Source organism: Antarcticimicrobium sp. (assembly GCF_029212575.1).
In the GTDB taxonomy this organism is placed as follows: Bacteria; Pseudomonadota; Alphaproteobacteria; order Rhodobacterales; family Rhodobacteraceae; genus Antarcticimicrobium.
On sequence record NZ_JARGPK010000012.1, the window covers coordinates 1 to 47,437 of the forward strand.

General features: G+C 67.3%; 47 protein-coding genes. 17 read left to right on the forward strand and 30 right to left on the reverse strand.

Annotated features, from left to right (window positions below):
- Positions 1-486: helix-turn-helix domain-containing protein (locus tag P1U75_RS01920; protein ID WP_300239125.1), on the forward strand; the 486-nt coding region annotated here is incomplete at its 5' end.
- 57 nt (positions 487-543) lie between these two features.
- Here the strand turns inward: P1U75_RS01920 and P1U75_RS01925 are convergent.
- Positions 544-1,590: an aldo/keto reductase gene (locus P1U75_RS01925; protein WP_300239127.1), complete on the reverse strand. Its 1,047-nt coding sequence runs from the start codon at positions 1,588-1,590 to the stop codon at positions 544-546.
- Between the two features lie 209 nt (positions 1,591-1,799).
- Between P1U75_RS01925 and P1U75_RS01930 the strand changes: the two genes are divergently transcribed.
- The 3 genes from P1U75_RS01930 to metG all read left to right on the forward strand — a co-directional run bounded on the left by P1U75_RS01930 (position 1,800) and on the right by metG (position 5,516).
- Positions 1,800-2,417, forward strand: coding sequence for a hypothetical protein (locus P1U75_RS01930; protein ID WP_300239129.1), 618 nt, complete (start codon positions 1,800-1,802; stop codon positions 2,415-2,417).
- 77 nt (positions 2,418-2,494) lie between these two features.
- Complete coding sequence (locus P1U75_RS01935; RefSeq protein ID WP_300239131.1) at positions 2,495-3,748, forward strand: MFS transporter; 1,254 nt, start codon at positions 2,495-2,497, stop codon at positions 3,746-3,748.
- Between the two features lie 55 nt (positions 3,749-3,803).
- The gene (metG, locus tag P1U75_RS01940) at positions 3,804-5,516 is read left to right on the forward strand and encodes a methionine--tRNA ligase (protein WP_300239134.1); all 1,713 of its coding nucleotides are present in this window, start codon (positions 3,804-3,806) and stop codon (positions 5,514-5,516) included.
- Between the two features lie 81 nt (positions 5,517-5,597).
- Here the strand turns inward: metG and P1U75_RS01945 are convergent, their stop codons facing one another.
- The 20 genes from P1U75_RS01945 to atpD form a co-directional block, all read right to left on the reverse strand.
- Positions 5,598-5,816 (reverse strand): hypothetical protein, encoded by a 219-nt coding sequence (locus P1U75_RS01945; RefSeq protein WP_300239136.1) that lies wholly within the window; start codon positions 5,814-5,816, stop codon positions 5,598-5,600.
- 217 nt (positions 5,817-6,033) lie between these two features.
- A complete protein-coding gene (locus P1U75_RS01950; RefSeq protein WP_300239139.1) occupies positions 6,034-7,404 on the reverse strand; it encodes an aspartate aminotransferase family protein in 1,371 nt (456 codons plus the stop codon).
- A gap of 39 nt (positions 7,405-7,443) precedes the next feature.
- On the reverse strand, positions 7,444-8,919 hold the full coding sequence (locus P1U75_RS01955; protein WP_300239142.1) for an NAD-dependent succinate-semialdehyde dehydrogenase: 1,476 nt from the start codon (positions 8,917-8,919) through the stop codon (positions 7,444-7,446).
- A gap of 103 nt (positions 8,920-9,022) precedes the next feature.
- Positions 9,023-9,517: an Lrp/AsnC family transcriptional regulator gene (locus tag P1U75_RS01960; protein WP_300239144.1), complete on the reverse strand. Its 495-nt coding sequence runs from the start codon at positions 9,515-9,517 to the stop codon at positions 9,023-9,025.
- A gap of 100 nt (positions 9,518-9,617) precedes the next feature.
- The gene (locus tag P1U75_RS01965) at positions 9,618-10,604 is read right to left on the reverse strand and encodes a cyclodeaminase (protein WP_300239146.1); all 987 of its coding nucleotides are present in this window, start codon (positions 10,602-10,604) and stop codon (positions 9,618-9,620) included.
- Positions 10,594-11,601, reverse strand: coding sequence for a hydroxyectoine utilization dehydratase EutB (gene eutB / locus P1U75_RS01970; RefSeq protein ID WP_300239148.1), 1,008 nt, complete (start codon positions 11,599-11,601; stop codon positions 10,594-10,596). Before eutB ends, P1U75_RS01965 begins: the two co-directional genes overlap by 11 nt.
- A gap of 77 nt (positions 11,602-11,678) precedes the next feature.
- Positions 11,679-12,935 (reverse strand): FAD-dependent oxidoreductase, encoded by a 1,257-nt coding sequence (locus tag P1U75_RS01975; RefSeq protein WP_300239150.1) that lies wholly within the window; start codon positions 12,933-12,935, stop codon positions 11,679-11,681.
- A 2-nt stretch (positions 12,936-12,937) separates the two neighbouring features.
- Positions 12,938-13,771, reverse strand: a complete 834-nt coding sequence (locus P1U75_RS01980; RefSeq protein WP_300239152.1) for an ABC transporter permease — start codon at positions 13,769-13,771, stop codon at positions 12,938-12,940.
- Positions 13,764-14,531 carry an ABC transporter ATP-binding protein gene (locus tag P1U75_RS01985; RefSeq protein WP_300239155.1) on the reverse strand — a complete coding sequence of 256 codons (768 nt, stop codon included), beginning with the start codon at positions 14,529-14,531 and terminating at the stop codon, positions 13,764-13,766. Before P1U75_RS01985 ends, P1U75_RS01980 begins: the two co-directional genes overlap by 8 nt.
- A gap of 62 nt (positions 14,532-14,593) precedes the next feature.
- Positions 14,594-15,613: an ABC transporter substrate-binding protein gene (locus P1U75_RS01990; RefSeq protein WP_300239157.1), complete on the reverse strand. Its 1,020-nt coding sequence runs from the start codon at positions 15,611-15,613 to the stop codon at positions 14,594-14,596.
- A gap of 35 nt (positions 15,614-15,648) precedes the next feature.
- Positions 15,649-16,320 (reverse strand): GntR family transcriptional regulator, encoded by a 672-nt coding sequence (locus P1U75_RS01995; RefSeq protein WP_300239160.1) that lies wholly within the window; start codon positions 16,318-16,320, stop codon positions 15,649-15,651.
- Positions 16,321-16,415: 95 nt separating this feature from the next.
- A complete protein-coding gene (locus P1U75_RS02000; protein WP_300239162.1) occupies positions 16,416-17,333 on the reverse strand; it encodes a F0F1 ATP synthase subunit gamma in 918 nt (305 codons plus the stop codon).
- Entirely contained in the window at positions 17,320-18,834 is a 1,515-nt protein-coding gene (locus P1U75_RS02005; RefSeq protein ID WP_300239164.1) for a F0F1 ATP synthase subunit alpha, read from the reverse strand. Before P1U75_RS02005 ends, P1U75_RS02000 begins: the two co-directional genes overlap by 14 nt.
- Positions 18,831-19,604, reverse strand: coding sequence for a hypothetical protein (locus P1U75_RS02010; protein WP_300239165.1), 774 nt, complete (start codon positions 19,602-19,604; stop codon positions 18,831-18,833). Before P1U75_RS02010 ends, P1U75_RS02005 begins: the two co-directional genes overlap by 4 nt.
- 3 nt (positions 19,605-19,607) lie before the next feature.
- Positions 19,608-19,898, reverse strand: coding sequence for a F0F1 ATP synthase subunit C (locus P1U75_RS02015; RefSeq protein WP_300239167.1), 291 nt, complete (start codon positions 19,896-19,898; stop codon positions 19,608-19,610).
- A gap of 28 nt (positions 19,899-19,926) precedes the next feature.
- Positions 19,927-20,652 (reverse strand): F0F1 ATP synthase subunit A, encoded by a 726-nt coding sequence (locus tag P1U75_RS02020; protein WP_300239169.1) that lies wholly within the window; start codon positions 20,650-20,652, stop codon positions 19,927-19,929.
- A 4-nt stretch (positions 20,653-20,656) separates the two neighbouring features.
- Positions 20,657-20,941 carry an ATP synthase subunit I gene (locus tag P1U75_RS02025; RefSeq protein WP_300239171.1) on the reverse strand — a complete coding sequence of 95 codons (285 nt, stop codon included), beginning with the start codon at positions 20,939-20,941 and terminating at the stop codon, positions 20,657-20,659.
- Positions 20,938-21,270, reverse strand: coding sequence for an AtpZ/AtpI family protein (locus P1U75_RS02030; protein ID WP_300239173.1), 333 nt, complete (start codon positions 21,268-21,270; stop codon positions 20,938-20,940). Before P1U75_RS02030 ends, P1U75_RS02025 begins: the two co-directional genes overlap by 4 nt.
- A complete protein-coding gene (locus P1U75_RS02035; RefSeq protein ID WP_300239175.1) occupies positions 21,267-21,671 on the reverse strand; it encodes a hypothetical protein in 405 nt (134 codons plus the stop codon). The genes P1U75_RS02030 and P1U75_RS02035 overlap by 4 nt, the downstream gene beginning before the upstream one ends.
- Positions 21,668-23,101, reverse strand: coding sequence for a F0F1 ATP synthase subunit beta (atpD, locus tag P1U75_RS02040; RefSeq protein WP_300239177.1), 1,434 nt, complete (start codon positions 23,099-23,101; stop codon positions 21,668-21,670). The genes P1U75_RS02035 and atpD overlap by 4 nt, the downstream gene beginning before the upstream one ends.
- Before the next feature lie 229 nt (positions 23,102-23,330).
- Here atpD and P1U75_RS02045 point away from each other — a divergent pair, with 229 nt between their 5' ends.
- The 7 genes from P1U75_RS02045 to P1U75_RS02075 all read left to right on the forward strand — a co-directional run bounded on the left by P1U75_RS02045 (position 23,331) and on the right by P1U75_RS02075 (position 30,848).
- Positions 23,331-24,629 (forward strand): Glu/Leu/Phe/Val dehydrogenase, encoded by a 1,299-nt coding sequence (locus P1U75_RS02045; RefSeq protein ID WP_300239179.1) that lies wholly within the window; start codon positions 23,331-23,333, stop codon positions 24,627-24,629.
- A 106-nt stretch (positions 24,630-24,735) separates the two neighbouring features.
- Positions 24,736-25,509: a helix-turn-helix transcriptional regulator gene (locus tag P1U75_RS02050; protein WP_300239182.1), complete on the forward strand. Its 774-nt coding sequence runs from the start codon at positions 24,736-24,738 to the stop codon at positions 25,507-25,509.
- A gap of 129 nt (positions 25,510-25,638) precedes the next feature.
- Positions 25,639-26,700 (forward strand): ABC transporter ATP-binding protein, encoded by a 1,062-nt coding sequence (locus P1U75_RS02055; protein ID WP_300239185.1) that lies wholly within the window; start codon positions 25,639-25,641, stop codon positions 26,698-26,700.
- On the forward strand, positions 26,700-27,650 hold the full coding sequence (locus P1U75_RS02060) for an ABC transporter permease (RefSeq protein WP_366914934.1): 951 nt from the start codon (positions 26,700-26,702) through the stop codon (positions 27,648-27,650). Before P1U75_RS02055 ends, P1U75_RS02060 begins: the two co-directional genes overlap by 1 nt.
- A complete protein-coding gene (locus P1U75_RS02065) occupies positions 27,643-28,455 on the forward strand; it encodes an ABC transporter permease (protein WP_300239187.1) in 813 nt (270 codons plus the stop codon). The genes P1U75_RS02060 and P1U75_RS02065 overlap by 8 nt, the downstream gene beginning before the upstream one ends.
- A gap of 45 nt (positions 28,456-28,500) precedes the next feature.
- On the forward strand, positions 28,501-29,532 hold the full coding sequence (locus P1U75_RS02070; protein WP_300239189.1) for an extracellular solute-binding protein: 1,032 nt from the start codon (positions 28,501-28,503) through the stop codon (positions 29,530-29,532).
- Between the two features lie 98 nt (positions 29,533-29,630).
- Positions 29,631-30,848, forward strand: coding sequence for a serine hydrolase (locus tag P1U75_RS02075; RefSeq protein WP_300239192.1), 1,218 nt, complete (start codon positions 29,631-29,633; stop codon positions 30,846-30,848).
- 10 nt (positions 30,849-30,858) lie between these two features.
- On the opposite strand, the gene P1U75_RS02080 is transcribed toward P1U75_RS02075, so the two are convergent.
- Positions 30,859-31,809 carry a helix-turn-helix domain-containing protein gene (locus tag P1U75_RS02080; RefSeq protein ID WP_300239194.1) on the reverse strand — a complete coding sequence of 317 codons (951 nt, stop codon included), beginning with the start codon at positions 31,807-31,809 and terminating at the stop codon, positions 30,859-30,861.
- 80 nt (positions 31,810-31,889) lie between these two features.
- On the opposite strand from P1U75_RS02080, the gene P1U75_RS02085 reads away from it, so the two are divergent.
- The 4 genes from P1U75_RS02085 to prs all read left to right on the forward strand — a co-directional run bounded on the left by P1U75_RS02085 (position 31,890) and on the right by prs (position 36,958).
- Positions 31,890-33,050, forward strand: coding sequence for an acyl-CoA dehydrogenase family protein (locus P1U75_RS02085; RefSeq protein ID WP_300239196.1), 1,161 nt, complete (start codon positions 31,890-31,892; stop codon positions 33,048-33,050).
- Positions 33,050-35,086, forward strand: a complete 2,037-nt coding sequence (locus P1U75_RS02090; protein ID WP_300239197.1) for an acetate--CoA ligase family protein — start codon at positions 33,050-33,052, stop codon at positions 35,084-35,086. Before P1U75_RS02085 ends, P1U75_RS02090 begins: the two co-directional genes overlap by 1 nt.
- Complete coding sequence (locus tag P1U75_RS02095) at positions 35,079-35,864, forward strand: carnitinyl-CoA dehydratase (RefSeq protein ID WP_300239199.1); 786 nt, start codon at positions 35,079-35,081, stop codon at positions 35,862-35,864. Before P1U75_RS02090 ends, P1U75_RS02095 begins: the two co-directional genes overlap by 8 nt.
- A 113-nt stretch (positions 35,865-35,977) precedes the next feature.
- Positions 35,978-36,958 carry a ribose-phosphate diphosphokinase gene (prs, locus tag P1U75_RS02100; protein WP_300239201.1) on the forward strand — a complete coding sequence of 327 codons (981 nt, stop codon included), beginning with the start codon at positions 35,978-35,980 and terminating at the stop codon, positions 36,956-36,958.
- Here the strand turns inward: prs and P1U75_RS02105 are convergent.
- Positions 36,930-37,982 (reverse strand): hypothetical protein, encoded by a 1,053-nt coding sequence (locus tag P1U75_RS02105; RefSeq protein ID WP_300239203.1) that lies wholly within the window; start codon positions 37,980-37,982, stop codon positions 36,930-36,932. The two genes, prs and P1U75_RS02105, sit on opposite strands and share 29 nt — an antisense overlap.
- A gap of 219 nt (positions 37,983-38,201) precedes the next feature.
- On the opposite strand from P1U75_RS02105, the gene P1U75_RS02110 reads away from it, so the two are divergent.
- Together P1U75_RS02110 and P1U75_RS02115 are read left to right on the forward strand one after the other, a co-directional pair.
- Positions 38,202-38,705, forward strand: coding sequence for a DsrE/DsrF/DrsH-like family protein (locus P1U75_RS02110; RefSeq protein ID WP_300239205.1), 504 nt, complete (start codon positions 38,202-38,204; stop codon positions 38,703-38,705).
- 34 nt (positions 38,706-38,739) lie between these two features.
- A complete protein-coding gene (locus tag P1U75_RS02115) occupies positions 38,740-38,964 on the forward strand; it encodes a sulfurtransferase TusA family protein (RefSeq protein WP_300239207.1) in 225 nt (74 codons plus the stop codon).
- Positions 38,965-38,967: 3 nt separating this feature from the next.
- Here the strand turns inward: P1U75_RS02115 and P1U75_RS02120 are convergent, their stop codons facing one another.
- From P1U75_RS02120 to dsrK, 7 genes are read right to left on the reverse strand one after another with little or no spacing between them, the layout of a single operon-like run.
- Positions 38,968-40,377 carry a cobyrinate a,c-diamide synthase gene (locus P1U75_RS02120; RefSeq protein ID WP_300239209.1) on the reverse strand — a complete coding sequence of 470 codons (1,410 nt, stop codon included), beginning with the start codon at positions 40,375-40,377 and terminating at the stop codon, positions 38,968-38,970.
- Positions 40,374-41,390, reverse strand: coding sequence for a glycosyl transferase family protein (locus P1U75_RS02125; protein WP_300239211.1), 1,017 nt, complete (start codon positions 41,388-41,390; stop codon positions 40,374-40,376). The genes P1U75_RS02120 and P1U75_RS02125 overlap by 4 nt, the downstream gene beginning before the upstream one ends.
- A 6-nt stretch (positions 41,391-41,396) precedes the next feature.
- A complete protein-coding gene (gene nrfD / locus P1U75_RS02130) occupies positions 41,397-42,605 on the reverse strand; it encodes an NrfD/PsrC family molybdoenzyme membrane anchor subunit (protein WP_300239213.1) in 1,209 nt (402 codons plus the stop codon).
- Positions 42,606-42,608: 3 nt separating this feature from the next.
- A complete protein-coding gene (gene dsrO / locus P1U75_RS02135; RefSeq protein ID WP_300239216.1) occupies positions 42,609-43,358 on the reverse strand; it encodes a sulfate reduction electron transfer complex DsrMKJOP subunit DsrO in 750 nt (249 codons plus the stop codon).
- Entirely contained in the window at positions 43,355-43,837 is a 483-nt protein-coding gene (locus P1U75_RS02140; RefSeq protein ID WP_300239218.1) for a hypothetical protein, read from the reverse strand. The genes dsrO and P1U75_RS02140 overlap by 4 nt, the downstream gene beginning before the upstream one ends.
- Entirely contained in the window at positions 43,834-45,774 is a 1,941-nt protein-coding gene (locus P1U75_RS02145; RefSeq protein ID WP_300239220.1) for an NAD(P)-binding protein, read from the reverse strand. The genes P1U75_RS02140 and P1U75_RS02145 overlap by 4 nt, the downstream gene beginning before the upstream one ends.
- 26 nt (positions 45,775-45,800) lie before the next feature.
- The gene (dsrK, locus tag P1U75_RS02150) at positions 45,801-47,339 is read right to left on the reverse strand and encodes a sulfate reduction electron transfer complex DsrMKJOP subunit DsrK (protein WP_300239222.1); all 1,539 of its coding nucleotides are present in this window, start codon (positions 47,337-47,339) and stop codon (positions 45,801-45,803) included.
- Positions 47,340-47,437 lie beyond the last annotated feature (98 nt).

The following is a 47,437-nucleotide window of genomic DNA, read 5'->3' on the forward strand; positions in this document are numbered from 1 at the left end:
GGCGGCGCGCTGCCGGCGATCGACATGATGCTGCACCTGATCCGCGCCCGGTTCGGCGCCGCGCTCGCCGCCCGGGTCGCCGGGCTCTTCCTTCACGACAGCCCGGGCGACCCGGCCCGCGCCCAGCGGCGCGGCGGCGACCCGCGCCACGCGCCGCTGACCGCGCGGGCCGACGCGCTGATGGAACAGACGCTCGACGCGCCGCTGCCGATCGCCGCGATCGCCCGCCGCTGCGGCGTCAGCCCCCGCACGCTGGAGCTGCAGTTCCGCGTCCGGCTGGAAACCACGCCGCAGGCCCATTACCTGGACCTGCGCCTGGCCGAGGCACGGCGGCTGGCGCTGGAAACCGACCTGCCGCTGACCGAGGTGGCGCTGGCCACCGGCTTTGCCTCGCAATCCAGTTTCGCCCGCGCCTTCCGCGCCGCACACCACCAGTCGGCGCGGGCGTTGCGCAAGGCCAGATCCCGGACGAACAACGCGCCCTAACGCGTTGCCATTTCGACAATAAGCCCTTGCGCCGCAGGCAGGCCGCGCAAGCAGGTTTCAATAGGGCATCGGATGCGCCCGGTGCGCCGCGTCGATCTCGGCCAGGACCTCCTCGCTCAACACCACCTCGACCGATCCCAGCGCGCGTTCCAACTGATCCATATGGGTCGCGCCAAAGATCGCCGAGGCCATGAACGGGCGTGTCCGGCACCAGGCCAGCGCCATATGCACCGGGTCGAGCCCGTGGCGCGCGGCGATCTCAAGATAGGCCGCCACCGCCGCGAAGGCGCGCGGCCCCTTGCGCCCGCCCAGCTCCGACACCAGCGACATGCGCGCCCCCTCGGGCACCGCGCCCTGCTGGTACTTTCCGGTCAACAACCCGGCGGCCAGCGGCGAGAAGGCCAGCAACCCCACGTCCTCGTTGACGCCGAGTTCGGCCAGATCGGTATCGTAGAGCCGGCACATCAGCGAATATTCGTTCTGGATCGAGGCGACGCGCGGCCCGCCCCCCTGCTCGGCCAGCCGCAGCCATTGGGCGGTGCCCCAGGCGCTCTCGTTCGAGAGGCCAAAGTGACGGATATTTCCCTTGTCCAACTGCCGCTGCAGCGCGTCGAGGCACTCCGCCATGTTGGCCAGCGTCTCCTCCCGGTTCTGGCCCGAGGGGTCGAAGGTCCAGTTCTTGCGGAACATGTAGCTGCCGCGATTGGGCCAGTGGAACTGGTAGAGGTCGATATAATCCGTCTGCAACCGCCGCAGCGAGCCCTCGATGGCCTGCGGGATCGTCGCCGCGCTGATCGGGGCGCCGTCGCGGGCATGGGCCATCCCCTCGCCCGAATGCTTGGTGGCCAGGATGTAATCGCCCCGCCGCGCGGGGTTGGCGGCGTTCCACGTCCCGATGATCTCCTCGGTCCGCCCCAGGGTTTCCGGGCTCACCGGGTTCACCGGGTACATCTCGGCGGTATCGACGAAATTGATGCCGGCGGCCAGCGCCCGGTCGATCTGGGCGTGGCCTTCCGCCTCGGCGGTCTGGGTGCCGAAGGTCATCGTGCCCAGGCACAGTTCCGATACGGTCAGGCCGGTGCGGCCCAGCGGGTTCATCTTCATGGGGTGTCCTCGGGTTGGGTCGCGCGGACCCTAGCGGCTGGCACGGCAGGGGCAACCCGAAGCGACGGCTTTCGGAGATGCCGCTGACGCGGCAGGCCTCCGGCGGGAGTATTTCGGGCCAGAAAAAGGGTTTCCTCAAAAGGCTCGCGGCGGTCCGGTGGGACCTGTGGAGCATTGAGAACGTTACGGGAACATTCTATCCTGCCCCCATGCCGACTCACCTGCTCAGCCGCGCGCCGGAGCGCAAGCGCCCGCAGCTTGCGCTGCACCCCGGGATCACGCTCGCCCGCGCCCGGGCGCATGAGGTCTGCGGCCCGGCGCGCTGGACCTTTGCCCTGGCGCTGGCGGGCCGGAGCCGGGGGCCGGTGCTGTGGATCGCCCCGGGCTGGGAGCGCGCCGGGCTGAACCCCGACGGCATGGCGGAGTTTGCCGATCCCGGCCGCTTCCTCTTCGTGCATCCGCGCCGGGGCGAGGACCTGCTGTGGTGCGCCGAGGAGGCGCTGCGCGCCGGCGCGGTGGCGCTGGTGGTGACCGAACTGCCGGAGCCGCCGGCGCTGACCCCGGTGCGGCGGCTGCACCTTGCGGCCGAAACCGGGGCAGAGCGCGGTACGGCGCCGCTGGGGCTGCTGCTGACGCCGGGCGATGGCGGCGCGCAGGGCATCGAGAGCCGCTGGCACATGGCGCCGGCGCATGAGGGCGCCCAGGGCATCGAGAGCCGCTGGCACCTGGAGCGGCGCCGCGCCCGCAGCGCGCCGCCCAGGGCCTGGACCCTGGCCCGGGGTCGCCACGGGCTGGAGGTGGTCCGGCAAGAGGACGCCCCGCGCTGATCGCGCGGTCCATCCGCGACAGGAAAAGTCGAGAAATCGCTCGACACCGCAGGGCGGTCCGCCATTGTGGCCCTGTCATGCGCCTGATCATTTCCTTTTCCGCCCTCTTTCTCTCGGTCCTTCTGCTGCAACTCTCGTCCGGCGGCGTCAGCCCGCTCGACGCGCTCTCGGGGCTGGCGCTTGGGTTCTCCACCGCGCAGATCGGGATCCTGGGGTCCTCGCATTTCCTGGGCTTCTTCATCGGCTGCTGGTGGGCACCGCGGCTGATGGGCACGGTCGGCCATTCGCGCGCCTTTGCCGCCTTTACCGCCGCCGGCGCCATCGGCCTCCTGGCGCATATGCTGGTGATCAGCCCCGCCGCCTGGGCGATCATGCGGGTGGCGACGGGGCTGTGCATCGCCGGCTGCTATACCATCATCGAGGCCTGGCTCCAGGCCAAGGTCACCAACGAGAGCCGCGGCCGCGCCATGGCCACCTATCGTGTGGTCGACATGTCGGGCTCGCTGGTGGCGCAGCTGATGATCGGCGTGCTGGAGCCGGCCAGCTACGTGTCGTACAATTTCCTGGCCATCCTGTGCTGTGCCGCGCTGCTGCCCTTGACCCTGACCCGGGTGAAGCAGCCGGAAACCCCCGATGCGCCCCGGCTGCGCCCGATGCTGCCGATCCGACGCTCACCGCTGGCGGTGGCCGGGGTGCTGGTCGCGGCGCTGTCCTCGTCCAGTTTCCGCATGGTCGGGCCAGTCTATGGCCAGGAGGTGGGGTTGAGCGCGGATCAGATCGCCACCTTTCTCGCCGCCTTTGTCCTGGGCGGCGCGCTGGCGCAATACCCGGTGGGCTGGCTGGCGGACAAGTTCGACCGCCGCTGGGTGCTGATCTGGCTCTCGGCGGCCACCATCGGTGCCTCGGGCATCACCATCCTGGCCGAGAACAGCGGCACCTGGGGGGTGATGGGGGCGGCCTTCCTGTTCGGGTTGATGAGCTTTCCGATCTACTCGGTCTCGGCCGCCCATGCCCATGACTTCACCGAGGTCCATGAGCGGGTCGAGCTTTCGGCGGCACTGATGTTCTACTTTGCCCTCGGCGCCATCGCCGCGCCCTACGTCGCCTCGCTGCTGATCGACGCCTACGGGCCGCCGGCGATGTTCACGCTGATCTCCGTGGCGCATCTGGTGCTCGTCGGGTTCGGCCTGTGGCGGATGCGCGCGCGCCCCGGCGTGATACGGCGGACCCCCTATGTCTACAGCCCGCGCACCTCTTTCCTGATCGGACGGCTGACCGGACGGCAGCGCGATCACAGGGACGACGACAGCGCCGACGACGACAGGGGGTGACGCCCCCGCATGCCTGCGTTACACACGCCGCGCAGTCAGCAAGGCGACGGACGACATGGCACGCATTCTCATCACCTCGGCGATCCCCTACATCAACGGGATCAAGCATCTGGGCAACCTCGTGGGCTCGCAACTGCCCGCCGACCTCTTTGCCCGCTACCAGCGCGGCCGTGGAAACGAGGTGATGTACCTCTGCGCCACCGACGAACATGGCACGCCCGCCGAACTGGCCGCCGCCAAGGCCGGCAAGCCGGTGGCGGAGTATTGCGCCGAGATGCACGGGGTGCAGGCCGATATCGCAACCCGCTTCGGCCTCTCCTTCGATCACTTCGGCCGCTCCTCCAGCCCGCAGAACCACAAGCTGACCCAGCATCTCGCCGTGAAGCTTTTCGAGAACGGGCTGATCGAGGAACGCGCCGAGACCCAGATGTATTCGCCCACCGATGGCCGCTTCCTGCCCGACCGCTATATCGAGGGCACCTGCCCCAATTGCGGTTATGAGAGCGCGCGGGGCGATCAATGCGACAACTGCACCAAGCAGCTCGACCCTATCGACCTGATCAACCCGCGCTCCACCGTCTCGGGCGCGACCGACCTGGAGATGCGCGAGACCAAGCACCTCTACCTGCTGCAATCGAAGATGAAGGACCAGTTGGAGGAGTGGATCGACACCCGCGAGGGCTGGCCGCTGCTGACCACCTCGATCGCCAAGAAATGGCTGACCGACGGCGACGGGCTGCAGGACCGCGGCATCACCCGTGACCTGAACTGGGGCATTCCGGTGCAATTTGACGGCGCACCGTGGAGCGGCATGGACGGCAAGGTCTTCTACGTCTGGTTCGACGCGCCGATCGAGTACATCGCCTGCGCGCTGGAATGGGTCGAGGCCGGCAAGGGCACCGACTGGGAACGCTGGTGGTGCACCGACAAGGGCGCCTCGGACGTGACCTATGTGCAGTTCATGGGCAAGGACAACGTGCCGTTCCACACCCTCAGCTTTCCCGCCACGATCCTCGGCAGCGAGGAGCCGTGGAAGCTGGTCGATTTCATCAAGTCGTTCAACTATCTGAACTACGATGGAGGCCAGTTCAGCACCTCGCGCGGGCGCGGCGTGTTCATGGACCAGGCGCTGGAAATCCTGCCGGCGGATTACTGGCGCTGGTGGCTGCTGAGCCATGCGCCGGAAAGCTCGGATTCCGAGTTCACCTGGGACAATTTCCAGGCTTCGGTGAACAAGGATCTGGCCGACGTGCTGGGCAATTTCGTGTCCCGCGTCACCAAATTCTGCCGCTCCAAGTTCAGCGAGGCGGTGCCGCAGGGCGGCGCCTATGGCGCACAGGAACAGGCGGTGATCGACGAGCTTTCAACCCGCATCCGCGCCTACGAGGCGCACATGGAGGCGATGGAGGTGCGCAAAGCGGCGCAGGAGTTGCGGGCGATCTGGGTCGCAGGCAACGAATACCTGCAATCCGCCGCGCCCTGGGCCACCTTCAAGGAAGACCCCGTACAGGCCGCCGCGCAGGTGCGGCTGGGGCTGAACCTGATCCGGCTTTACGCGGTGCTTTCGGCGCCCTTCATCCCCTTTGCCTCGGCGCAGATGCTGACCGCGATGGGTGTGGAGGATGCGCAATGGCCCGGCGACGTCGCCGAGGCGCTCTCGGCGCTGCCCGCCAGTCATGCGTTCACCGTGCCGGACAACCTGTTTCGCAAGATCACCGACGACGAGCGCGAGGACTGGCAGGCGCGCTTCGCCGGGGTGCGAACCTAGGCGGTTTTCCGGTCAGACCAAGGAACCACAGGGCGCGCTGCGGCGCGCCCTTTTGCGTTCAACGGAAACCGGCCCCCTGTCTCAGTCGATGATCGGGGTGGACAGCGGCCCCTGAAATGGTGGCGCCTGCTCCAGCGTGGTGCCGCCCCGGGCCGCGCGGGCCTGATGGCCGATCTCGGAACAGGCGGTGAAATCGCCGTTCGTACATTGCGCCTTGCGCGCATACCATGCGTCGGCATAGCGATGGCCGCATCCCGCGACGGTGAGTGTCAAAACGATCAGAGCAATTCCCGTTCTCATGTCCCCGGACCCCTTGAAATACCTTTCGCCCAGTTTGCGGGATTTTGACCCAAACGGCAAAGGGTGATTTCACCCATGAGGCGAAACCGCACACAGTCCTGTGGCCAAATTTTAAACCCAAAAAATCCAATACCTTGCCGAAGGTTTATGATCAGATACCTGAAATCGGAATCGCGCAAGACAGGGCCGCGCCGCAATACGGCACGGCCCCTTTGGCCTAAAGCCCGGCGGCGGCGACCGCCTTGACCAGCTTGCCGGCGATCTCGTCGGCCTCGTCGCGGGTCAGGCAGAACGGCGGCGCAAAACCGATGATATCGCCCTGCGGCATGGCGCGGCCGATCACCCCCTGCTCCAGCAGCTTGGCGGCCACCGTCGGACCCACCTTGTCGCCGGCGTCAAAGAAGCTGCGGCTGTCGCGATCCTTGACGAACTCCACCGCGCAAAGCAGCCCCTCGCCGCGGATATCGCCCACATGGGCGTGATCGCCCAGCGCCTGCGTCAGCACCTGTTTGAGATAGGCGCCGGTCTCGCCCGCGTTGCGGATCAGGTCCAACTCGTCGATCAGCTTGAGGTTGGCTACCCCGGCCGCCGCCCCGATCGGATGCGCCGAATAGGTCCAGCCGTGGCCGATCGGGCCGTTCTCGTCGGTGCCCTGCTCCAGCACCGCCCAGACCTTGTCCGACACGATCGAACCCGACAGCGGCGCATAGGCGCTGGTCAGCCCCTTGGCGATGGTGATGATGTCGGGACGGATACCATAGTGCTCGGACCCGAACATGCTGCCCAGACGCCCGAATCCGGTGACCACCTCGTCGGCGATCAGCAGGATGTCGTGCCGGTCCAGCACGGTCTGGATCGCCGGCCAGTAGCCCGCCGGCGGCGGCACCAGCCCGCCGGTTCCCAGCGCCGGTTCGCCGATGAAGGCGGCGATGGTATCGGCGCCCTCCTGTTCGATCAGCGCCTCGAGGCTTGCCACGCATTGGGCGGTGAACTGTTCCTCGGTCTGATCGAGGGTCTCGCGGCGGAAATAATAGGGCGCATCGGTATGGATCACCCGGTCCAGCGGCAGGTCGAATTTCTTCTGGAACGCCTCCAACCCGGTGAGCGAGCCGGTCATCAGCCCCGAGCCGTGATAACCGCGCCACCGGCTGATGATCTTTTTCTTCTCGGGCCGCCCGAGAATGTTGTTGTAGTACCAGACCAGCTTGATGTTGGTCTCGTTCGCGTCCGAGCCGGACTGGCCGAAATAGACCTTGCTCATGTGGTCCGGCGCCCGGTCCAGCACCATCTTGGCCAGCGTGATGCTGGCCTCGGTGCCGTGGCCGACATAGGCGTGGTAATAGGCCAGTTCGCGCGCCTGATCCGCGATTGCCTCGGCAATCTCTTGACGGCCATAGCCGACGTTGACGCAATAGAGCCCGGCAAAGGCATCGAGCAGCCGGTTGCCGTCACGATCCTCGATATGACAGCCCGATCCGCCGGTGATCACCCGTTGCGGCAGGTTGCCCCGGGCGAACTCGGCCAGATGGGTCGAGGGGTGGAAAAAGTTGTCGCGGTCCCATTGTTCCAGTTGGTCGTTCTTCAGCATGTCGGTCCCATTCTTCGATTTCGTTGCGCCACACCGGGCTCAGCCCCAGTCGCGGCAGACGTATTTGAGTTCCATGAATTCCTGCATGCCCAGCCGCGCCCCCTCGCGGCCCAGCCCCGATTGCTTGGTGCCGCCGAACGGGATCGGCGCGCCGGTGACCTTGGTGCGGTTGACCGCCACCATGCCGAAGTTCAGCGCCCGGCTGACCCGGTAGATCCGGCGCGGGTCCATCGAATGCACATAGGCGACCAGCCCGTATTCGGTGGCGTTGGCCCGCGCGATCACCTCCTCCTCGCTGTCGAAGGGGGTGATGGGGGCGACCGGGCCAAAGGTTTCCTCGCGCATGATCGCCGCCGTATCCGGCACGTCGGTCAGCACCGTGGGCTGATAGAACAGCGGCCCCAGCGCGTGCCGCTTGCCGCCGCAGGCCAGTGTCGCGCCTTTGTCCAGCGCGTCGGCGACATGCGCCTCCTGCTTGGCGACGGCGCCCTCGTTCATCAGCGGGCCGATGTCGGGGTCGTCCATGCCCCGCCCGAGGGTCAGGGCGCGGGTGGCCTCGGTGAACTTGGTACAGAATTCGGCATAAATCGGACGTTCCACATAGATCCGGTTGGCGCCCAGGCAATCCTGCCCGGAGGTGGCGAATTTCGCCTTGATGGTCTCGGCCACCGCCTCGTCCAGATCGGCGCCCTTGAACACGATCACCGGGGCGTGGCCGCCCAGTTCCATCACCAGTTTCTTGATCGTCGCCGCCGAGTCGCGATACAGGATCCGCCCGACCTCGGTCGAGCCGGTGAAGGAGAGCGCCCGCACCCGCGCATCGGCGGTCCAGGGCGGCACAACGGTGCTGGCCCGGCCCGTCACCACGTTGAACACCCCCGTCGGCACCCCGGCCCGTTCGGCCAGTTCGGCGAGCGCGATCGCCGACAGCGGCGTCTCGGAGGCGGGATGCGCCACCACGCTGCACCCGGCGGCCAGCGCGGCGGCAGCCTTGCGAGTCAGCATGGCGGCGGGAAAGTTCCACGGCGTGATCAGGGCGACGACGCCCACCGGCTCCAACCACAATTCCACCTCGGCGTCGGGCAGATGGCTTGTGACCCCCTCGATATTGGGGCGCTTGGCCTCTTCGGCGTAATATTCGACGAAGGCGGCGGCATAGTCGATCTCGCCCCGCGCCTCTGACAGCGACTTGCCCTGCTCCAGCACCATGATGCGGGCCAGATCCTCGCGATTTTCGATCATCAGATCGAACCAGCGACGCAGGATCCCGGATCGCTCTTGCGGCAACAGGCCGGCCCAACCGGCAAAGGCGGCCTGCGCCGCATCGATGGCCGACGCGCTTTCCTCGGCCGAGAGGCTGGCCACATCGGCAAGGAAATCGCCGCTGGCCGGATCGCTCACCACAAAGGTCTCGCCCGAGGCGGCGGCGCACCATTTTCCGCCGATATAGGAAAAGCTGCGCAGCAGACGTTTGTCGGTGATGTCCCTGCGCGCGGAAATGGCCGTGTCGGACATGCCTGTGACTCCCTTGTTCGCTGATGCGAGGGTGTCATGGCCAAGGAAGCAATTGAGACCGAATATCCCGCCGGAGGCAGACGATTCCTCTCCTCCGCGCGGGTCAGGGAGAGGAATCGTCTTCGCGCAGCAGAAGATCGAGCGGCGGCACCCCGCCCGACTTCACCGGTTTGGTCACCACATAGGTGAAGTAGCGCGCCAGCCCGATGCGCGCCTCGAGCAATTCGTCGATCAGCCGCTGATAGGCGTTGATGTCGCGGGTGACGATCTGGAGCAGGTAGTCATAGCCGCCGCCCAGCGCCCAGCAGCCGACCACCTCGTCATACCCGGCCACCGATGCCTCAAAGGCGCGGAAACTGGCGGCGGTATGATCGGAGAGTTCGGCGGCGACGAAAACGGTGACGTGCGGCGCCAGTTTCTTCAGGTTTATCCGCGCGTTGTAGCTTTCGATCAACCCGGATTTCTCGAGCTTTTTCTGTCGGTTCCAGCAGGGCGTCGGCGACAGGCCGACCCGGTCGCCCAGCGCTGCCTTGGTGATGCGACCCTCCCCGGCCAGCACCTTGAGAATCTCGATATCACGTGCGTCGGGCTTGGCCATCTCGCCTCACTGTCTCATCGGGCCCCCCGTCGGGATCTGGGGCACGGCCCCTGCCTATCAGAGGCGGGCAAGAGACAAAACATCTCTTGCGCGCGCTACGTCAGGCGCGGATCAGGGTGCCCGCATCGCCAATGGTCTGCATCACGTGGCTGGCGATGGCGGTGTCCTGCGCCCCGGTGCCGGTCAGATCGGCGATGGTGATATCGCCCGGCGCCTGCCGCCCGGTCCTTTTGCCCGCGATCACCTCGCCCAGTTCGGCGGGCGGGCCGCCGGTCCAAAGGCCGCTGGCAAGCGCCGCCTCCAGCTCGCCCGAGGTCTCGCACTGGCTGACCCGGTCGCAGACATAGGCGTCGGCGCGCACCAGGGCCTCGGGCTCGATCTCGGTCTTTCCGGCCTGGTCGGAGCCCATGGCGGTGACATGCAGGCCCGGATGCAGCCAGTCGGCCATGAGAACCGGCGCGCGCGCCGGGGTGGTGGTGACGACAAGCTGGCACTGCGCCACCATTCCGGCGGCATCCGGGGCCACCTCGGCCGGGATGCCCAGCGCGCGGGAAAGATCCTCGGCGCAGGCGGCGGATTTGTCGGCGTCGCGGCCATGTACCATCACACGGGTGAACGGCCGCACCAGATGCGCCGCCCGCATCTGCAATCGCGCCTGCAACCCGGTGCCGATCACTCCCGCCGTCTCCACCCGTTCGGGCGCGAGGTGACGCGCGGCGACCGCCCCGGCGGCGGCGGTGCGGATATCGGTGAGATAGCCGTTGTCGAGAAAAACCGCCTGCACCAGCCCGGTTTTCGCCGAGAACAGGATCATCAGCCCGTTGAGGCTGGGCAGGCCCAGTTTCGGATTGTCGAAGAACCCGGGGCTGACCTTGATCGCGAAGCCGTCGAAACCGGGGATATAGGCGGTTTTCACGTCGACCTCGCCGTTTGCAGCCGGCAGGTCCATCGAGAGGATCGGCGGCATCACCACCCCGCCCGAGGCCAGCGCGGCAAAGGCGCGCTCGATCACGTCCACTGTGGTCAGGTCCAGAGCGACCGCAGCGCGCAACTCGGGCTCGGTCACGATGCGGATGTCATGCGCCATAGCGTTTTCCCTTCAGCGTCAGATCGCCCAGTTGCACGTCCCGCCCCGCCATCAGCCGATGAAACAGCCCCATGTCGAGGTTGCGGCCGGTGATGATGGTGCCGACCGGCCCCGTGGCCTGCGGCAGCTTGCCCGCCAGCAGGGCCGCCAGACCCACGACGCTGCCCCCCTCGGCGACGATGCGGTCCTCGTAGAACAGCACCTGCATGGCATCGCGGATCTCTTCCTCGCTCACCAGCAGGGTGTCATCCAGGTAGTCACGGCAAAGCGGAAAGCTGAGCCGGTTCTGCATCCCGATGCCGCCACCGAGGCTGTCGGCGAGGCTGGGAACCTCGCGCACCTCGACCGGATGGCCGGCAGCAAGCGACAGGTGCATCGCCGCGCCCCGGTCCATGGTCACGCCGATCACCTTGACCCCCGGGTTGATCGATTTCGCCGCCAGCGCCACCCCGGCGGCCAGCCCGCCGCCCGAAAGCGGCACCAGGATCATGTCGAGATCGGGCCGCGCCTCCATCATCTCCAGCCCGATGGTGCCCTGCCCGGCGATCACCCGGGCATCGTCGAAGGGCGAGATTTCGACCAGCCCCTCGACCTCGACCAGCCGCTGGCTTTCCTCCAGTGCCTCGTCCTGGCTGGTGCCGCAGATCTTCACCTCTGCCCCCAGCGCGCGGATGCCCTCGACCTTGGCCTGCGGCACCAGTTCGGACATGCAGATCACCGCGCGCAGCCCCCGTTTCGCCGCCGCGTAGGCCACGCCGCGCCCGTGGTTGCCGGTGGAACAGCAGGTCACGCCCGCCGTGCCTTCCCGCAGGGACATCACCGCGTTCATCGCACCGCGCAGCTTGAAGGCTCCGATCGGCTGCATGTTTTCCAGCTTGAGCAGAACCTCCTGCCCGGTGCGGGCCGTCATGTACGGCGAAGGCACGAAGGGGGTGGCATCGGCGACGCCCCGGATCACCTGCCGCGCGGCGAGAATGTCGGAAAGGGTGAGAGGCATCGGCGCCCGCCTTGTTGCTGGTGGTTCGGCTCGTTGTGCAGAACACCGACTTGCCCCCCCTGCTGTCAAGGGGCGGCTCAGGCCGGTTGCAACGCCCCGAGGTCCAGCAGCGCGCCCGAAGCGCGCAGGCTGTCGCGAACCACCTCCGGCGCGAACCGGTCCTGCGCGGTCAGCGCGGCGGCGGTGCCGGCAGCCTGTCCGGTGGCCATCGCGGTGCCCATCACCCGGATCGCCGCGCCGGCCTTGCGGTCGCCATCGGCCAGCCGCCCGGCGCAAAACAAGTTGGGCGTATCCACCGAGTGCAGGCAGGAGAGCGGGATCTGGTAGGCGGACTTCTCCGGCGGGTAATCGAAGCTGCTGACGAAGCTGGCGCGGTCATGCCACTCTGCCCCCCAGGCGCCCAGCGCGATACAATCGTCGAACCGCTTGCGCGCGGCGATCTCACCCCATGTCAGCTGGTGGCGGCAATTCAGGTGGCGCGATTCCCGGGTGCCGATTTCCGGCCCGGTGGAGGCGAGATAGGCATCCTCGCAGCCCGGGATGGTGCGCACCGCGTCGAGATAGGCCCAGGCCTGCCGCCGCGCATCCGCCTCGGCCCGGCTGAGCGAAGCCCCGTCGCGCGGATCGTAATCGACCGAGGCGAGGTAGAGCACCATGTCACCCGAGATTGGCAGCCGCACGATCACGCAGCGGTCCTTGGTCACCGTGCCAGGGGCAAAGCCCTGGGCCGCGATGGCCGAAGCGATCTGGTCGGCGGTGACGGTCACATCCTTGGGGATACCGCCGAACCTTGTGCCCAGCGTGCCGAGGTTCACCCCGTCGGCATTGCCATAGCGGGTGCTTGCCCCGCCCAGCGCGGCAAGATCGCCCTCGCCGGTGCAATCGACAAAAGCGCCGGCCTGCACCGTGGTCTTGCCGCCGTGATCGGCAAAACTCAGCCCGGTGATCCGGTCGCCGTCGCGCACCGCATCGGTGACGAAGCCGCCGAACCGCACCTCGACACCGGCCTCTGCCGTCATCTCGTCAAACACCCGCTTGAGCGCCTCGGGCTCGAACACGGCAAAGACGCCGCGAAACCGCTGCGGCGGGGTCACCGCGCCCCGGGCGCGCAGCCGCGCGACCACCTCGGCGCCGATGCCGCCCACCGCCATTTGCGGCGGGTCGCCCAGCGTGTAGAGCCCGCAGAAGGTCAGCACGTTACGCGTCGTCGCCGCGCCGCCAAGGCAGCCGTGACGTTCCAGCAGCAGGGTTCTGGCCCCGCTGCGCGCGCTGGCGATGGCGGCGGCACTGCCGGCGGTGCCCCCCCCGGCGACGATGACGTCGTACCCGGGCATGCTCATGTCCTCCAACCCAGCAGGCGGCGCTCGATCATGCCGATGACGGTGCTGACCAGCACCCCCAGCAGCGACAGGATCACCACACCGGCGAACAGCCGTTCGAGGTCATAGAGCGACCCGGCCTGAAGGATATAGGCGCCGATACCGTATTCCGCGCCCAGCATTTCCGCCGCGACCAGCAGGATGATGGCGATGGCCAGGCTGATGCGCAGCCCCGACAGGATACCCGGCATCGCGCCCGGCAGCACGATCTTGCGCACGATCGACCACCACGACAGGCCAAAGCTTTGCCCCATGCGGATCAGCGTGCGGTCGACGTTGTCCACCGCGCCGTAGGTGGCGACGACCGTGGGGGTGAAGGTGCCAAAGGCGATCAGCGCGTATTTCGATCCCTCGCCGATGCCGAACCAGATCACGAACAGCGGCAGCAGTGCGATCTTGGGAATCGGGAACAGCGCCGCGACCAGCGGCACCAGCCCGGAGCGGGCGTAGGAGAACAGCCCGATCAGGATGCCGACGCTGACGCCGACGCTGGCGCCCAGCGCCGCGCCCACCGCCAGCCGCGACAGCGAGGGGCCCAGATGTTTGAACAGCAGCCCCGAATTGTACAATTCGCCGAAGGTTTTGAACACATCCGAGGGCTTGGGCAGGGTCAGGGCCGAGATCCAGCCGGTCTGCGTGCCCCATTCGGCGATCAGGATCAGAACGACGAAAACCGCAACCCCGACCCAGCGCTGCGAGCGCGGGGCAAAGCCGCCGCCGCGAAAGGCGATGGTCCGGGTTGGCGGCGTGTCGGCGGCGGGGGGTGTCGTGGTCAAGGTCGCGTCAGACATTGAGAAGCTCCGCATCCGCCGCGCGGGCCTCGTCGCGCATCAATTGCCAAAGGTATTGCTGTTTCAGGTCGAGGTCGGGATCGCCCATCTGGCGTGCCTCCAGCGGGGTGTCGATCTCCACGATCTCGCGGATCCGGCCCGGGCGGCGGGACAGCACGACGATGGAATGGCCCAGCCGCACCGCCTCGTGCAGGTTGTGGGTGACATAGACGGCCGTGAAGGGCTGGCGCACCCAGAGGCTGACCAGGTCGTCCATCAAGAGTTCGCGGGTCTGGCTGTCCAGCGCCGAGAGCGGTTCGTCCATCAGCATCACGGCGGGGTTTACCGCCAGCGCGCGGGCGATGGCGACACGCTGTTTCATGCCGCCCGAGAGCTGCTTCGGCAGCGCGTCGGCGAAATCGCTCAGCTTGGTGCGCGCCAGCACGTCGTCGATGATCCGTTTTGCCTCGGCGCCGCGAATGCGGTGATCCTCCAGCACCAGAGAGATGTTGCCGCGCACGCTGCGCCAGGGCAGCAGCGCGAAATCCTGGAACACGTAAGTCAGCGGGTTGAGGCAGTTTTCCGGCGGCGCGCCAACCTGGAGGATCTGGCCCGCGCCGGGCCGTTCGAGCCCGCCGATCAGGCGCAGCAGCGTGGATTTCCCGCAGCCCGAGGGGCCGACGATACACACGATCTTTCCCGTCGGTATGTTCAGGGTGATGTCGCGCAACACCTCGAACTCCTTGTAGGAATGGCCGATCGCCTCGAGCCTGATGTCCATTGCAGTCTCCGAAATCAGTTCCGGGGCGCGGGTCACGCCGCGCCCCGGAAAATGGGCATGGGTCAGCCGATGGTCTCGACGTAGGAGGGATCGACCAGCGTCTCCATGGTGACTGCGCTGTCGACCAGCCCCTCGGACTTGAACCAGTCGAGCTGATCCCTGACCGAGGCCAGGTTCAGCGCCGCGTTCTGGTTCAGGCGCATGGTGCCGTTGATGATCGACGGCGCCGCCTTTTCGCGCGGACGGTCGGTGTAGACGTATTTGTGGATCAGATCGACCATCTCGTTCACGCCGGCCTCGCCGCCGGATTGGTCGATCATCGCGCCGTTATAGTCGTCCACCCCGCGCGAGAACCCGGCGAGGAAACTTTCGGTCATCGCCCGTTCATCCGCCGCGTTCTTGGCCGAGGTGAAGACGGTGGTGACCTGGTAGTTCGGGATGTAATCCTGCACCGCGCCGACGATGTGCACCGCGCCCGAGCCGGCCAGCGGCTTGGCGATATGCGGCACGATGTTCCAGGCGTCGATCTGGCCCGACTTCAGCGCACCGATCACGGCGCCGACCTTTTGCAGCGGCTTGAACGACATCTCGATCCCTTCGGCCTTGGCGATCTGCGAGCCGACATAGTGGAACGACGAGCCGGTCTGGGTCACCCCGTAGCTCTTGCCGCCCAGTTTCGACGGGTGGTCGATCCCGGCCTGGAAGGCGGCGTCGGAAACCAGGATCTGCTGGCCGTCGATGCCCTCTTCCTCGGCCAGCGCGCCGCCGATCACCTTGACCGCGCCCTTTTGCGCCAGGGAGATCAGACCGCCGGAAATCGCGGTGACCGCATAGTTGATATCGCCGCTGGCGATGGCCACGGCCATCGGCTGGGCGGCCTGGAAAAAGACCAGTTCCGCATCGAGGCCGGCCTCGGTGAAATAGTCACGCTCGACGGCGACGAAACTGCCCGAATGCGAGGTGAAGCGCAGCGCGCCCACCTTGATCTTGCGATTGGCGGCGATGGCCGGGGCGGCCAGGGCCGTTGCGGCGGCGGTGCCCCCCATCAGGGCCAGTGCCTTGCGGCGGTTCAGTTTGATCATGGTATCCTCCCTAGTGATCACTCGTGGTTTCGGGGTCAGCCCCCGTCTCTCAGCTCGGCCTCGATATCGCGTTCCAGGATGGTGATCGCGGCGGGGGCGTCGCGCGCCAGAACCGCGTCGAGCAGCGCCCGCTGCCGCCCCTCGCGCGCGGCGAAATCCAGCATCCCCTCGCGCAAGAGCGCCAGTCGGAAGCGGCGGCTCTGGTCAAAGAACTTGCGTTGCAGATCGGTCAGGCGCGGACTGCCGCTGGCCTCGATCAGGGTGGCGGAAAAGGCGCGGCAGGCCTCGTCCCATTCCAGCGCGGTCAGGTTGTCGGGGGTGGCCTGCACCGCCGTCTCGGCCTTGCGCAGGGCATGGTGGGCGGCGATCACCCGCCCCTCCCAGGCGACGGTGCCATGGGCGATGGCCAGCGAAAGCGCCAGTTTCTCGATCTCGGCGCGGACCATGATGATGTCGCGCAGATCGTCCTCGGTGGCGGAGGTAACGCGAAACCCGCGCTGCGCGGTGGCCTCGACCAGCCCCTCGGCGCTGAGCATCCGCAGGGTTTCGCGCATCGAGTGGTTCGACCCGCCGTAGCGCCGCCGCAGCGCCTCGATCTTGAGCTTTTGGTTGGGTTGCAGCGCGCCGAAGGAGATGTCGCGCCTGACCGCCGAGGCCAGCATCGCCACGACGGTTTCGTCCTCCCTGTCGTCACGGCCGAATACCATTGTCATCCTTGCGCGAAAATATTGGACATTTTGCCATTTGTTTCATCATCCGGAAAAACGCGCAAGACTGTTTCCGAGGTCTCGGCGCGGGTCGGCTATCCGTCCCCGACTTCGATTCGGTCGTCGTCCGGGCGTTGAGAGGCCGCCTCGAAGCCGCCGATGATGTCGAGAAGCTCGGCGGTGATGACCGCCTGGCGCTGCTGGTTGTGGGTCCGGTGCAGGTCCTCGATCCGGTCGCCGATGCTCTTGTCCGCCGCCTGCATCGCCGACAGGCGTTCGGCGTGTTCGGCGGCGTGTGACTGAATCACCGCGCCGATGACCCGGGCCAGCAGCACCTGCCGGATCAGGGCGCGGGTCACGTCATTGGCCGGGCCGAACCGCACCGGCAACCGGCGCGACGGCCAGCGGCGCGCGCGCAGCCCGGCCAGCCAGTCGGGCGCGATGGGAAGCAGCGGCACCTCGACCGGCTGGCTGATCTGCGGCCCGCCGATGCGCTGGTGGAACAGCAGCAACCGGGTGGCCCCGTCCTGCGACCGCCAGCGATCCAGCAGGGTCAGAACGCGGCCGACCGTGGCGGGCAGCGCCTCGATCGTCGCCGGAGCCTCTTCGAGATGCGCCGGGGCCCCCGCCTCGGCCTGCCAGCTCGCCCCGGCGCGGGTGCCGATCACCATGGTCCGCCGGTCGCCGGTGCCGATCCCCTGCTCCGCAAGACGCTCCAGCGCAAAGCCCACGAGACGCTCGTTGAACCCGCCGCAGAGCCCGATTTCCGAGCCGATGAGAACGACGCCCACGCGCCCGCCTTCTTCGCCGCCGGGCCAGAGGCCGCTCTCGGGGGCGTCGTGCAGCGCCGCCTGCAGTCCCAGTTCAACCGTTTCAAGATAGTGCCGCATCGCCCGTTCGGCGACCTCGTGGCGGCGGATGCCCACCGCCGAGATCGCCTTCATCGTGCGCACCACCGATTGCAGGTCATGGGCGACCTCGATGTGACGGCTCAGATCCTCAAGCGTTTCCATCCTGCACCCCGTCCAGCGCCGCGCGGATCGCGTCGAGGATCGCTTCGCGCCGCGCCCCTTCGAGCGGCAGGCCCCGGGCGATCTCATCCGCCGCCGGCAGATCGGTGACCGCCGCCCGCACCGCGTCGCCGACGGCGGGAAAGACCGACAGCGCGATATCGTCCAGCAGCCCCTCGGAGACCGCCAGCAAAAGCGCGATCTGCTGCGCCAACGGGATCGGCGCGCCCTCGTCCTGTTTCAGCGCCTCGCGCACGGCGCGGCCCCGGTCGAGCTGGGCGCGGGTATCGTCATCCAGCCGGGCGCCGAAGCGGGCAAAGGATTCAAGCTCCTCGAACTGCGCATAGGCCAGCTTCAGAGGCCCGGCCACGGCGCGGAATGCGGCAAGCTGCGCCTTGCCCCCCACCCGCGAGACCGAGCGCCCGACATCCACCGCCGGAAGCTGGCCGCGCCGGAACAGCGCCGGCGAGAGATAGATCTGCCCGTCGGTGATCGAGATCAGGTTGGTCGGGAGATAGGCCGAGAGGTTCTGCGCCTGGGTCTCGACGATGGGCAGCGCGGTGAGCGAGCCGCCCCCGGCGGCCTCGCACAGTTGCGTCGAGCGTTCCAGCAGCCGCGAATGCAGGTAGAAGATATCGCCGGGATAGGCCTCGCGCCCCGGCGGGCGGCGCAGCAGCAGCGACAACTCGCGATAGGCGCGGGCGTGGCGGGTGAGGTCGTCATAGACGATCAGCACATCGCGACCGGCGCGCATGAACCCCTCGGCGATGGTGGTCGCCGCATAGGGGGCGACGTATTGCAGCCCTGCCGGGTCCTCGCCCCCCGCCACCACGACGACGCAATTGTCCATCGCACCCGCCGCGCGCAGCCGCGCGATCACCCGCGCGGTGGCATCGCCGCGCTGGCCGATGGCGCAATAGATCGAGATCACCTCGCCGCCGACGTGGTTGAGGATGGTGTCCACCGCCACCGCCGTCTTGCCGGTCTGGCGGTCGCCCAAGATCAACTCGCGCTGGCCGCGCCCGATCGGCACCAGCGCATCGACCGCCTTGATCCCGGTCTGGAGCGGCCGGGTCACCGGCGCGCGTTCGATGATCGCCGCGGCCGGCGCCTCGATCGGCGCCAGCCGGTCCGCCACCACCGGCGGACCATCGTCCAGCGCCACGCCAAAGGGGTCGATGACGCGTCCGAGCAGTCCCTCGCCAACTGGCACCGAGGCAACCCGGCCGCTGCGCCGCGCCGCCTGCCCCGGGCGCAAGCCTAGCGGATCGCGCATCAGCACGACCCCGGCCCGTCCTGGCGCCAGATCCAGCGCCAGGCCGCGCGCGCCGCCGTCGAAGTCGATCACTTCTTCCGACATCCCCTCCTGAAGGCCGTCGACCTCGACCACGCCGTGCAGCACGCGCGACACCTGCCCGCGTTCCTGCCGCGACAGCGTGGCGGGGCGCGCGGCCTCCTGGTCGATGCGGTCGAAAAGATCGTCTGCCAGCCGCTTCAGCGTCATGCGTCCTCCTGCGCGCCGGCCGTTTCGAGCGCGGCGGACACCTCCTCGGAAAAGCGATCCAGATGTTCGGCGACGGTCCAGCCCACGTGCTGCGCGCCCAGCCGCAGCACCACTCCGCAGGACAGGTCGGCATCCTCGGCAAAGACCGGCGTCACCGGCCTGCCCAGCAGATCGCCCACCGCCGCCGCCACCGCGTTTCGCGCGGTCGGGGTGAGCGGCAGGGACGACAGGATTTCCGGCGCTGTGCCGCGATCCGCGGCCTGACGCATCCGGTCGCGGTCCTCGGCACGCAATCCTGACAGGCGTGCGGCAAAGGTATGCGCCATGCGGTCGATGAGGTCCTGGTCGGCCATTTCGGACAGGATGGTACGCGCCATGATCACGAAGCTATCGCCAGCGCGGCGCCGCAGACGGTCGAGAAAGGCGGATTTCTCCGCCTCGATCTGCGCCCGCCAGGTTGCCCGCTGGGTCGTGACCTCGGCCTTGGCGGCGTCGATCAGCGCGCTCCGCCGGGCGTCGGCCTCTTCCTCGGCGCGCTGCAACCGATCATGGCGCGCCTGCTCCAGCGCATGGATGGCGGCGCGGTGTTCCTCGGCGGCGGCCTCGGCACTGGCGCGGGCGGCCTCAGCCTCGGTCAGGCGCTGCGTCACGGCCTCCTGCCGGGCCTTCAGGGCCCGCGCCAGCGGGCGGTAGAGCACCCAGCGCAACAGCAGCACCAGAACCAGGAAGTTCACGATCTGGGCGGTGACCGTGAGCCAGTCGATCTGCACCGTTCAGCCCCCCGCGCCCGGTGCGGCGGCCTCGATCGCCCAGGTCCAGAACGGATTGGCGAACAGCAGAATCATCGCGATCACGAAACAGTAAATCGCGGTCGATTCGATCATCGCCAGGCTGACGAACAGCGTGCGGGTGATGGTATTGGCCTCGTCCGGCTGCTGGGCGATGGCCTGCAATGCCTGGGCGGCGGCACGGGCCTCGCCCAAAGCCGGGCCGATCGAGCCGATGGCGATGGTGATCCCGGCGGTGAAGATCGAGACGGCGGCAATCAGGGTCAGCGCGTCCATTCAGCCTGTCCTTTCGCGTAGGGGCGCGTCATGCGCCGGTTTCCTTGTCGGGGGTGAGATCCTCGGCCGCGCCCGGTTCGGCGCCGCTGGCCGAGGCGATGTAGACCATGGCCAGCACGGCGAGGATATAGGCCTGGATCACCCCGGTGAGCAGGCCCAGAAGTTGCAGCAGCACCGGAAAGAAGAACGGCACCACCGCCAGCAACACGGCGACGATGACCGTGCCGCTCATCACGTTGCCGTAAAGCCGCACCGCCAGCGCCACGGTGCGCGAAAGCTCTCCGATCAGGTTGAAGGGCGCCATCAGCGGGGTGGGCTGGAAATAACGGCGCAGGTAGCCCAGCACCCCGTTGTCGACGATACCATAGATCGGCACCGCCACCAGCACGCAGAGCGCCAGAGCCACCGTGGTCGAGAGCGATCCGGTCGGCGACATGAAGCCGGGGATCACCCCCATAAGGTTGGCCACCAGGGTGAACAGGAACAGCGTGCCGATGAAGGGCATGTAACGGGCGGGATCGCCGCCGCCGATCTCGCGGATGTGGTTGCGGATCATCCCGATCACCAGCTCCACCGCGATGCGCCAGCGCGACACCGGCGCCGAGGGGCCGATGCCCCAGGTGGCGAGACGGCCGCCGATGACGAGAACCGCCATCACGATCCAGGTGTTGACGATGGTGACCGGGACCGGCCATTCGCCCCAGGCCCCCAGCGGCAGGGTGAAGACGATCTGGCTGTCGGGCGTGATCTGCATCGGCCTACTCCTCTCGCGCGCGGCGCACCGCGAGGATGCGGACCGCCGTGAATCCGGCCAGCGCGGCGATGAGCGCCGCCGCCGGTTGCCCGGCAAGCGCCATCAGCCCGGCAAACCCGGCGAGAACCGCGGCGAGCCGCAGGATCGCGCCGCCGACCAGCGCCAGCGCCCCCGCCCCGTCCGGCCCCAGCCGGGCGGCAGAGCGCCAGAGCCAGAACATGTGCAGCGCACCCAGCGCCGCGCCGGTCAGCCCGCCCAGCGCAAGATCGATCAGGATCTCAAGGCTCATCCCCGGCCCCCTTTGCCATCATCCGCAGCGCCATCGGCGCGCAGCCCGGTGCGGCGCACCCACCACCAGGCATTGAGAGAGCCCAGCGCCACCCCGGCCAGCAGCCCCATGATGGTCCAGGACGGACCATCGGCAAACCGCGCATCGAGCCAGCGGCCCAGCGCCACCCCCGCCAGCGTCGGCACCGCCACGGCCCAACCCACCAGCCCGAACATGCCGACCCCGAACCAGACGGTGTGGCGCCCCTCGGTCGCGGCGCGGGCGTGCTGGTCGGCCTTGCGGGCAATCGTCCGCTCCAGCGTGTCGGCCTCGCCATCGGGGCGCGTCATCGCTCGAACTCCATCATGCCGCGGATCGCCCCGGCCTCGAGCCGGGCAAGCGCGGTGCGGGCGGCGCGTTCACTGTCGTCGAGGGCGAGGAAATTTCGCGCGACCTGCTCGCGCAGGGTCGCAAGGTCGTCGCCCTCGACGGCGCCAAGCACCGCCACCCGTACCGAGACGCCGCATTTGACAAGCGTGCCCTCGTCGATGCCCAACACGCGCTCGGCCCCTGCATCATCGACATAGAACAGCAGGCCCGGCGGCAGCGTCGTCACCATGTCGATGTGGCGCGGCAGCAGGGTGAAGGCCCCCTGCGCGCCCTCGGCGGAGATCTTGCGCACATCGGTTTTGACCAGTCTGGCGGCCGGAACGTACACTTCCAGGTCCATCCGGTCCGCCGGGGTCGTCATGCCGCGCCCTCCCCCGCCTCGTCGATGGTGCCAATCATGAAGAGCGCCCGCTCGGGCCGGTCGTTGAAGGCGCCGGAGAGGATCTGTTCACAGCCCTCCAGCGTGTCATCGAGGGTGACGCGCCGGCCGCTGGCTGTGGTGAACCGCTCGGTCGCGCGGAACGGCTGGGTGAGGAACCGTTCCAGCCGCCGGGCGATGGCGACGGTGCGGCGGTCCTCTACCGAAAGCTGCTCCAGCCCCAGCATGGCGATCACGTCCTTGAGGCTTTCGTATTCCGCGAGGGTCCGGCGCACCGCGCGGGCGACCTTGAGGTGGCGGGCCGAGGCAGTCGACGGCGTCAGCATCTTGGAGCCGGAGTCCAGCGGATCGACCGCCGGATAAAGCCCCTGCGCCGCCCGTTTGCGCGACAGCACGATGGTCGAGGACAGATGCCCGAACACATGGGTCGCCGCCGGATCGGTGAAATCATCGGCCGGCACGTAGACCGCCTGGATCGAGGTCAGCGCGCCGGAGGCGGTGGAACAGATCCGTTCCTCCAGCTCGGCAATCTCGGTGCCGAGCGAGGGTTGATAGCCGACCCGCGAGGGCAATTGGCCCAACAGCCCAGACACCTCGGCCCCGGCCTGCACGAAGCGATAGATATTGTCGATCAGCACCAGCACGTCGGTGTTCAGCGCGTCGCGGAAATGCTCGGCGATCGACATCGCCGCATGGCCGACGCGAAAGCGCACGGCGGGGCGTTCGTTCATCTGGCCGAACATCATCACCGTGTTGTCGAGCACCCCGGCCTCGGCCATCTCGCGGTGAAACTCCTCGGCCTCGCGCGAACGTTCGCCGATGCCGCAGAACAGGCTGACCCCGTCGTAAGCGCCCGACATGTTATAGATCATTTCCGCGATCAGAACGGTCTTGCCCACGCCGGCGCCGCCGAACAGGCCGGCCTTGCCGCCCCGCTCGATCGGGCAGAGCAGGTCGATGGCCTTGATCCCGGTCTCGAAGATATCGGACTCCGTGCGCCGGTACTTCAGCGCCGGCGGCGCGTTGAAGATCGAGCGGCGCGGCGCATCGTCGAGCGGCGCGCCGCCATCGACGGCGGCGCCGAAGAGGTTCAGCATCCGCCCCAGCGTGTCCCGCCCTACCGGAACCTGAAGCCCCTGCCCGGTCCCCCGCAGGCGCGCGCCCAGCTTGACAGGCTCTCCGGCCGAAAGCACCAGTCCGCGGGCCAGATCCTCGGCGGGAAAAGAGGCGACCTCGATCCGCAACTCCGGGTCGTCCAGACCGACGAAAAGCTCTTGCGCGCCGGGGGCCAGGCCCTCGATCCGCATCTCGATCATCTGGCCCGAGATCCGCACGATTCGCGCCTGCGCATCCCCGTCTGCGGGGGCGGCGACATCTTGCGCGGGATCGGGTTTCCGCAGACCAGTGTTCATGCAGGCTCCGCCAGTTGCGGAAGGCGCGCGGACTGTTCCCGCACCATCCGCTCCGGGGGTGAGTCAAACAGGGATCGGAGGTGAAATCCAGACCCGTTTTGCCGCAGTGCGGAAAACCGGCGCGGCCATCAATCCGCAACGCATCGAATGGCGCAATGGACCGCGCGGTCAACTTCGCCTAACACGTAAGGGAACCACCCAGGCGATTTGGCGAGGGAGTGACCAGGCGATGACGACCGAAGTGGCTGTTCAGCAGGCGGCGGAACCCGCAGGGATGTTTGAGACCGCGCGAAACAACCTGCGTATCGCCTGCGAAAAGCTCAACATCCATCCCGATGTCTTCGAGGAACTGCAATCGCCGCGCGAGACGCTGGCGGTCACCCTGCTGATCCGGATGGACGATGGCAGCCGCCGCGCCTTCAAGGCCTGGCGCTGCCGGTACAACGACCGGCGCGGCCCGACCAAGGGCGGGGTGCGGTTCCATCCCAACGTGTCGCTCGACGAGATCGAAACGCTGGCCTTCTGGATGACGTTCAAATGCGCGGTGGCGAATCTGCCCTTCGGCGGCGGCAAGGGGGGCGTCTGCGTCGATACCAAAAAGTTGTCAGCGACCGAGCTGGAGCGGCTGAGCCGCGCCTATATCGAGGCCTTCTCGTCCTTCATCGGGCCGGATCGGGATATCCTGGCGCCGGACATGTACACCAATGGCATCGTCATCGCCTGGATGTCGGACGAATACGCCTCGATCACCGGCGAACCGTTGCCGACCGCGATCACCGGCAAGCCGATCGCCTTTGGCGGCACCGCCGGGCGCACCGATGCCACCGCGCGCGGCGGCTACCTGGCCCTGCGCCACCTGGAAAGCTCGCTCAACCTCGACCCGGAAAAGGCGACCGTTGCGATCCAGGGCTTCGGCAACGTCGGCTATCACTGTGCCAAGCTGCTGCACGCGGACGGCTACAAGATCGTGGCGGTAAGCGATTCCAGCGGCGCGATCCACGATCCCGACGGGCTCGATCCGCTGGCGGTGATGGAGCACAAGCATTCCAACCACGGCGTCACCGGCGCCAAGGGCCACGGCAAGACCCGCAAGATCTCGAACGAAGAGTTGCTGGAACTGGACTGCGACGTGCTGGTGCCCGCCGCGCTGGAGCGCCAGATCACCGCGGAGAACGCGGGCCGGATCCGGGCGCCGATCATCCTGGAGATGGCCAACGGCCCGGTCTCCGCCGACGCCGATGCCATCCTGACCGAGGCCGGCTGCGTGATCATTCCCGATATCCTGGCCAATTCGGGCGGCGTCACCGTCTCGCATCTGGAATGGGTGCAGAACCGCTCCGGGTTCTACTGGGACGGCTCGCGGGTGCGCGACCATCTGAAAACCACGATGGCGACCGAGACCCAGGCGGTCTGGGCGCTGCACACCGAGCTGAACCTGTCGATGCGCGAGGCGGCCTATGTCCACGGGCTGCGCCGGATCGCCGAATCCGTCGAGGCGCGCGGCACCCAGGCCTATTTCGAGCAGTAAGGACCGCCGCGGCGCGCTGCCGCTTGCGCGCGCAAGTCGGCGATTGCCAGCCCAAGGTCTGCGCGCCTATGCTGGTGCGATGGGGTGACACGACCAAGGGCCGCACATGCAAGACCGCCTGTCCCGGGACATGCTTCTGGCGACCGCCATCCGCAGCATTGGCATGCCCGCGTTCATGCCCGAACTGACCGATTTCATGCGCACCGTCACCATGTTCCGCGGCATCTTCGTGGTGCGGCTGGCCGAGGACGGCAAGCCCGCGCATGTCTATGACAACGTGCGCGCCGAGCGCCGGGCGGTGGTGGTGGACCGCTGGCTTGACGCCGCCTGGCACCTCGACCCCTTCGTGGCGGCGTTCCAAAAGGGGCTGAGCCGGCCGGTGATGCTGCTTGAGGACGTGGCGCCGGACCGGTTCTCGCAATCGCCCTATTATCACACCTATTACAAGTCGATCCGCCTGCGCGACGAGATGGCGGTGTTTCTGCCGCTGGCCGATACGACGCTGTTCTTTTCGATCGGCCGGCTGGCCGGCGAGCGGCGGTTTTCGCGGCGCGACGTGAAACAGCTCGAGGCCGCGCATGACGTGCTGTCAGCGCTCTGCGAGCAGCATTTCGCCCGCGCCGCCCGATCTGCCGCAGCGGCCCCGGAGGGGGCCTCCTTTGCCACGCTGGCGGGCCGGATCGACAGCGGGCTGACCGACCGCGAAACCGAGATCGTGCGGCTGATCCTGCGCGGGCATTCCAGCCGCTCGGTGGCGATGCTGCTGGAGGTGAGCCCGGCCACGGTCAAGGTTCACCGCAAGAACATATACCGCAAGCTGGGGATCTCATCGCAGTCCGAGCTTTTTGCCCGGTTCCTGAGGATCGCCGACACCGGCTAGGCGGGCGCTGCGCCCTACCCCTTTGGGGGTAGGCCCCGGATTACCCCCCCGGAGGTATTTTCCCGCCCCCGCCCGGCGCTTACGCTTTTTCGCAAGAGCCGCATGGAATCGGCCCTCCGGGAGACCCGCATGATCGACATCGACAACGTGACAAAGCAGTTTGGCGAAGGGGCTGCGGCGGTGCAGGCGCTGCGGCGCGTGTCGCTGACGATCCCCGAGGCCAGCTTTTTCACCCTGCTGGGACCTTCGGGATGCGGCAAGACCACGCTGTTGCGGCTGATCGCGGGGTTCGAGCTGCCCACTGGGGGGGATATCCGCCTTGACGGCCAGTCGATCGGCCACCTGCCGCCGCATCACCGCCCGGTGAACACGGTGTTTCAAAGCTATGCGCTGTTTCCGCATATGACCGTGGCGCGCAACATCGGCTTCGGCCTCGAAATGCAGGGTCGCAAGCCGTCCGATGTTGCCGCGACCGTCAACAAAATGCTGACGCTGGTGCGGATGGAGGAGTACGCCGCGCGCCGGGTCGATCAGCTTTCTGGCGGGCAGCAGCAGCGGGTGGCGCTGGCCCGTGCGCTGGCCCCGCATCCCAAGGTGCTGCTGCTGGACGAGCCGCTCTCGGCGCTCGATCTGAAGCTGCGCAAGCAGATGCAGGGCGAGTTGAAGCGGCTGCAGGCCGAGACCGGCATCACCTTTGTCTTTGTCACCCACGATCAGGGCGAGGCGCTGGCGATGTCCGACCAGATCGCGGTGATGAGCGCCGGGGAGGTGCAGCAGGTGGGCAGCCCGGAGGCGATCTATACCCGGCCCCGGTCGGCGTTTGTCGCCGATTTCATCGGCGATACCAACATCGTGCCCGCGACGCTGCTGCGCTACGAGGGCGGTCGCGCGGTCATCCGTTTCGCGCAGGGGCCGGAGCTTTGCGCCAATGCCGCAAGCGACGCGCTGGCAGCGGGGCCGGTTCAGGTCGCCCTTCGGCCCGAGACGATCACATTGACCGATGCAGCGGACCCTGCGGCGCTGATGTGCGGCACGGTGGCCGAAAGCACCTACCAGGGGGCGGCGACCCAGCTGACCGTGCGATTGGAGACCGGGCCGGAGATCCGCGTCGAGGTGACCGATCCCCCCAGCCCCGGCGCGCGCGTGGGGATCGCCTGCGACGCCGCCATGCTGCAGGTTCTGGCCGACTGATGGCGGCGCCCGGAGATATCCCGCAGGCCGGCCCGGCCCTGCAAAGGGCGCAAAGGGACCGCGCCCGCCGCCGCAAGCGCATGCGCTGGGGGCTGCTGGCCCCGGCGCTGGTGGTGATCGGCATCTTCGGGCTGGCACCTTTGTCGATCGCGCTGGTTTACTCCTTCCTCGAACCCGGCACCTATGGCGGCGTGACCTGGGCGTTTTCGCCCGAGGCCTATGTCCAGTTCCTGTTCCAGCGCGACATCTTCGACGATACGCTGGGGTTCAACGGGGCCTACCTGCGGATCTTCGGGCGCTCCTTCGGTCTTGCGCTGATCACCATGGTCGGCACGCTGGTCCTGGGGTTCCCGGTCGCCTATTTCATCGCCGCGCGGCCCGAGCAGCAGCGCAATCTCTGGCTGTTCGCGGTCACCCTGCCGTTCTGGACCAACCTTCTGATCCGCACCTATTCGATGATGCTGATCGTGCGCGACGAGGGGTTCCTGAACGGCGCGCTGATCTGGGCCGGGGTAATCAACCGGCCGCTGTCGATCATCTACACCGATGGCGCGGTGCTGCTGGGGCTGGTCTATAGCTACCTGCCGTTCATGATCCTGCCGATCTACGCCTCGCTGGAGAAGTTCGATTTCCGCCTGCTCGAGGCCGCGCATGACCTTTACGCCAGCCGGGTTCAGATGATGCGCCACGTGGCTCTGCCGCTGACCCGCCCGGGCATCGTGGCGGGCTGTGCGCTGGTGCTGATCCCGGCGCTCGGCGCCTATATCACGCCCGAGCTTCTGGGCGGCGGCAAGAAACTGATGATCGGCAACATGATCGCGTTGCAGTTCGGTTCCGGGCGCAACTGGCCGTTCGGCTCGGCGGCGGCGCTGATCCTGATGTCCATCGTGCTGATCGCGCTTCTGGTCAGCCTGCGGTCGGGCGCAAAACCGGAGGCGCGGCATGGCTAGGCGCAGCACGAAACCACGCGAGCTGCGCCGCCAGCCGCTGTTCACCTGGGTCAGCTGGTGCGTTCTGGGCGTGCTTTACGCTCCGATCGCGGTGCTGATCCTCTTTTCCTTCAACGACAACCGCGCGGTCATGAGCTGGACCGAATTCTCGCTGCGCTGGTACGGGGCGGCGCTGGAGAACGAGGGCATCCGCAACGCCGCCGTGGTGTCGTTCAAGGTCGCGGCCATCGCCACCACCGCAGCCACGATCATCGCCACGATGGCGGCGCTGGCCACCTCGCGCGGGCCGGGCTACCCCGGCCGGTCCGCGGCGATCGCACTGATCAACCAGCCGCTGATGATCCCCGAGATCGTCACCGCCGTGGCGACGCTGGCCTTCTTCTCGATCCTGCGGCAGGTCACCGGATGGACCGGGCTGGGCTGGCTGATCCTGGCGCATACGGTATTCTGCATCCCGTTTGCCTACATGCCGATCCGCGCCCGGCTGGCCGACATGCCCGACACCTTCGAGATCGCCGCCGCCGACCTCTACGCCACGCCCTGGCAGTGTTTTCGCCATGTCACGCTGCCGCTGCTGATGCCCGGCGTGCTGGCCGGGGCGATGCTGGCCTTCGTGGTCTCGCTCGACGACGTGATCATCACGCTGATGATCGCCGGCCCCGGTGAGACCACCCTGCCGATCTACATCCTCGGCCAGATCCGGCGCGGCGTCACGCCCGAGGTCAACGCCGTTTCCACCATTCTGATCGCGATCACCGTGCTGATGATCGCGGCGATGTTCACCCTTCAGAAAAAAAGACCCTGATCCAACGGCCCGAGGGGTGCGGGCCACCAACCACAGGAGAGTGAAATGAAGAAATCCCTGATGACAACCGCGCTGGCCTCGGCCTTTGCGCTAACTGCCGGCCTCGCGCAGGCCGAGGGCAAGCTGAACATCTACAACTGGGGCAATTACACCAACCCCAAGATGATCGAGGCCTTTGAGGCCAAGTACGACATCGACGTGACCCTCGACGGCTATGACAGCAACGAAACCATGCTGGCCAAGGTCAAGGAGGGCAACAGCGGCTATGACATCGTGGTGCCCGGCGACTACATGGTCGCGATCATGATCGAAGAGGGGCTTCTGGCCGAGACCAACCCCAACGCGATGGAGAATTTCGGCAACGTCGATCCGAAATGGGTCGATGTCTATTGGGATCCGGGCCGGAAATACTCGGTCCCCTACCAGTGGGGCACCACCTCGTTCACCGTCGATACCGAGGTGTTCAAGGGCGACATCCACACGCTCAAGCTGCTGTTCGAACCGCCTGCAGAATTGCAGGGCCGCATCAACATGCTCAATGACATGAACGATGTCATCAACGCCGGACTGCGTTACCTCGATTATCCGCGCTGCAATTCCGACCCTGAGCAACTCAAGGCGGTGATGGAGCTGCTGGTGAACGCCAAGGCGCATTGGCGCACGATGGATTACGCCACCATCGAAAAGCTGACCTCGCGCGATGTCGACCTGTCGCAGAACTGGAACGGCGCCGCGATGCGCGCCCGCGCCGACCGGCCGACGCTGAGCTATGCCTATCCGAAAGAGGGGTTCACCGGCTGGATGGACAATGTCGCGGTGCTCAGGGGCGCGCCCAACATGGAGAACGCCAAGCTGTTCCTCAACTTCATGATGGAGCCGGAGAATGCCGCGCTGACCTCGAACTTCGCCCGCTACGCCAACGGGATCAAGGGCTCCGAGGAGTTCATGGAGCCCGAGATGCTGAGCGCGCCCGAGATCGTCATGCCGGCGGATGCACCGGCGCCCGATTTCGTCCCGCCGTGCAGCCAGGAGGTGGTGGATCTTTACAACAAGATCTGGACCCGCCTGAAGCAGTAGACCCGACCCATCGCACGGGGCGGCGGCAACCGTCGGCCGCCCCGGACACGCAGTTCACCCGCCGCCCTTGCGCGGCGGCATTGGGGACCCCTTGTCACATGCAGGAAAACCGGCCGAAAACCGCGCGCGAAATGGGGATAATGGCGGGCTTTCCGCCCCCCGCCGAAAAGCGCCCGACGCTGGAGAACTGGGATCTCGCACCGTTCAACCGGTGGTCGTTCCGCAACATGCGGTCGCTGTTTCCCACCGTCGATGTGCATCGCGGTCCGGGTGCCCCCTGGGTGCTGCCGGAGGCGGCGCAGGATCTGGCGCAGGTTCAATTCAGGCGTTTCGACGGCACCGGCAACACCATCGCCGGCTGGCTGCGCGACAGCTATACCGACGGGCTGATCGTGCTGGCGCGGGGCACGGTGGCGATCGAGCACTACGAGAACGGGCTGGAAGGCCGCGTTCCGCATCTGAGCCAGTCTGTCGCCAAGTCGCTTGTCGGCACGCTGGCCGGCATCCTGCATCACGAGGGGCTGGTCGACCTTGCCGCCCCCCTCGCCACGCTGGTGCCCGAGCTGATCGACTGCGGCTATGGCGACTGCACCCTCGATCAGGCGCTCGACATGCAGTCCGGCGTGCGCTTCACCGAGGATTACGGCGTCGCCTGGTCCGACATGACGCGCGTCGACGTGGCCAGCGGCTGGCGCCCGATACGCCCGGGCGAGATCCGCCCGACGATCCGCGACGTGATCCTGAGTCTGCCCAAGGTGCGTGGCCATGGCGAGCTGTTCGAATACCGTTCGATCGAGACCGACGTGGTGGCCTGGGCGCTGGAACGGGTCGCCGGCGCCGGTCTGGCAAGCTTGCTGTCCTCGCGCATCTGGTCGCGGCTGGGAATGGAGGAGAACGGGTTTTTCACCGTCGACGGGGCCGGCACCGCGCTGGCCGATGGCGGCTTCAACGCGACGCTGCGCGACTATGCCCGGTTCGGGCTGATGATGGCCCAGAACGGCCATGCCAACGGCCAGCAGATCGTGCCGGAAGGCTGGATCGACGGCATCCGGCGCGGCGGCGAGCGGGGCAAGTTCGGCCCCCCCTACGACCTGGCCTCGCCCAATGGCGCCTACCGCCGGTTCTGGTGGGTGCAGGACGTGGACGCCGAAACCTTCATGGCGCGCGGCGTCTTCGGCCAGATGATCTGGGTCGATCCGCGCAACGAGGTTGTGATCGTGAAACTGTCGAGCTGGCCCGATTACCTGATCCCCGCCTTCACCCATGACGCCATCGCGGCCTGCGCGGCGCTGACCGACGCGCTGACCTGCGGCTGAACACGCCGCGTCAGCCACCCTGTCGAAAGGCCGAGGGCGGTTTGCCGAACTCCTGCCCGAAGGCGCGGGTCATCGCCGCCGGGGTCTGGTAGCCGCAGCGCAGCGCGATCTCGGCGATGGAATAGCCCGACTGCTCGGCATAGCGCCGCGCCGCCGTGAGCCGCAGGCGCCTGTAAACCGTCTGCGGCCCGGCGCCGAGGTGGGCGTGAAAGGCGCGCGCCAGCGTCTTTGGGTGCGCGCCCATCCCTGCGGCGAGTTGCGGCACCGAAAGCGGCTCTTCCAGATGGGCAGACATCAGTGCGACACAGCCATCGACCAGCTTCGACCCGGTGCTGCGCACCAGCGGGCCCTTTGGCGGATCGCTACGCGCGAACATGAAGAACGAGGCCACCTCGAGGCGCATCGCCTCGCCATGGGCGCGGGCGATCAGCTCCAGCACCAGGTCGAAAGCCGTCATCGCGCCGCCGCAGGTCAGCATCCGGCGATCCATGACAAAGCGGCTGTCCTCGGCCTCGACCATGTCGAAGGCCTCGGAAAACCCGGTCAGCTCGTTGGGGTGGATGGTGGCGCGGTGCCCGTCGAGCAACCCCGCCGCCGCCATCAGCCAGCTGCCGGTGTCCATGCCCGCGACCGCCCCGAACCGCCGCGCGGCGGCCTTGAGCGCGCGCAGCACCGGCTGGGTGGCGTGGCGTTGCACATCGTAACTGGGCAGCACGAACAGGACATCGCCGCCCGGATGGTCGGACAGGCGGCAGTCGGGCAGCACCGGCAGACCGCTGGAGGAGGAAACCGGCGCCCCGTCGACGGTGACGAATCTCCAGCGGTACAGGTCCCTGCGGCCCAGTTCGTTGGTGGCGCGCAGCGGCTCGACCGCGTTGGCAAGGCAATGGTTGGAGAAGCGCGGGAACAAGAGCACCGCGATCTCCTCGGGTTTCGACGACGGGATATGCCATTTTCGCATGATTGCAGTCTAATTCCGCATATCGCACCCCTGCAAGCGTCCTAACGTCAGCGCGAACCGCGCGACAGGAGGGCCCCGCGATGCATTTCGGTTTGAGCGACGAGCAGGAGATGATCGTCTCCACCGTCCGCAGCTTTGTCGAGAACGAGATCTACCCGCATGAGGCCGAGGTCGAGCGCACCGGTCAGGTCCCCGAGGCGCTGGGGCAGGCGATCAAGCAGAAGGTCATCGACCTTGGGTTCTATGCCTGCAATTTCCCCGAGGAGGTCGGCGGTGCCGGCCTGTCGCACCTGGATTTCACCCTGGTCGAGCGCGAGCTTGGGCGCGGGTCGATGGCGCTGACGCATTTCTTCGGACGGCCGCAGAACATCCTGATGGCCTGCAAGGGCGACCAGCGTGACCGCTACCTGCTGCCGGCGGTGCGGGGCGAGCGGATGGACGCGCTGGCGATGACCGAACCCGACGCGGGCTCGGACGTGCGCGGCATGAAATGCCAGGCGGTGCGGGATGGCGGCGACTGGGTGCTGAACGGCTCCAAGCATTTCATCTCGGGGGCCGAGCACGCGGACTTCTTCATCGTCTTCGTCGCCACCGGCATCGACGAGACGCCCAAGGGCCCCAAGAAACGCATCACCACCTTCCTTGTCGATCGCGGCACGCCGGGGTTCGAGGTGCGCGACGGCTATCGCTCGGTCAGCCATCGCGGCTACAAGAACTGCATTCTCTACTTCGACAACTGCCGCCTGCCCGATGCGCAGGTTCTGGGCGAGGTCGATGGCGGTTTCGACGTGATGAACACCTGGCTTTACGCCACCCGGCTGACGGTCGCGGCCTTTTGCGTCGGCCGCGCGCGGCGCTGTTTCGACCATGCGCTGAGCTATGCCGCCGAGCGCAAGCAGTTCGGCCAGCCGATCGGCAAGTTCCAGGGCGTCGGGTTCCAGATCGCCGACATGATCACCGAGATCGACGCCGCCGACTGGCTGACCCTTGCGGCGGCCTGGCGGCTGGACCAGGGGATGCCCGCCAACCGCGAGATCGCCAGCGCCAAGGTCTATGCCTCGGAAATGCTGGCGCGGGTCACCGACACCACCCTGCAGATCCACGGCGGCATGGGCCTGATGGACGATTTCCCGGTCGAACGGTTCTGGCGCGACGCGCGGGTGGAACGAATCTGGGACGGCACCAGCGAGATCCAGCGCCACATCATCAGCCGCGACCTCCTGCGCCCGCTGGAGGCGTGATGCGCGGGCTGGACCGGCTGCTGCGGCCGCGCTCCATCGCCGTTGTCGGCGGCGGCGGATGGTGCGCCAACGTCATCGAGCAGTGCCGCAAGATCGGTTTCGCGGGCGAGATCTGGCCGGTGCACCCCCGCCGCGCGACGGTGGCCGGGCTGACCGCCTATGCCGACATCGACAGCCTGCCGAACGCCCCCGACGCCGCCTTTGTCGGCGTCAACCGGGATGCGACGATCGAGGTTGTGGCACGGCTGTCGGCGCGCGGCGCCGGCGGCGCGGTCTGCTTCGCCTCGGGCTTTCGCGAGGCGCAGCGGGAAACCGGCGACGGTGATGCCAAGCAGGAGGCGCTGCTGGCGGCGGCCGGCGACATGACGATCCTCGGGCCCAATTGCTACGGGATGCTGAACTATCTCGACGGCGCGGCGCTCTGGCCCGATCAGCACGGCGGGGTGCCGGTCGAGCGCGGCGTGGCCCTGATCACCCAGTCCTCCAACATCGCGATAAACCTGACGATGCAGAACCGGGGCCTGCCGCTGGCCTATGTGGTGACCGCCGGCAACCAGGCGCAGACCGGGCTGTCCAAGATTGCCGCCGCCCTGCTGCGCGACCCGCGCGTGACCGCGCTGGGCCTGCATATCGAGGGGATCGACGACCTGCGCGGGTTCGAGGCGATGGCCGAGACCGCCCGAACCCTGGGCAAGCCCATCGTCGCGCTCAAGATCGGGCGGTCGGACCAGGCGCGGGCGGCAACGGTCTCGCACACCGCCTCGCTCGCCGGCAGCGAGGCCGGCGCCGACGCGCTTTTGGCGCGGCTGGGGATCGGGCGGGTGCGCTCGCTGTCCGGCCTGCTGGAAACGCTGAAGCTGCTGCATGTCACCGGGCCGCTCATCTCGCCACGCATCGCCTCGATGTCCTGTTCCGGCGGCGAGGCCAGCCTGATCGCCGACACCGCGCATGGCAGCGGCCTGGTCTTTCCGCCGCTGGGCGAGCGGCAGCGGCAGGCGTTGCGCGCCGTGCTGGGGCCCAAGGTGGCACTGGCCAACCCGTTGGATTATCACACCTATATCTGGAATGACGAGGACGGGCTGGGCCAAACCTTTTCCGCGATGATGGACGCCGAACTGGCGCTCGGGGTGGTGGTGCTGGACTTTCCCCGCGCCGACCGCTGCTCGGCCGAGGATTGGACCCGGGTGATCCGAGCCGTCGCCCGCGCCGGCGAGATCAGAGGGCGCCCGATGGCGATCCTTGCCTCTCTGGCCGAGCTGATGCCCGAAGACATCGCGCAGGAACTGGTCGGCTTGGGCATCGCCCCCCTTTCGGGCCTGTCCGAGGCGGTCGAGGCGATGGAGGTCGCCGCCAATCTGGGCCGCACTCGGCCTGCACCGGCGCCGCTGTTGCTGCCCCGGCAGGGCGAGGCCGGCCCAACGCTGAGCGAGGCCGAGGCCAAATCCGCTCTGTCCGCCCACGGGGTGCGCATCCCCGGCGCCGCGCGCGCCACCGGGGCCGAGGCCGCCGCCATGGCAGCCACCCGCATCGGCTTTCCCGTCGTGCTCAAGGGCGAGGGCATCGCGCACAAGACCGAGGCCGGCGCGGTGGCGCTGAACCTCCGCTCGGCCAGGGCCGTGGCCGAGGCCGCCCGCGCCATGCCGAGCGAACAGTTCCTGGTCGAACAGATGGTGACCGGCACGGTGGCCGACCTGCTGATCGGGGTGGTGCGCGACCCCGCCCATGGCTACGTGCTGACCCTTGCCGCTGGCGGCACCCTGACCGAACTGCTCGACGACAGTGTCAGCCTGCTGGTGCCAAGCCCGCCCCAGGCGGTGCGCGATGCCCTGGGGCGGCTCAAGCTGTTCCGGTTGCTTTGCGGCTATCGCGGCGCGCCACCGGCGGATATCGAGGCTATCGTCAAGGCGATCATGGCCGTGCAATCCTATGTCGAGGCGGCGCACCCGCATGAGATCGAAATCAACCCCCTCCTCTGTGGCCCGCATGGTGCGGTCGCGGCGGACGCCCTGATCAGGATCGGAGACCCCCATGACTGACAGCCCCATCAAGACCCGCCGCGACGGCCATGTGCTCGAGGTCACGCTGGACCGGCCCAAGGCGAATGCCATCGACCTTGCCACCAGCAAGATCATGGGCGAGGTCTTTACCGATTTCCGCGACGACCCCGAATTGCGGGTCGCCATCGTCACCGGCGCGGGGGAAAAGTTCTTTTGCCCCGGCTGGGATCTCAAGGCCGCCGCCGGGGGTGACGCGGTCGACGGCGATTATGGCAAGGGCGGCTTCGGCGGGTTGCAGGAACTGCGCGGCATGAACAAGCCGGTGATCGCGGCGGTCAACGGGATCTGCTGCGGTGGCGGGCTGGAACTGGCGCTGTCGGCCGATATCATCCTGGCCGCCGATCACGCCAGTTTTGCCCTGCCCGAGATCCGCTCCGGCACGGTGGCGGATGCGGCCACGGTCAAGCTGCCCAAGCGGATCCCCTATCACATCGCCATGGAAATGCTGTTCACCGGCCGCTGGTTCGACACCGAAGAGGCCGCGCGCTGGGGCATGATCAACCATGTCTATCCCGCCGCCGACCTGATGGCCGAGGCGCGCAAACTGGCCGCGCTGTTGGCCTCGGGTCCGCCGTTGGTCTACGCCGCGATCAAGGAGATCGTGCGCGAGGCCGAGGACATGAAATTCCAGGACGCGATGAACCGCATCACCCGGAGCCAGTTTCCGACGGTCGAGACCCTTTACCGGTCCGAGGACCAGCGCGAGGGCGCCCGCGCCTTTGCCGAGAAACGCGATCCGGTCTGGACCGGGCGCTGACGCCCTTTTTGCGGGGCTGACACAGGTCAAGGCGCGCCGCCGGTGCCATCGGCCATGATCGGGATGCGGCGCGGCCACGGGGTGCCGTCACCGACACGGAGAGGAGCGGCAGGATGGACATCAGGATTTTCGCGCTGGAGGGGGCACAAGCCTTGGGCGCGGCAGTGGCGTCGGACCTGGGTCAGCCGCTGGCGGCGCTGGAAGAACGCGGCTTCGAGGACGGCGAACACAAGATTCGCCCGCTCGACGAGGTGCGCGGCACCGATACCTATGTGATCCAGGGGCTGCACGGCGGACCCGACGACAGCCCCAACGACAGGCTGTGCAAGCTGCTGTTCTTCATCGCTACCCTGCGCAGCAACGGTGCGGCCCGGGTCACGGCGGTGGTTCCCTACCTCGCCTATGCCCGCAAGGACCGCCAGACCAAGCCGCGCGATCCGCTGACCGCGCGCTATGTGGCCCAACTGTTCGAGGCGGTCGGCGCCGACCGGGTGGTGACGATGGAGTGTCACAACACCGCGGCCTTCCAGAACGCCTTTCGCTGCGAGACTCTCGCGCTCGACACCCGCGGCGCCCTGCTGGAGCGGGCGGCGGCGCTGGCCGGGGATGGCGCGATCAGCGTCGCCTCGCCCGATCCCGGCGGGGTCAAGCGGGCGCAGCTGTTCCGCGAGGCGCTGGAGGCGCGGCTGGGCCGCCCGGTGGACTTCGCGTTGATGGAAAAGCGGCGCAGCGGCGGCACGGTCACCGGCAGCCTGATCGCGGGCGACGTGGCCCGCGCGCGGGTGCTGATCATCGACGACATGATCGCCTCGGGCGGGACGATGACCCGTGCGGCGCGGGCAATCCTGGAGCTGGGCGCGCGCGATGTCTGGGCACTGGCCGCGCATGGGCTGTTCACCGCCGGCGCGGACCGGGCGCTGGCCGATCCGGCGATCACCGGCTGGATCGTCACCGACACGGTGCCGCCGTTCCGGCTGACCGATCAGATGGCGCAAAAGGTCGAGATCGTCAGCGCGGCGCCCTTGCTGGCGCGGGCCATCGACCGGCTTCAGCACAACCGCCCGGTCACCGACCTTCCGGCGGCAGGCGCATGAGCTCGGGCCGGCACGACAGCGCGACATAGCGCCGCGCCTGCGGGCGCCATTTCCACGGCGTCCGTTCCGGCTGCACCACGAGATGCAGCAGCGACAGACGTGCGCGCAGGAGCGCCCGGTAGCGCCAGTAGAATTCAACCAGAACGGGCGGCGGATTGCCAAGCGCCGCGCCCAGACCGTGATAGAGCGCGCCGGCCACCCACTCCGGGCCGAGCTTGGCGCATTCCATCCCAAGAAAGGCGATCTCGTCCAGTGGATCGACAAGGCGCAGGGCGCGGTTGAACTCCAGGCAGTCGATAATCACCGGCGCATCGGTGAGAAACACATGCTCGGGCCGCAGGTCGCCATGCCCCTCGACCACATGGCCCGCGCGGACCCTCTGGCACAGAAGCGGGTGTGCCTCGGCATAGGACCGGTCGTAGGCGTCGAGAGCGGCGTCGAGCTGCGGCTCGTCCAACTTCAGCGCGGGATCGGTCAGGACCGCGCGCGTCTTTGCGTATTCGGCGGCGAATTGCCCGGCGTAATCCTCCGGCGCGATCTCTGCCGGGGGCGTTGCGCCATAGAACCCCCTCAGCAGGTCCGCGACCTGCCCGATGTGTCCGGGCGTCAGATCACCGGCGCCGATCATACGCTCAAGATTGCGTTCCTCCGGCAACCGCCGCATTTCCACCAGCCAGTCCACGACCTGCCCGCGCGCCCCGTCCAGCGACAGCCGCCCGTCCGCCCCGATCCCCAGCGGGCGGGGCACCTCGTAAAGATCGGGGGCCAGGCGGCGGTTGAGCTGAACCTCGTCGCAGACCGCCCGGCGCCGTTTCCCGATGGTCGAGAAGTCGAGGAAATCGTAGCGGACCGGTTTTTTCAGCTTGAACACCTTGGGTCCGGCGAGAAACACCCAGGACATGTGGGTTTCGATGACCTCGACAGTCGCAGGATCATGCGCATAGGTGCCGGGATCGGACAGGAACCTGACCTTTTCCGCGACCGTAACCGGGGGGCCAGCTTTGGCGAAACCGTTTGCCGTCATGTCGCGCTTTTCGTTGCCTCGCCCTAACCCTTACACAGGTGTGCCATCGGCGCGGCGCGGGGCCAACAGTAAATTCCGTCGCAGGGACGGATTGATCGCAGCGGACCGGGCCGCGCCCTGGCGCCGTTTCCCCCATCACGACCATATGCGCGCAGGTATATATAGATTTTGCAATGTGAATATGTTTATATAGCAAAACCAGAATTTGGGAGGGAAGACATGCTGGATGCAAAGAACATCGAAAATGCCAAGAGCATGTCGATAATCGTCACCAAGGGGTCGCTGGATTGGGCCTATCCGCCATTCATTCTTGGCACCACGGCGGCGGCGATGGATGTCGACGTCACGATGTTTTTCACGTTTTACGGGCTGCCGCTTCTGAAAAAGGAGCTGAACCTGAAGTTCACGCCGCTCGGCAACCCGGCAATGGAGATGCCGATGATGGGCGGCCATATGGCGATGCCCAATATCGTCGGCATGCTACCCGGCGTCGGCGCGGCGGCGGGCACCATGATGAAGAACCTGATCAAGAAAAAGGGGGTCGCCTCGATCGAGGAGTTGCGCGAGGCCGCCGTCGAGGCCGAGGTCAAGATGATCGGCTGCCAGATGACCCTGGACCTGTTCGAGTACAAGCGCGAAGACATGATCGACGAAATGGAGATCGGCGGCGCGGCGACCTACATGGAAAAGGCGCTGCAATCGGACATCAACCTGTTCATCTGATCTTACTGTCACCGTCACGAGGGAGGAAAAATACGTGGCTGACCAAACACTCAATGCCGAGGGGCTCAACTGCCCGCTACCGATTTTGCGGGCCAAGAAAGCGATCAAGGGGATGAGCTCCGGCCAGATCCTCGAGATTCGCGCAACCGATCCCGGCTCGGTCGCCGACTTCGCCGCCTTCTGCAACCAGACCGGCAACGCTCTGGTAAGCTCGTCCAGCGAGGGCGACATCTACAAGTTCGAGATCAAGGTGTCCTGAACCTCAGGACGAATGCCTTTTCTTGCCGCGGCGGGCCTTCGCCGCGGCAACGAATTCCAGAAAATCAGTCACCCAGGGCGATTGCGCCGCATGCCGCAGGTGGATGAACCCTGCCTGGGTGTAGCCGCGCACCAGCGCGTCATGCTGCCCGTCGATGCCATGGCCACGGATGACCCGGCGCCCGAAGATCGGGTCAGACAATTTTTCCAGACGGGCATAGTGAAACTCATGCGCGCGCTGTTCGGCCCGGCTCGCGGGCCAGAGTGCGGCAGGCTCCGGCACGAAGCGGACATAGCCGCGCCCCTGCGGGCGTGGTTGCATCACGGTCTCGGCATCGAAAAAGCCGACCATGTCGTGCCGCTCGCCCTGCCATTCCAGCGACCGGCACAGGTACATCAGCCCGCCGCATTCCGCATAGGCCGGCAGACCGGCCTCGAGCGCGCGACGGATGTCGGCGCGCAGGGTGGTGTTCGCAGCGAGGGCGGCGGCATGCACCTCGGGGAACCCGCCGCCGATGAACAGCCCGTCCACCTCGGGCAGCGCGGAATCGCGCAGCGTGTCGATCGGCACCAGCTCGGCCCCGGCGGCCTCGAAGGCCTCCAGATCGTCGGGGTAGTAGAAGGTAAAGGCCTCGTCCCGCGCGATGCCGATGCGCAGCCCCGGCCAGAGGGCGGGTGAAGCGGCTGGTGACAAGGCGGGCGGCACGACCCCCGGGCAGGATGGCGCCGACCGGGCCACAGCGACCAGCGCGTCCAGGTCCACCGATTGCGCGATCCGCCTGCCGAGGCCATCGACGAACTCCGCGGCCCGCGCCCTGTCCGAGGGAACCGTCAGCCCGAGGTGCCGCTCCGAGAGATCCATCTCCGGCGCGACGCCGATGGCTCCCAAAACCGGCAGGTCGGTATAACTCTCGACCGCGGCGCGCAGTTTGCCCTCGTGGCGGCTGCCGCCGGTCTTGTTGAGAATCACCCCGGCGATCCGGATCGACGGGTCGAAATCCACGTAGCCGCGCAGCAGCGGCGCGATCCCGCGCGTCATGCCCTTGGTATCGACCACCAGCACCACCGGCACCTGCAACAGCGCCGCCAGCGCGGCGTTCGAATCGCACCCGTCCGCCGCGACACCGTCGAACAGCCCCTTGTTGGCCTCGATCAGCGATAGCGCCGCCCCTTCCGCACTGGCCTGGAACAGCGCAAGGATCTCGTCTTTGAGCATGGTGTTGAAATCGAGGTTATAGGCGGGACGGCCCGCCGCCCGCGCCAGCCACATCGGGTCGATGTAGTCGGGGCCCTTCTTGAACACCGCCGGCCCCTGACCCCGCGCCGTCAGCGCCGCCGCGATGCCGGTCGAGACCACGGTCTTGCCCGACGACTTGTGCGCCGCCGCGATCATGAAACGGGCAAGCGCGCTCACCTCGGCTCAAGCAGGGTACGGTCGCGGGCCTCCCACAGGGCGCGGGCCTGCGCCTCGGCCTCCGTGACGGACCCGGCCCGCCCCATGCTGCGCAGCGTCACCGCCAGGGTGCCGACCACCGAGGCGATTGCATAGGGCTCGCTGTCGGCACCGGACCAGACCGCGCGCAACCGGGCCGGGTCCATCGCCGCGTCGGCGGGCTGGTGGGCGTCGTCCAGCAGCGCCGGCCAGGTCTCGACCAGCGGCTCGGCGTCGCCCTGGGTGCTCCAGACCTGTGTTGGCTTGTTCGGGCGCCGCTCGATTTCGCCGCCCTCGCCGCGAAACACCGCCGCGCGCGGCTGGTTCAGGAGGCGCGCGGCACCGGCGTGAATGTCCATGAAACCGCGATGAAAGATGCCCTGCATCATCACCGGGGCGTCGAACGGGTTGATCATGCGGGTAAAGGAATGCACCGGAGAGCGCAGACCGAACACCAGCCGAAGCTCGATCAGGTGGCGCAGGACCGGGCTCATCGCCTCCAGCGGGACGTATGTAATCCCCGCCGCCTCGACCTGTGCGGCCGCCTGCGCGAGGTCCGAGGCCACCGGCAGCCCCAGAAGTTCGAACACCTGGCGGGTATAGAGCCGCCCCGGCGTGTGCCCCTCGGTGCCGTGAACGACGACCCGCGTCCCCTGCCCCACCAGCACCATCACCGAGAGCACGAACCACGGAAGTTGGATCCGCTTGCCCGCGTAGGAGGACCAGTCAAGATCGACCCGCGGCAGGGTATCCGGGCGCGGCAGCCGGTCGCGCGTGGCCTGGGCAAAGCCGGCAATCTCCTCCGGCGCCTCTTCCTTCAGGCGCAGCAGCATCAGAAAGGCGCCGATCTGTTCCGGCAGCACCGCGCCGTCGAGGATCATCTGCATCGCCTCGCGCGCCTCGTCAAAGGTCAGGGGGCGCTGCTTGGTCTTGCCGCGCCCGAGGATGGCGACGAAACGCGAGAACGGATGCGGTTTCAAAGGGTCGTGCAACATGCCCCCCTATCCCTTCGCGGCTAGGTTCTGGTCGGAGAGGTTGGTCGGCAGCACCCGCAGGATCTTGGCCCCCAGACCGGTCGCCAGCAGCGCAAGCGCCACGCCGCCGAGGCCCAGCGCAATCTCCGGCAGGCTTGGACCATAGCCCGCGATCTGCCCGTCGTGAAAGCCCGATGTAACCACGTAGCCCGGGAACAGCTCCATCGGGTAGGCCTGCCCGCCGACCACGATCACGTAAAGCTGCGCCAACCCGCCGAGGATCACCAACAGGCTGACCCCCGCCGACAGCCCGGCCGAGGGCGGCGTGCGGCGGCCGTAGACCAGCAGCAGCGGCAGCAGTGCGCCAAGACCGACCTGCACGCCCCAGAACAAGGTGGTGTAGATGCCGCCGTCGCGAAGGATGAAGGCCTCGATCCCGGCGTGTTCGGCGGCGTAGAGGTTGGTGAGGTGCTGCACGGCGGTGAAGTAGAGCGCCGCCGCCACGAAGAGCGCCAGAAGCCTTGTCAGCCGCGCGGTCAAGGCCTGTCCCAGAGGGCAGGGCGACAGCGCGCAAAGCGCCTGCAGCACCAGGATGAACACCGCCAACCCCAGCGCAAAGGACATGGCGATGAACAGCGGCGCCATGATCGCCGCGTCATAGCCCGGCCGCGCCACCAGCCAGCCAAAGATCGAGCCGGTCCCGGTGGTCAGCGCCAGCCGCCAGACAAAGGCGAGCAGACCCGCGGGCTTGGTCCATTTCGGATGCACGTTCCGATCCATCTGGACCCAGAGATAGAGCGCCACGATCCCCAGGAACCCGGAATAGAGCAGGATGTTCCAGGTAAAGATCGAGGTGAAATTGAAATGCGTCATCTGCACGATCAGCCGGTCCGGCCGCCCGAGATCCAGCACCAGAACCGCCAGCCCCCCCGCCAGCAGCGAGATGGCCAGCACCCCGGAGAGCCGCGACAGCGGTTTGTAGGGCTTGTTGTCGAACACGCTGGCGATCGAGGCGACATTGAGCGCACCGGAGGCCGCCACGATCAGGAAGATCGCGAAGACATGCGGCAGGCCCCAGACCACCTGGTTGGTCATGCCGGTCGCGACGTGGCCCTGATGCTCGACATGGGCAAAGGCCCACACCCCGCCCAGCAGGAACGCGCCGAGCAAGGCGGTCACCGCCCAGAGCCGGGGGGTGAAGGGGATTTCGCGATAGATGGTCCTGTCGATAGCCAAGGGTCAGATCTCCGCGTAGCGAACGCCGGGGTTCAAATCGAGGTCGGGGCGCAGCGCCGCCGAGGGGAACTCGGCCAGGCGTCTGGAAATCTCGCTTTCGGGGTCGCGCAGATCGCCGAACACCATGGCGCCATGGCCCGCGGCGGTGCAGGCCTCGACACAGGCGGGGATGCCACCCGCATCGACCCGGTGCACGCAAAGCGTGCAGCTTTCCACCGTGCCCACCCCGCGCGGGGCGTGCGGCTTCTGGTTGGTGACCGGCTCATGCACGAAGGAGCGCGCCTTGAACGGGCAGGCCATCATGCAATAGCGGCAGCCGATGCAGATGTGCTTGTCGACCAGCACGATGCCGTCGTCCCGCTTGAACGAGGCGCCGGTCGGGCAGACATCGACACAGGGCGGGCTTTCGCAATGCTGGCACATCATCGGCAGGTTCACCTCGCGTCCGGTGGCCTTTTCCTTCAGCGTCACCTTGCGGATCCACTGCACGTCACGCTCCGGGTCGCCATGGCCGGACCAGCCGTTTTCGGTCTTGCAGGCGCTGACGCAATCCGAGCAGCCCGGCGCGCATCGGCTGGCATCGATCAGCAGGCCCCAGCGCTTGCCGGAATCCGCCGCCGCCTCTGCCTCGGACCCGCCGAAGGCCATCAGGGTCACTCCCGGCGCCAGCGTCATCGTGGCCAGTGCCGCACCGCTGCGCAGGAAATCGCGGCGCGATGGCGCCTGCGCTTGATCGGGGGTGCGGCACGTCATCGGTCAGCCTCCGGGTCCACTGTCTCGAGATAGGCCTGCATGGTCGCGATATCGCTGAGCGACCTGGGCAGCAGCCCCGGCGGGCGGCTCAGGGCGGCATGGGCCGGCGGTTCGTCGTACTCCTCGGGCGTCGAGCGGTGGCAGTCGAAACAGTCCACCTTGACGGCCGCGAAATCGTGGCAGGTCCGGCAAAAGTGACGCTCGTCCGCAACCGTGACCGGCGTCCCGGCATCATCGCGCACGGTGTGACACTCGAAACAGGCGTTGAGCGAGGCGTCCACCGGTCGAACCCCCTGATACATGGTCACGTCGCGGTCATGCCGCATCATCTGCATGTGCCAGCGCCGCATATAGGCGTTGCCCTCGGGGTGCGGCGTGCCGGTCGCCTTGGGCACCACCGGCGCGATCTCCTGCGCCGGCGCGGCAGCCCCCCAGGCGAGGACAAGGCAGAGCCCGAGGATCAGTCTACGAATGATCACTCGCCAAGCCCCATCTTGATGTACCCCGTCGGGCAGACGTCGGCGCAGATGTGACAACCGATGCAGCGGGTGTAGTCGGTGTCGACATAGCGGCCCACGGTGCGGTCAGATTTCTTGACCCGGAACACCGCGTCCTGCGGGCAGAACACCACGCAGTTGTCGCATTCGAAACACATGCCGCAGGACATGCAGCGTTCGCCCTCCTTCTGCGCCTGCTCCTCCAACAGGCCGACGATGCGCTCCTCGAAGTTGCCCAGGACCGCGTCGCCCTCGATATGGACCTCCTGCCGGGTCTCGCGCGGAACGAAGTTGAAATGTCCCTTGAACAACTCGTCATGCGGGATGATCTGGCTCGCCGATCGGTCCTCGTAGTTGTGGATCGCATAGGCGGCGTCATCGGTGCCGCGTTTCTGCAAATGATCATAGGGCGAAGGATCGTGGCCGCGCTGGTGCAACTCCTCCAGCAGGTTGAAATGGTGCACGTCCACCCTTGGCCGGCGGTGAATGTCGCCATCGTCGAGGTAATCGGTGATCGCCTCGGCCGCGATCCGCCCGTGCCCGATGGCCGTGGTCAGCAGGTGCGGCCGAACGATATCGCCGCCGGCGAAATGCTTCTCGCGCCCCTTGACCTGATAGGCACCGGCGATGTCGATGAAGCCGCGCCCGTTGTCGAGGTCCTCGACCCCGCTCAGGTCGCCACTCTGGCCGATGGCGGCGATGATGATATCGGCCTCCAGCACGAACTCGGTGCCCTCGATCGGCTCGGGCGCGTTGCCCTTCATCTCGCATTCGCACATCTTCAGGCCGGTCGCCCGTCCGCCCTCGCGGATCACCTCGATCGGCATCACGCTGCCCCGGATCTCGATGCCCTCGCGCCTGGCGTCCTCGCGCTCGCGTTCGGCGGCGGTCATTTCCTCGACCGGGAACAGCGAGGTGAGCGTTGCCTGCATCCCTTCGCGGGTCAGCGAACTGGCGATATCGTGGCTGGTGAAATCGACGACCGATCCATCGTTGCGCTCGGGCAGGTAATCGGCGGTGACATGGCCCAGCCGGCGCGCCACCGAGGCGACGTCGATCGAGGTGTCGCCGCCACCCACCACCACGACCTTCTTGGCGGTGCCCAGCACATAGCCCTGGTTGAAGGCGTCGAGAAACTCGATCCCGTTGATGCAGTTGTCGGCCCCTTCCCAGCCGGGAACCGGCAGCGGTCGCCCGTTCTGCGCGCCCAACGCCCAGAAGATCGCATCGAACCCCGCCTCCAGATCCGCCAGCGCGATATCCGTGCCGACGCGGGTGCCGGTCCGGACCGTCACGCCCATGTCGGTGATCCGGCCGATCTCGGTATCGAGCATGCTGCGCGGCGTCCGGTAGCCCGGAATGCCATAGCGCATCATGCCGCCAAGCTTGTCATTGGCCTCGAAGATCGTCACCGCGTGGCCGTCCTTGCGCAGGAAATAGGCCGCCGAAAGCCCGGCGGGCCCGCCGCCGATCACCGCGACCTTGCGGCCGGTGTCGGCGCCCGGCGCCTCGTGGGTGACGCCGTTCTCATTGGCCCAGTCGCCGACATATTGCTCGACCGCGTTGATGCCGACGTAATCGTCGACCTCGTTGCGGTTGCAGCCGGCCTCGCAGGGCGCCGGGCAGACCCGGCCCATGGTCGAGGGAAACGGGTTGGCCGCAGCCATCCGGTGAAACGCGTATTCCTGCCAGGCCATGCCCTCGACCGGCGGCTTGTCCATGCCGCGTGCGATCGCCAGCCAGCCCCGGATCTCGTGGCCCGAGGGGCACGCGCCCTGGCACGGCGGCGTCTTGTGCACGTAGGTCGGGCACTTGTGGGAATGGTCGGCCTTGAAGATCTTCTCCTCAAGATCCCAGTCCGACGGCATTTCCCCTTCCTTGAACCGGCGGAATGTCGCGCCTTTTTCCAAGTCTTTCATCGCAGTCCCCTCCCCGGGCCGCGCGCCTATGCGGCGCCCTCGGCCGTTTCGCCTTCTTCTTCTTCACCCGCGTCCTGACCGGTCAGGATGATGGCGTTCGACACCATCTGGTGAACTGACAGGATCGAATCCATCTCGTATCCGAACTTGGGCATGACCTTGGAAAACTGCGTCTTGCAGATGGCGCAGATCGCGGCCATGTGGGTGACCCCGTGTTCCTCGGTCACCTCCTGCAGCGCGGTCATCCGGGGGCTCGCCCCCTTGGTGCGCAGGTCCATCAGCTCGTCGGTCAACAGCCCGCCACCGCCGCCGCAGCACAGCGTCGATTCCATGATCGTGTCGCGCGGCATGTCGTAGAAATGGTTGCAGACCGATTTCAGGATATGGCGCGGGATCTCGAACTGGCCGCCGGCCTCCTCGCCCATGCCGCTGGCCCTCGCGACGTTGCAGCTGTCGTGATAGGTCAGCCGGATATGGTCGTTGCGCGCCTTGTCGATATTCAGCGTGCCTTTCTGGATCTCGCCCCAGGTGAATTCGCAGATGTGCTGCGGCACCGGGTAATTCTGGTCGAGGAAATCCCACGGCCCGGCCAGCGTGTTCAGGAACGAATAGGCCACGCGCCAGGCATGGCCGCATTCGCCGAAAATGATCCGCTTGACGCCCAGCTCCTTGGCCGCCTTGCGGATGCGCAGCGACACCTCGCGCATGTTCTCGTAAGAGCCGATGAACAGGCCGAAATTGGCGGCCTCCGAGGCATAGCTGGACACCGTCCAGCTGACCCCGGCCTCGTGAAACACCTTGGCATATCCGATCAGCCCCTCGATATGCGGCTCGGCAAAGAAATCCGCCGAGGGCGTCACCAAAAGGATGTCGGCGCCCTTTTCATCCAGCGGGATGCGCACCGAGACGCCGGTGTCGTCCTCGATATCCTCCTCGAGGCCCTCCAGCGTCGCCCGCAGAGCCTTTTCCTGCAGCCCGAGGTTGTTGCCGATCTTGTGGACCTTGCCGATGATCTCGTTGCAGTATTTCTGCCCCTTGCCGACCACGTCCATGATCTCGCGCGCCGCCATCGAGATTTCGGCGGTGTCGATCCCGAACGGGCAGAACACCGAGCAGCGGCGGCACTGGCTGCACTGGTGGTAATAGGAATACCACTCGTCCAGCACCTCCTCGGTCAGGTCGCGGGCGCCGACCAGCCAGGGGAAATGCTTGCCCGCAAAGGTGAAATACCGCCGATAGACCGAGCGCAGCAGATCCTGCCGCGCCACGGGCATGTTCTTGGGGTCGCCGGTGCCGATGAAGTAATGGCATTTGTCGGTGCAGGCCCCGCATTTCACGCAGGCATCGAGATAGACCTGAAAGGCGCGGTTCTTTTCCGCCAGGTCCTTCATCTTGGCCAGCGCCCGCTCCTTCCAGTCGGGCAACAACTCGCCCGGGAACCCGACACTGGCCTGATGCTCGGGCGAGGCGGGATAAGGCATGCTATCGGCCATGGCGCCGCATTTCAGGCGCGGGATCTCCAGCGGGTGCGCAAGCTGGGGGATTTCGGTGTCTTTCGGCGCCATGACGACCTCAACCTTCCAGTTTCGCCGCCCAGGCGGCGATGTGGCGCCGCTCGCGGGGGTTGTCGACCTGGTTGCGGCTGGGGCTGAAGAACAGCCCC

Bases quoted from the DNA above. Each gene is read 5' to 3' on its own strand.
- P1U75_RS01925 (WP_300239127.1), bottom strand. From the start codon at position 1,590: ATGAAGATGAACCCGCTGGGCCGCACCGGCCTGACCGTATCGGAACTG.
- P1U75_RS01930 (WP_300239129.1), top strand. From the start codon at position 1,800: ATGCCGACTCACCTGCTCAGCCGCGCGCCGGAGCGCAAGCGCCCGCAG.
- P1U75_RS01935 (WP_300239131.1), top strand. From the start codon at position 2,495: ATGCGCCTGATCATTTCCTTTTCCGCCCTCTTTCTCTCGGTCCTTCTG.
- metG (WP_300239134.1), top strand. From the start codon at position 3,804: ATGGCACGCATTCTCATCACCTCGGCGATCCCCTACATCAACGGGATC.
- P1U75_RS01945 (WP_300239136.1), bottom strand. From the start codon at position 5,816: ATGAGAACGGGAATTGCTCTGATCGTTTTGACACTCACCGTCGCGGGA.
- P1U75_RS01950 (WP_300239139.1), bottom strand. From the start codon at position 7,404: ATGCTGAAGAACGACCAACTGGAACAATGGGACCGCGACAACTTTTTC.
- P1U75_RS01955 (WP_300239142.1), bottom strand. From the start codon at position 8,919: ATGTCCGACACGGCCATTTCCGCGCGCAGGGACATCACCGACAAACGT.
- P1U75_RS01960 (WP_300239144.1), bottom strand. From the start codon at position 9,517: ATGGCCAAGCCCGACGCACGTGATATCGAGATTCTCAAGGTGCTGGCC.
- P1U75_RS01965 (WP_300239146.1), bottom strand. From the start codon at position 10,604: ATGGCGCATGACATCCGCATCGTGACCGAGCCCGAGTTGCGCGCTGCG.
- eutB (WP_300239148.1), bottom strand. From the start codon at position 11,601: ATGCCTCTCACCCTTTCCGACATTCTCGCCGCGCGGCAGGTGATCCGG.
- P1U75_RS01975 (WP_300239150.1), bottom strand. From the start codon at position 12,935: ATGCCCGGGTACGACGTCATCGTCGCCGGGGGGGGCACCGCCGGCAGT.
- P1U75_RS01980 (WP_300239152.1), bottom strand. From the start codon at position 13,771: ATGTCTGACGCGACCTTGACCACGACACCCCCCGCCGCCGACACGCCG.
- P1U75_RS01985 (WP_300239155.1), bottom strand. From the start codon at position 14,531: ATGGACATCAGGCTCGAGGCGATCGGCCATTCCTACAAGGAGTTCGAG.
- P1U75_RS01990 (WP_300239157.1), bottom strand. From the start codon at position 15,613: ATGATCAAACTGAACCGCCGCAAGGCACTGGCCCTGATGGGGGGCACC.
- P1U75_RS01995 (WP_300239160.1), bottom strand. From the start codon at position 16,320: ATGGTATTCGGCCGTGACGACAGGGAGGACGAAACCGTCGTGGCGATG.
- P1U75_RS02000 (WP_300239162.1), bottom strand. From the start codon at position 17,333: ATGGAAACGCTTGAGGATCTGAGCCGTCACATCGAGGTCGCCCATGAC.
- P1U75_RS02005 (WP_300239164.1), bottom strand. From the start codon at position 18,834: ATGACGCTGAAGCGGCTGGCAGACGATCTTTTCGACCGCATCGACCAG.
- P1U75_RS02015 (WP_300239167.1), bottom strand. From the start codon at position 19,898: ATGGACGCGCTGACCCTGATTGCCGCCGTCTCGATCTTCACCGCCGGG.
- P1U75_RS02020 (WP_300239169.1), bottom strand. From the start codon at position 20,652: ATGCAGATCACGCCCGACAGCCAGATCGTCTTCACCCTGCCGCTGGGG.
- P1U75_RS02025 (WP_300239171.1), bottom strand. From the start codon at position 20,941: ATGAGCCTTGAGATCCTGATCGATCTTGCGCTGGGCGGGCTGACCGGC.
- P1U75_RS02030 (WP_300239173.1), bottom strand. From the start codon at position 21,270: ATGACGCGCCCCGATGGCGAGGCCGACACGCTGGAGCGGACGATTGCC.
- P1U75_RS02035 (WP_300239175.1), bottom strand. From the start codon at position 21,671: ATGACGACCCCGGCGGACCGGATGGACCTGGAAGTGTACGTTCCGGCC.
- atpD (WP_300239177.1), bottom strand. From the start codon at position 23,101: ATGAACACTGGTCTGCGGAAACCCGATCCCGCGCAAGATGTCGCCGCC.
- P1U75_RS02045 (WP_300239179.1), top strand. From the start codon at position 23,331: ATGACGACCGAAGTGGCTGTTCAGCAGGCGGCGGAACCCGCAGGGATG.
- P1U75_RS02050 (WP_300239182.1), top strand. From the start codon at position 24,736: ATGCAAGACCGCCTGTCCCGGGACATGCTTCTGGCGACCGCCATCCGC.
- P1U75_RS02055 (WP_300239185.1), top strand. From the start codon at position 25,639: ATGATCGACATCGACAACGTGACAAAGCAGTTTGGCGAAGGGGCTGCG.
- P1U75_RS02060 (WP_366914934.1), top strand. From the start codon at position 26,700: ATGGCGGCGCCCGGAGATATCCCGCAGGCCGGCCCGGCCCTGCAAAGG.
- P1U75_RS02065 (WP_300239187.1), top strand. From the start codon at position 27,643: ATGGCTAGGCGCAGCACGAAACCACGCGAGCTGCGCCGCCAGCCGCTG.
- P1U75_RS02070 (WP_300239189.1), top strand. From the start codon at position 28,501: ATGAAGAAATCCCTGATGACAACCGCGCTGGCCTCGGCCTTTGCGCTA.
- P1U75_RS02075 (WP_300239192.1), top strand. From the start codon at position 29,631: ATGCAGGAAAACCGGCCGAAAACCGCGCGCGAAATGGGGATAATGGCG.
- P1U75_RS02080 (WP_300239194.1), bottom strand. From the start codon at position 31,809: ATGCGAAAATGGCATATCCCGTCGTCGAAACCCGAGGAGATCGCGGTG.
- P1U75_RS02085 (WP_300239196.1), top strand. From the start codon at position 31,890: ATGCATTTCGGTTTGAGCGACGAGCAGGAGATGATCGTCTCCACCGTC.
- P1U75_RS02090 (WP_300239197.1), top strand. From the start codon at position 33,050: ATGCGCGGGCTGGACCGGCTGCTGCGGCCGCGCTCCATCGCCGTTGTC.
- P1U75_RS02095 (WP_300239199.1), top strand. From the start codon at position 35,079: ATGACTGACAGCCCCATCAAGACCCGCCGCGACGGCCATGTGCTCGAG.
- prs (WP_300239201.1), top strand. From the start codon at position 35,978: ATGGACATCAGGATTTTCGCGCTGGAGGGGGCACAAGCCTTGGGCGCG.
- P1U75_RS02105 (WP_300239203.1), bottom strand. From the start codon at position 37,982: ATGACGGCAAACGGTTTCGCCAAAGCTGGCCCCCCGGTTACGGTCGCG.
- P1U75_RS02110 (WP_300239205.1), top strand. From the start codon at position 38,202: ATGCTGGATGCAAAGAACATCGAAAATGCCAAGAGCATGTCGATAATC.
- P1U75_RS02125 (WP_300239211.1), bottom strand. From the start codon at position 41,390: ATGTTGCACGACCCTTTGAAACCGCATCCGTTCTCGCGTTTCGTCGCC.
- dsrO (WP_300239216.1), bottom strand. From the start codon at position 43,358: ATGACGTGCCGCACCCCCGATCAAGCGCAGGCGCCATCGCGCCGCGAT.
- P1U75_RS02145 (WP_300239220.1), bottom strand. From the start codon at position 45,774: ATGAAAGACTTGGAAAAAGGCGCGACATTCCGCCGGTTCAAGGAAGGG.
- dsrK (WP_300239222.1), bottom strand. From the start codon at position 47,339: ATGGCGCCGAAAGACACCGAAATCCCCCAGCTTGCGCACCCGCTGGAG.